Here is a 45,226-nt window from a genome sequence, read left to right as displayed (position 1 = left end):
GAGACGATGAGGTAGATAGGTCATGGGTGGAAGCGTGGCGACACGTGGAGCTGAATGATACTAATCGGTCGAGGCTTTGATCTAGTCTAGGTTTGTGTTGATGAATCCTCAGTTTTGAGAGAACAATCTCTTAAATTTATATTGACATTATCGATAAATAATGTTAGTATAATACTTGTCTGGTGGCGATAGCGAGACGGCCACACCCGTTCCCATGCCGAACACGGAAGTTAAGCGTCTCAGCGCCGAAAGTAGTTGGGGGATCTCCCCCTGTGAGGATAGGACGTTGCCAGGCAAGATCGTTCCGCAATAGCTCAGTGGTAGAGCAACCGGCTGTTAACCGGTAGGTCGTAGGTTCAAATCCTACTTGCGGAGCCACTTTCTCTTTTGGAGAGCTGTCCGAGTGGCCGAAGGAGCACGATTGGAATTCGTGTAGGCGGCAAAACCGTCTCAAGGGTTCGAATCCCTTGCTCTCCGCCAGTTTTTCAATTCAAGAATGGCCCGTTGGTCAAGCGGTTAAGACACCGCCCTTTCACGGCGGTAACACGGGTTCGAATCCCGTACGGGTCACCATTTAATTTTATATCGTCGCGGGGTGGAGCAGTCTGGTAGCTCGTCGGGCTCATAACCCGAAGGTCGTCGGTTCAAATCCGGCCCCCGCAATTAATGTCCGGTCTCGTGGTGTAGGGGTTAACATGCCTGCCTGTCACGCAGGAGATCGCGGGTTCGAATCCCGTCGAGACCGCCATTTTTATTTTTGAAAATCTAATACTACATATGGCTTTGTAGCTCAGTTGGTAGAGCAAAGGACTGAAAATCCTTGTGTCGGCGGTTCGATTCCGTCCAAAGCCACCATATGTGGGGGGGTAGCGAAGTGGCTAAACGCGGCGGACTGTAAATCCGCTCCCTCGGGTTCGGCGGTTCGAATCCGCCCCCCCCCACCACTTAGGGGTATAGTTTAGCGGTAGAACTACGGTCTCCAAAACCGTCAGCGCGGGTTCGATTCCTGCTACCCCTGTTTTAATTAATTATGGCGATTGTGGCGAAGTGGTTAACGCACCGGATTGTGATTCCGGCATTCGAGGGTTCAATTCCCTTCAGTCGCCCCATTATTATTGGGCTGTAGCCAAGTGGTAAGGCATCGGATTTTGATTCCGACATGCGAAGGTTCGATCCCTTCCAGCCCAGCCAACTTTGCGGAAGTAGTTCAGTGGTAGAATACGACCTTGCCAAGGTCGGGGTCGCGGGTTCGAATCCCGTCTTCCGCTCCAATGACTTTGGCGCCATAGCCAAGTGGTAAGGCAGAGGACTGCAACTCCTTTATCGTCGGTTCGATTCCGACTGGCGCCTCCAACATAATATGCCGGTGTGGCGGAATTGGTAGACGCGCACGACTCAAAATCGTGTTCCTCTGGAGTGTCGGTTCGACTCCGACCACCGGTACTTTCTGCGGGTGTAGTTTAATGGTAAAACCTCAGCCTTCCAAGCTGATGACGAGAGTTCGATTCTCTTCACCCGCTTCACATCTCTCTGCCGACTGGCGGAGAGATTTTTTGTATGCGAAAATATACGTGAGTGAGGTGATGAACGGTATGGATCCGTACACATTAAAACAACAAATCCTAGAGTATGCCGAAACGATAGGGATTGATGAGTTGAAAGTGACAACAGCCGATCCGTTCATCGTTATGAAACAACGGCTTGTCAGTCAGCAGGAGAAAGGGTACGCGTCCGGATTTGAAGAACCCGATTTAGATAAGCGGACGACGCCTGAACTGCTCTTAGAAGAGGCTCAATCAATCATTGCGATTGCCATCGCCTATCCAAGTAAATTGAAAGACGCACCACGAAGTGTCGCAGGTGAGCGCCGTGGGTTATTCGCACGCGCCTCGTGGGGGCTCGATTATCATCGGGCTGTCGGAGACCGGTTAGCAAAGCTCCAAACTTATATTGAAGAATTGGTTCCGGGTGTTCGTACGCGCTCGATGGTCGATACGGGCGAGCTTGTTGACCGGGCTGTTGCTGAGCGTGCCGGCATTGGGTTTAGCGGGAAGAACTGCTCCATCATCTCTCCTGAAAAAGGGTCGTATCTTTATTTAGGTGAAATGATTTTAGATACGTATTTGCCGCCGGATGAAGCGATTGAAGATGGATGTGGCGACTGTAATAAATGTATGACGGCGTGCCCGACGACAGCGCTCGTTGAGCCGGGCGTGCTCGATGCGAAGCGCTGCATCGCCTATTTGACGCAGATGAAGACGTTGATGCCCCGAGAATTTCGTTCTAAGCTAGGTGGTCGATTATACGGATGTGACACCTGTCAGCAGGTCTGTCCCTATAACCGGAAGAAAGACTGGCGTCATCACGAGGAGTTGTTGCCGGAAGCGGAGGTCGTTAAGCCACTCCTAGAACCGCTATTAACGCTCAGTAACCGGGAATTCAAACAAAAGTTTGGTCACTTATCCGGTGCGTGGCGAGGGAAGAAGCCGATTCAGCGCAATGCAATTTTGGCACTCGCGCATTATCGGGAGCCCTCAGCCATTCCAGTGCTTCGTGACTTCATTCGAAAAGATGAGCGGGAAGATATGCGCGCGACGGCGGTTTGGGCAATTGGAGCAATCCTTGGTCCAGAAGCGGATTCAATTTTTGAAGAGATCGAGCAAGTCGAGCCATCCGACATGGTGCATGAAGAAATCCGGATATACCGAGAGGAGTGGGCGAATGAAGATCGTGTCGTCTAAGTGGGGGCCGTTAGCGTATCAATTGAACGATGCAGGAAAACTGATCGCGTTAGATTTTGCAGACGAACCTTCAGAAGAGTCAGCGCCTAGTTGGCTGAACGATTTGATGACTCGTTTGGAGCACGATGGGTTCCAGGAAGCCGATCGAGCGTATATCGAAATGAACGGCACACCGTTTCAACAGGAAGTGTGGGATGCGTTGTTAACGATTCCGTATGGTGAGACACGGACGTATAAACAAATCGCCGAACAAATCGGGCGACCGAAGGCGGTCCGGGCTGTCGGACAGGCGCTCAATCGGAATCCTTTACCCATCCTGTTTCCATGTCACCGTGTGATCGGGAGTAGTGGGAAGTTGACGGGTTTTGCGGGGGGACTCTCCCAAAAACAACGTCTCCTTGAAATCGAAAAGAAGTGAGGGAATAAATCATGGCAATTCATGTAGTAATGTTTCAACCAGAGATTCCGGCAAATACGGGAAACGTATCACGTACATGTGCGGCAACAAACGCTGTTCTTCATTTGATTCGTCCGCTCGGTTTTTCAACGGATGATAAAATGTTAAAGCGTGCGGGCTTGGATTATTGGCAATTCGTTGATGTTCGCTATCATGACTCACTTGATGAGTTGTGGGAAAAGCATCCGGATGGCGAATTCTTTTATATCACAAAGTACGGAGAACAGTATCCGAGTGACTTAGACGTATCGGATGTCGAGAAGGACTATTTCTTCGTGTTTGGACGCGAGACGAAAGGGCTCCCGATGGAAGTGATCGAGAACAACCTTGACCGTTGCATCCGTCTGCCACAATCGAACCTTGTTCGTTCATTGAACGTTTCGAATACGGCAGCAATCATTGTCTATGAAGCATTGCGCCAGCAAGGATACGCAGGATTGAAGTAAAAAAAGAGAGCCGGATTCGTAAGAATCCCGGCTCTTATTGGTTACCTTCAGGTTTGCGGTTATATCCAGCTGTCAAAATCGCTGAGAGGAAGACGACGCTGATTCCAATCATCAATAGTAGGCCCATCTAAAAATCCCCCTTTTATTCTCCATAACTATAAATAGTATAATATACTTGGTAGTAGATTTGCACTGAATATAAGAAATTACTGTGAAATTGGAGATCAATATGAAAACGAATGTGTACTTATTAAGTTATGCGCCACTCATCGCCATCGTCCTGTTTTCTGTATCGCTTGCGATTGCGACCTCAGAATTCGTCATCCAATGGCTCACGCAGATTGGCGTGTATAGCGAAATCATCGAATTGTTATCGGTGCAAGAAACGAAAGTGTTGGTGCTTGTCGTATTCTTTACACTGTTTTTTATGTCGTTTAGTGCGTTTAAATTAGTTGCCGATACGTTCAATCAACTGGGTTTCGCCTTTTTTGCACGTGAAACGAACGGAATTTCTTTACACCGTCTAAAACCGGGAGCCATCATTTTTCTTGTCGGTTCAGGGATTAGCTTCCTATTCTTAAATACGTTGCTCGCTGTGATCGCTGTCTTGGTCGGCACATTCGTTATGTATCTCTTCTATTACATTTGGCAGGTCAGTCAATCGATGTCTGTCCCGAGAGCGGTCGGCTTGTTGCTTATGCAGGCACTTATGTGGGCGATTTTACTGAGCGGACTCGGCTGGTCCGTCTTGCGACTATTCAACTCCGTTGGAGATATTATCTTGTAAATAAAAACACGGCATCGGAAAAATCCGATGCCGTGTTTTTATCGATGCGCTTCCGTCCAAACAATCGCAGGATACGCACGGTTTGCGAGTTCAGGAAACGGGCGTGGTTTATCTGCGCCGAGCCAGATTGCCGTGATGGTTTGATCGGTCAGACCGACATACCACATATCTTTATGGTCGTTCGTCGTTCCGGTCTTGCCTCCGAGGTAATCGTAGTCTTCTTTCACTTGATTCGCATAGCGCCCCGTTCCATAAGTCGTCACCGCGCTCAACGCGTCCTTCATAATAGCTGCAGTCTCCTGAGACCAGACAGCCTTTTCTGTGAGAGGAGGAGTGAGGGTCGGTTCGCCTGACTGGAACGTGATTTCTTTAATCGTGTGTCCGGAAGTATACGTCCCCTTGTTCAAAAATGGCGTGTAGGCTGCTGCCATTTCTTTTGGAGAGACACCCCGAGTCAATCCGCCAAGGGCACTGGCCAACGTGTTATCTTGATCCTCGTCCCACTGACTAAACATCATATCTGCGGTCTCGTATGCCTGTTGCTGATCAATCATGGAAAAAGCAGCGAGAGCAGGCGTGTTATAGGAGTAGGCGACAGCGTCTTTTAACCTGACGTCTCCTAAAATCCGGTCGTGACTATTGCTTGGGCAATAAGAGTCGTAACAGGTTGGGCGGCCGTCGAGGATGGTGTCGAGTGTCGCATCCGTCTCTTCGATGAGTGGGGCATACACTAAAATGGGTTTGATTGAAGAACCCGGTTGACGGTACGCCTGGGTCGCCCGGTTGAATTCACCGACTTGTGACATCTCAGAGTCGACCATCGCGACGATTCGACCCAATGGAGTCAATTCCGTGTAGCCACCGTTTAAACCGGACGGAAGGTCGCTCATTGCTTGTTTCGCTTTTTCTTGTTTTGCCGTTGAAAGATATGTTTCAATCGATGCTCCATTACTCGTTAAATAGTCTCTCGCTTCCGTGTCATCTAAGTCATAGCGTGTTCGGACAAGCTGAATCGCTTCGCGGATCGCGATGTCCATGTAATCGGGATACTGAACGTTTTGCGACTGGTATTTCGCTTCAATTCGCACGCCATGATATTGGTCGTAAGCAGCCTTTGAAATGAGTTTGGCTTCAAGGAGTTGGGTAAGAATGCGATCCTTCCGTTCGAAATAGGCGTCTGATGGCTTAAGTGGGTCGTAAAGAGACGGATTGTTCGGTACGGTCAACAAATAGGCGATTTGGTTCCAGTTCAAATCCTCAAGCGAGCGGGAGAAATACGTGTCTGCCGCTGATTGGATTCCATATACATTATGTCCAAAGAAAATCACGTTACTATAAGCGGTGACAATTTCTTTCTTACTATATTTTTTTTCGAGTGCTCGGGCGAGTAATAATTCTTTTACTTTTCGCTCGTACGTTCGCTCATGTGTCAGATAGACGTTTCGTGCGAGCTGTTGTGTGATCGTACTTCCACCTTGAACGGAGGACTCGTTGGCGTTATTTATGAATGCTCGGGCAATCCCGCTCAAATCATAACCGGGGTGTGCATTGAATTTCCGGTCCTCGATCGTGATGATCGCATCACGGATGTGAGCCGGTAATTCGTCTACGGAAGCATCATTTCGTCTGCCGCTTAAATACAGGGATTCTTCCCCGCCATGATAAACAATTTTGACGGCTTGCTTCGATGAGAGCGGTTGTTCAGACACGATGTCTTGCCCCCACGTCAGAATTTCTTCAGTTTTGTTAATCTCTTCTTTCAGTGCAGTGGACAGCACCCATCCACAAATGATCAGGCCAATAAAAAACAGTGTACCTATCCATGCTCTCATCGTTTCACCTCTCTTCCTCCATTATATCGTCCAAATTCGAAAAAAATAAAAATGTAAACGTTATCATATAATAATTGGAGAAGGAATACTTTAGGAAACAGCGAAAAAGGGTAAAAGAGGTTGTATATTACGAATTGAGGAGGCTTTATTTATGAAGCAAGAGATGGTTGCGATGCTCCTTGCAGGAGGAGAAGGAAAACGATTGGGGCCTCTCACGCGGAAGACGGCGAAACCGGCCGTTCATTTCGGCGGGAAATACCGCATTATCGATTTTCCGTTGTCGAACTGTACGAATTCGGGAATCACGACAGTCGGGGTGTTGACACAATATGAACCGCTCGAATTAAACCGTTATCTTGGAATCGGATCGGCGTGGGATTTGGACCGTCGGAATGGTGGTTTGGCGATTTTACCGCCATATCAGGCACAAACAGGGAAAAACTGGTATGAAGGAACGGCGAACGCGATTTATCGTAACTTGAGCTATATTGACGACTATGAACCGGATTACGTGTTGATTCTCTCGGGTGACCACATTTACAAGATGGATTACGAGAAGATGCTGGAGTTTCATAAAGAGAAGCAAGCCGACGTGACCATCTCCGTCATGGAAGTGCCATGGGACGAAGCCTCACGATTCGGCATCTTGAATACGGAGGATGACCTTCGTATTAACGAGTTCGAGGAAAAACCGGAAGAGCCGAAGAGCAACCTTGCTTCGATGGGGATTTACATCTTCAATTGGAAAGTGCTTCGGGAGCACTTGATTCAAGATGCAGAAGACGAGACATCCAGCTTTGATTTCGGGAAGAACATCATTCCGAATACACTGATCGATGGATTGAATGTGTTCGCTTATAAGTTTAAAGGATACTGGAAGGACGTCGGAACCATCCAGTCACTTTGGGAAGCGAATATGGATTTGTTGAAAGAAGATCCGCCGTTTGACTTGTACGATCCGAATTGGAAGATCTATTCGGTCAACCCGAACCAGACGCCGCAATTTATTGGGAAAGATGCCTGTGTGGAGCAGTCGGTGATCAATGAAGGCTGCCATATTGAAGGGGAAGTGCAGCATTCGGTCCTGTTCTACGATGTTCGTGTCGGAGAAGGGTCACTTGTGAAAGATTCCGTCATCATGCCGGGAGCAAGAATCGGAAAAGATGTCACAATTCATAGAGCCATTGTTGCGAGCTGTGCAGTCATCGAAGATGGTGCAACGATCGGCGAACCGGGTGGTGAGATTGTTGTCATTGAACCACATGAAAATATTGAAAGTGGAACAGTCTTCAAACAACGGGCTTGAGACAAAAAAAGACGGACGCAAGGAGGCGTTACTTTTGACGAACGACCTATTAGGGATCATTAACTTAGGGACAGAGCAGGGACTGTTCCCGGAATTCACGAAGCATCGCAATTTGGCTTCTGTGCCTTTTTCGGGACGTTATCGCTTGATCGATTTTACGTTGACGAACATGATTACACAGAACATTAGTCAAGTCGGGATTTTCACGTTGGAGAATTCACGTTCCCTCATGGATCATCTCGGATCAGGAAAAGAGTGGGATTTAGACCGCTCACAAGGCGGCCTGCACATCTTCCCACCGGCTTTGAAATCGGATGGAGAGGCTTACCTTGGCGACTTGGCCAACTTCTCGATGCACCGGGAGCACTTCGTTCGCAGTAAGCAACCTTACGTGGTCATCACGGGGTCGAATGTGCTAACGACGATTGATTATCAAGACATGCTTGACCATCATAAATCTATCGGAGCGGACATCACGCTCGCTTATACGAGTCATGAACAAAAATGCGGCTACTGTCGACCGATTCGATTAGGAGAAAACGATCGGGTAGTCGGCATCTCAGAACGTGGATTCTCACCGGATGATGAGTACACCTATACTGAAACTATCATTATGTCGAAAAATCTATTCTTACGCCTCGTGGACGAAGCGACATCAAAAGGGGAATATGATTTGCTTGACGGGGTCATCCGTCCTCAGTTGCATCGTTTGCATGTTCACGGGTATCACTATGTCGGGAAAATGCAAGTCATTCATTCTGTGCTTTCCTACTATAACGAAAGCATGCGCTTACTTCGTCATGAAGGAATCATTTATGATTTCCCTCACATCTATACGAAGATCAAACATGAGCCGCCGACCCGTTATCTAAAAGGGTCGAAAGTGAATGAGGCACTTGTGGCGAACGGATGCAAAATCCATGGTGAAGTTCAAAATAGTATCCTCTTCCGTGGCGTATCGATTGGAAAACATGCCCGAGTGAAGAACTCAATCATTTCATCAAAATCCGTGATCGAAGAGGGCGCTGTCGTAGAAAACGCGATTCTCGATAAAGAAGTGATCGTTAAACGCGGACAGGTCATTCGCGGAACAGTTGATGAGCCGATTGTGATTGGGAAGCGGACAACAGTGTGAGGAGGATGTTATGAACATTTGGTATGTCGCTTCAGAAGCTGCACCGTTTATGAAAACGGGAGGGTTGGCCGATGTGATTGGCTCCCTCCCGCAAGCGGTGGCCGGTTTAGGGGAAGACGTGAGTGTCGTCATGCCGAAATACGGTACGATTGCACAAGAATATGTTGAGGAAATGGAATACTTATTCGACTTGATTGTTCCGGTCGGGTGGCGTAAGCAGTTCGGAGCGGTTCTGAAGCTCGAACGGGATGGGGTCACGTTTTACTTCATCGATAATGAATATTACTTTAAACGTGAAGGTGTCCTTTATGGACATTACGACGATGCGGAACGTTTTGCGTTCTTCTCCCGTGCTGTCCTGGAGATGATTGGGAAGGTCGAGGAAGTACCGGATGTACTTCACTGTCATGACTGGCAGACCGGGATTTTACCTGCCTTTTTACGAATCCACTATCAGCATATCGAGGCGTATCAGTCCATTCGAACGGTCTTTACCATCCATAACTTACAGTACCAGGGGATTTTCCCGGAAGAGATTCTTGGAGAGATTCTGCAGTTTGGTCACGAACATTTTACGGCCGAAGGCATTCAGCATAACGGACTGGTCAATTTCATGAAGGCCGGAATTGTCCATTCAGACCAAATCACGACGGTCAGTCCGTCCTATCGCGATGAAATAATGGAGCCTTACTACGGAGAAGGGCTCGACGGAGCGCTTCGCCATCGTTCGGTTGATGTGCGGGGCATTTTAAATGGGATCGATTTAGCGAGTAACGACCCGAACACGGATGGGCGGATTGCGCAGACGTATAATCTGGATACGTATAAAGAAGGGAAGCGCGTAAACAAACGGGCCCTTCAAGAACGGCTTGGTCTCGAGGTACGGGACGACCTTATGCTCATCGGATTCGTCAGTCGCCTGGTCGACCAAAAAGGTCTCGACTTGATTGATGGGGTGAGCGAGGAGTTAGGCAATTTGAATTGTCAGTTCGCTTTTCTTGGGTCGGGTCAACCTGAATACGAAAGCATTGTGCATGACATGACAGCGGCCCATCCAGGAAAAGTGGGCTCGTATATTGGTTTTGATATCGAGTTGGCTCACTTGATTTACGCGGGATCCGATGCTTTCTTAATGCCGTCCCGATTTGAGCCATGCGGTCTCAGTCAACTGATTTCCATGCGTTACGGCACGTTGCCGATCGTGCGGGAGACGGGGGGACTCCGGGACACGGTGAAGCCGTATAACGAATTCACCCAGGAAGGGACCGGGTTTGGGTTCATGAATTACAATGCCCATGAAATGTTGGCGACGATTGAGAAAGCCGTTCGTGTCTTTTATGAGGAAAATAACTGGCATGCCCTTGTCCATCAAGCGATGACTGCGGACTTTAGCTGGAAACAATCCGCGAAACAGTACCGTGAGTTATACCACCTATTCGCATGACGGGAAGGAGCAAAAGACATGATGTTTACAGATAAAAAAAGCTTCGTCGATTCATTCAAGGAACGATTCGTTGCTTTAAACGGAAAGTCGATTGATGAAGGAACGGAGCAGGAAGTGTATCAAACGTTGGCAACCATGGTACGTGAGCACGCCATGCCCAAGTGGGTGCACACCCGTGAAAAGCAGGATGAAAAACATAGTAAACAAGTCATTTATTTCTCACTTGAATTCTTATTGGGCCGATTTTTATACAACAACCTGTTAAGTCTGGACGTCCTCGAAGTCGTGAAGGAAGGTCTGGACGAACTCGGATTTGATTTCACTGAAATCACCGAGTTTGAGCCGGAACCGGGTCTTGGGAACGGTGGTCTTGGGCGTCTTGCCGCCTGTTTTCTAGATTCACTCGCCGCATTGGCCTTACCGGGACACGGGAATGGAATTCGTTACCGGTATGGCTTGTTCAAACAAAAGATTGTGGACGGGTATCAGGTGGAGTTGCCGGACAACTGGCTCCGTGACGGGAACATGTGGGAAACGCGTCGTGCCGATAAGGCGGTAGATGTCAATTTCGGCGGCTGGATTGAGATGAAGCAGATCGGAGACCGGTTACGTGTCGTCCATCATCCGGATGAAGTCGTAAAAGCTGTTCCTTACGATATGCCAGTCATCGGCTATCAGAATGAGATCGTCAACACATTGCGACTTTGGAATGCTGAATCGCCGTATGATGACGAAGAGTTTATGGAGCGGACGAAAGGGTCCTACAAAGACCTGTTGAAGCATAAGCAATCCGTAGCGACCATTTCGGAATTTTTATATCCGGATGATACGACGTATGAAGGAAAAGTGCTTCGTCTGAAACAGCAATATTTCTTTGTTTCGGCGGGCATTCAGTCGATGCTTGCGTCTTATTTACATCACAACAAATCGTTGAAGCATTTAGGGGACTACTATGCCGTCCACATTAACGACACACACCCGGTTGTAGCGATCCCCGAGTTGATGCGAATCTTGATGGATGAGCATGGATACGGTTGGGATGAGGCATGGCGCATCACGAAAAGCGTCATGTCGTTTACAAACCATACGTTGCTTGCAGAAGCACTGGAGAAATGGCCAGTGGAGATGTATCAGCGTTTGCTGCCTCGAATTTATCAGATCATCGAGGAAATCAATCGCCGCTTCTGCCGGGACGTCCTCGTCAACTACCCGCATTTGGAATCTCATATGGCGGAAATCGCGATCGTCTCCAACAATCAGATCAATATGGCGAACCTTGCCGTCGTCGGGTCGCATTCGACGAACGGTGTCGCCCAGATCCATTCGGATATTCTAAAGCAACGTGAGATGCGTTACTTGTACGAGATGTTCCCACTGCGCTTCAACAACAAGACGAATGGGATCACACATCGCCGGTGGCTGTTGAAGTCAAACCCGCGATTGTCAAATGCCATCACGGAAGCAATCGGGTCTTCTTGGATCGAGCATCCGAATGACCTGGAGAAATTGATGAGCGTCTCGAAAGATGCGAGCTTCCAGGAAAAAGTGATGGATGTGAAGCAACAGAACAAGCTTGATTTGGCGACTTATATTCAGGAAGAGACCGGGATAACGGTCGACCCGAACTCGATATTTGATGTGCAGGTGAAACGTCTCCATGCGTATAAGCGTCAATTGATGAACGCTCTCCATATCCATGCGCTCTACTTGAAGATTCAAGCGGACCCGACCTTTACGATGGTACCGAGAACCTTTATTTTTGGAGCGAAAGCAGCACCTGGGTATCACTATGCAAAAGAGATTATCCGGTACATTAATGCGCTCGCTACATTGATCAACAAAGACAAACGGGCAAGTCAGTTCATCAAAGTCGTTTTCCTGGAGAATTACCGGGTCTCGATGGCAGAACGCATCTTCCCGGGATCTGATTTAAGCGAACAAATCTCGACTGCGAGTTATGAGGCGTCGGGAACAGGAAACATGAAGTTTATGATGAACGGTGCCCTGACCATCGGGACGTTAGACGGTGCGAACATTGAAATCCGTGACGCAGTCGGCGATGACCACATCTTCATTTTCGGTCTCACTCCACAGGAGGTCATGAATTATAAGAAGTTCGGAGGATATCACGCCGCTGAATTGTACCACGCCCATCAGGAATTAAGAGATGTCGTGGATGGCCTGGTGAACGGAACGTTTGATAAGGTCGGCGAATATCAATTCCAATCGATTTTTGATTCACTTCTCGTCTATAACGATGACTTCCTCGTGTTGAAGGACTTTGCTTCTTACATGCAGGCACAACGGAGAGTGGATGAAGTGTTCAGTGACCGGGCGCGGTGGGCAGAAAGTTCAATCGTCAATACGGCGAAGTCGGGTATCTTCTCGAGTGACCGAACGATCACGGAATATGCGAATGCGGTTTGGAACATTAAACCGATCAGTGTGAAATAAAAACGATCCACCCGTTACGGGTGGATCGGATTGTCTGGATAGCTGATCCAGTCAGAATAGGAGCCCGGATAAAGTCGAACATCGTCTTTACCGAGTGCGTGTAATGCCAAGATGTTGACGCAAGCGGTGACGCCGCTTCCGCAATAAAAAATCGGACTGGGTACATCCAGTACTTCAGCATATAGTTCCTTTAAATTGTGGAACTCTTGGAGTGTACCAAGATCTGTGATGGCTTCGGCGTAGGAACAGAGCAGTGCATTTGGGATATGTCCAGCCTTCTTATCGATCGGTTCATGCGAACCATCATACCGGTCAGCCGTTCGGGAATCATATAGACCACCTGCCTCGGTTGCGGCGCGTACCTCTTCGATCGAGGCAATCATATCGTCTTGATACGAAGGGGTATAATCGGAAGCCGGATAGTCCGGGACGTCAGTTGTCGTCTCACCACAATAGGTCACGCCGGATTGAATACCGCCTTCAAGCACGACGACGCGTTCATGACCGGCCCACTTGAAAAGCCACCAGGCACGAGCCGCAAACGGAAATCCGTCATCGTAAATGACGACGAGGTCTTCTTTCTTCAGACCGATACGCCGAAGTGTGGCGGTCCAGGCTTCTTTTGAAGGGAGCGGATGGCGGCCGCCGTGCTCACTGAGCGGACCGGACAGATCCTCCATTAAATCAAGGAAGACGGCGTTCGGCAGATGACCTTGACGGTAAACGAATTTTCCGTAAGAGGCATCGTTCAATGAGTATCGGCAATCGATAAAACGGATCGAATTGGTATGGACGATATGTTTTAATTCTTGGGCACGCATAGTTGGAAACATAATATCACCTCGAGGTTTCGTTACTCCCATCGTATACAAGATGACTGGAATTGGCGAGTACTTCGAACGAATTTTTTGATGGTGAAAGGGGAACTGATCATGACTTGGCAACAAACGTATGAACGATGGAATCAACACGAGGCGCTCGAACCACACTTGCGGGCGGAATTGGAGGAATTGTCGAAAGACGGGACGGCCCTCGAAGATGCGTTTTATAAGACGCTCGAATTCGGAACGGGTGGTATGCGAGGCGAAATCGGTCCGGGATCGAATCGAATGAACTTATACACGATCCGTAAAGCGTCTCAAGGGTTTGCGGACTTCATCTCTGCATCAGGTGAAGAAGCGAAACGGCATGGGGTCGTCATTGCACATGATTCCCGTCATTTCTCTCCGGAGTTTGCCCTCGAGGCGGCACGTACACTCGCATCAAACGGAATCAAAACATACTTATTCCCAAGCCTCCGGGCAACGCCTGAGCTGTCCTTCGCTGTTAGACATCTTCATGCGTTTGGTGGCATCGTCATCACGGCCAGCCACAATCCTCCTGAATACAACGGATTTAAGGTTTACGGTGCTGACGGCGGACAACTGCCGCCTGCTGAGGCCGATGAACTGGTCAGTTATGTCAATGCGATTGAAGATGAACTGACAATCGAGGTGGCGGATGAAGCGTCACTTCGCCAAGAAGGGACACTTGTAACGGTCGATGCTTCAGTGGATGAGGCCTATATGGAGGCGTTGCAGTCGATTCGTATCCACAAAGACGTACAAGGGGAAGACCCGCTTAAAATCGTTTATTCTCCATTACACGGAACGGGACGCCGTCCGGTAATGGATGGATTGAAAGCGTACGGATTCGACCATGTGACGATTGTGGAAGAGCAGGCAGAGCCGGACGGTGCGTTCCCGACGGTGAGCTATCCGAACCCAGAGGAAAAAGCAGCGTTCCAGTTGGCGATGGAATATGGTGACCGCGTCGGGGCAGACCTGTTGATGGCAACCGACCCGGATGCGGACCGTGTCGGATTGACCGTACGCGATCGAGACGGAGAATGGTTCGTCTTGACAGGGAATCAGACGGGCGCACTATTAATGGAGTACATTCTATCACAGAAAAGCGAGACCGGTACGCTCCCTTCGAACGGGTTTGTGGCGAAGACGATCGTGACGTCGGAGCTAGGCGCCGCGATTGCGAAAGCGTATGGTGTTCATTTAGAGAATACGTTGACAGGATTTAAATTCATCGGTGAGAAAATCAAACAGTATGAAGAATCTGGAGAGTATCAATTCCTGTTTGGATATGAAGAGAGCTATGGGTATTTGATCGGTGATTTCTGCCGGGATAAAGATGCCGTGCAAGCTTGTTTACTCGGAGCCGAGATGGCGGCTTTCCATAAGCAACATGGACGTACCTTGTATGATGCCTTGCAATCGATTTATGAGAAGTATGGGTTCTATGAGGAGTCGCTCCAATCGATGACACTTAAAGGAAAAGCCGGTCTTGAACAGATTGGTCGCATGATGGAGGCATTCCGTGCCAACCCGCCGAAAGAGGTCGGGGGATATGAAGTGGTGCGGTTTGAGGACTATAAAAAACAAGTGGCGACGGACTTGCGTTCCAACACGTCAGAAGACATCACCTTACCTTCTTCGAATGTTCTTAAGTTTATCTTTGAGGATGGATCGTGGTTCTGCCTTCGACCTTCCGGCACAGAGCCGAAAATCAAATTCTACTTCAGCGTTCACGCCGACAGCGCCGACAAGACGTCTGCGAAGCGAGAGGCGATTGAAGCAGATGTGATGAAACAAGCGAAAGCGATTGACTGATTGATGAAACATCATTCCAAATGGGATGATGTTTTTTGTTTGACATAAAGACTTTCCGACAGTATGATGAGGTAGCTGAATAAAAACCATGTAATCATATAAGGATTATCGGAAAGGCGGAATCATCATGAATAAAACATTCACAACTGTACTTGCACTCGGCGCATCGGTCGGATTGCTCGCGGCGTGCGGAAATGAATCGGAAAGCGGTTCGGAAGAAGCCGTGATCACGGTAGGGACAGAGGCGACATACCCACCGTTCACATATAAAGATAAAGGTGAATTGACAGGGTATGACATCGATGTATTAAACGAGGCGGCTGAACGCGCAGGGTACAAAGTCGAGTATGAGGCAATGGACTTCAAAGGACTTGTCCCGGCGCTTGATGCAGAACGTATTGACATGATTGCCAACCAAATGAGCATCACGCCGGAACGGGAAGAGAAATACGCTTTCTCAACGCCATATGCGGTATCCGGTGCCCAAGTGATTGTCGGAACGGACAACAATGAGATTCAGGGAATCGACGACTTAAAAGGAAAAACGGTCGGTTCGACACAAGGATCGGTCTATGCTCAAATGGCTGAAGAAGCAGGAGCTGAAGTGAAGTTCTATAAAGGGGCGAACCAGGTTCTTCAAGACCTTGAAGTCGGTCGACTCGATGCGGCACTGAATGACCGTCTCTTTATTTTGACAGAGCTTGAAAAAACGGGTTACGACGTCAAAGCAGTAGGCGATATCTTTAACACAAGCGAAGCAGGTTTCATGACACGAAAAGACAGCGACGTTCTTGAAAAATTGAACGATGCGCTTGCGGAGATGAAGGAAGATGGCACAATGACTGAAATCGGTGAGAAGTACTTCGGTGAGGATATCAGTCAATGAATGAACTGATCACGACCGTCATAGATAACCGTTCGGTCTATCTTGAAGCCATCCAGATGACGTTGATCGCCAGTGTCCTGTCGATTCTTCTCGCCTTGGCGCTCGGTCTGATCATTGCGTTACTTCATAGTAGTCCAATCAGAGTCCTTCGATTGTTCACGCGGACATATATCTCCTTTTTCCGGGGGACCCCACTGTTACTCCAACTGTTGATTCTTTATGTTGGTTTGACAGGGTTCGTCCAATTGAGTGGCATGCAGGCATTGATCCTTGGTCTAGGTTTTCACTTTGCGGCATATATTTCAGAGGCATTCCGTGCGGCCATCCACTCAGTGGACAAAGGCCAGGTGGAGGCGAGTGTTGCTTTGGGCATCCCAAAAGTGAAACGGTTTAAGGACATTATTTTCCCGCAGGCACTCTCCCGTGCAATTCCGCCTGTGTCGAACTCGGTGATCGATATCATCAAGTCGACGTCACTCGGGTCCGTCATCGCAGTGCAGGAATTGACATATGTCTCGGACCAGATTGCCGCGACGACGTACCTCGTCATGCCGTTACTACTTTTCTCGGCATCGGTTTACTGGGTTCTCTCGACTTTGATTCAAGCAGGGCAGCATAAATTGGAACAACGATATGCTATTCGATAAATAAAAAACCTCGATTCGAACGAATCGAGGTTTTTTATGGTTTAACGGATGACTTGTTCAGTTTCTCCGTCGAAGAAGTGTGCTTTTGTCATATCGAGTGCGAGTTCAACGTCGTCTCCCATGTGGATGTTTGAGCGACCGTCAACGCGTGCTGTGAACTGGTGTCCACCAAGCTCTGCGTAGAGGTATGACTCAGAACCCATGAGCTCTGCAACATCGATGTGTGCTTTGAACGTGTGTGTCGTCGGTGAGTCGATGTAAATCGGCTCGTCATGGATTGATTCCGGACGGATACCGAGCACGAGTTCTTTACCGATGTAACCACGGTCACGGAGCGTTTTCATTTTTCCTTCAGGAACGTTTACTTCTTCACCGTTTGTAATGAATTTACCTTCTGCGAGTGTACCGCGGAAGAAGTTCATTGATGGTGAGCCGATGAAGCCGGCAACGAAGATGTTATCTGGTGTGTCATATACTTCTTTTGGTGTTCCTACTTGTTGAACGATCCCGTCTTTCAAGATAACGATACGTGTAGCAAGAGTCATCGCTTCTGTTTGGTCGTGTGTTACGTAAATTGTCGTAGTGTCCAAACGGTTGTGAAGCTGGATGATTTCTTTACGCATCTGTACACGGAGTTTTGCATCCAAGTTTGAGAGCGGCTCATCCATCAAGAATACTTTTGCATCACGGACAATCGCACGGCCGATTGCGACACGCTGACGTTGACCACCTGAAAGGGCTTTTGGTTTACGTTGGAGGTATTCTTCAAGTCCGAGGATGCGTGCAGCGTCTTTTACGCGACGGTCGATTTCGTCTTTCGGGAACTTACGAAGTTTCAAACCGAAAGCCATGTTGTCGTATACGCTCATGTGTGGGTAGAGGGCATAGTTTTGGAAGACCATCGCGATGTCACGATCTTTAGGAGCGACGTCGTTCATACGTTTTCCATCGATGAGGAAATCACCGTTTGAGATTTCTTCAAGTCCCGCAATCATACGAAGTGTTGTCGATTTACCACAACCTGATGGTCCGACGAATACGATGAATTCACGGTCTTTAATGTGTAAGTTGAAATCGCTGACGGCTTTTACGCCACCATCGTAAATTTTATCAATGTTTTCTAAACGAATTTCTGCCATGTCGTTTGCCTCCTAAAGAATCTTTATGTTTTTAATAGCGCTTACAAAACAGATTATACGCTGAAACCGCTTGCATTGAATATGGACACGTTGCACAAAAACCGTTAATCGGATTTGTGCAACGTGACAAGTAGTTGGAGTAAACTGGCGTCGAAGAACTGTCTAGCGTCATATCCGGTTGCCTCGTATAACCGATCTAGCCGGTAATTTAACGTGTTGCGATGCATGAACAACGCTTTGGCCGTATGAGAGACGTTCAGCGAATGATTGAATAAGGCTTCTAGTAATTCGATTGTCGGCGGGTCGAGTGCCTCTATGGTCGGATGGGTCACCCGAAGCCGTTCATCAAATGACTCCTGATCTTGTAGCAAATAATGGTATAATAATTGACTAGCAGGGTAAGCCTTAGTAGAGAGTTTCGCAAAAGGGAGCAACAGTTGATGCTGACGATAGAGCGTGGCCAAATCGCCGGCCGGTCGTTGGCTATACACCACATGGGCCTCGACATAACAGTCACTCGCAATGGCACGAAGCACATCTTCGAATTCCACGAGATCGACGAACGAATCGGTCTCAACCACTTCGATATGCCGGCGCGTCATGACGACGATGGTCGCATGTGGCATGAAGTCGTGGAGTACTTCGGTAAATTGTTCGAGCGATTCTGCTTCTGCTCCGTGTAGCGTGAGCGACAGAAGCCGGAACGAGTGGTCAAAGCGGAAGGTGTCATCCTGGAATCGCTGCTGCCATTTTTTTTGATTGGCGTCCACTGACGTCAAAATAGGCGTGGCCCACCAATCGAGCAACTGACGTTCCCGCTCGCTCAACTCGGTATTTGGCAACCCGAACGTGGTGCCGTCTTGCGTCTCAAACCAGTCGTAGTCACCAGATGCGTCTTCCGACCGATGGACGGCGGCCGGAAAAATCGATTTAATACGTTCAAACGTAGTCAACACAATCACCTCTTCAACAATGTATCATATTTCAGATCGGAGGCTTGCAGTTTGGAGGGTCTAATTAAAATTTTTGTGATGATTGTCATCGGAGCGACAATCGGTGGGGTAACAAACTTCCTCGCCATCAAAATGTTGTTCCGGCCACATGAACCAAAGTATATCGGATCGGTTCGGATCCCGTTCACGCCGGGATTGATTCCGAAACGCAGGGACGAACTTGCGTCTAGTTTAGGAAAAACGGTCGTCAAGCATTTACTGACACCTGAGGGAATGCGTAAGCGGTTGTTAGATGATCAAATTTCCAGCCATATCACACATTTTGCGCAACGTGAGGTCCATGCGATGCTTCGCTCGGAGAAAACAGTCCGCTCACTCATTGAGCCGCTTTATCCGAATGCGGAAACGCGATTTTTAGCCTTGGCGGATGAAAAAATGCGTGAAGAACTGACTAAAGTAATCGCCGAAGTGAAGACGAGAAAGTTGTACGAGCTACTCGGCGAAGAGGGGATGGATCGTGTCCGTGCACTCATTCCGGAAATCGTCGAAGCGTTACTCGTGAAATCGGAAGAATATTTTTACTCCCCGGAAGGAGAGGCACAGTTACGACATATGGTCGACTCCTTCGTGCAACGTCGCCTCGGGTTCATCGCCGGCTTTATTCAAAATATGAACCTGGTCGAGATGGTACGACCTGAAATCGTGAACATTCTACGTGGCAGTTCGACTCGGACGGGTATGACGACGATGATTACACGTGAGTTTGAACGATTCAGCGAAAAGTCGGTGGACACTCTTCTTGACGAACGCTTAGAAGCACGTCTCGTTGACGGAGTCGTATCGGAAGTGGTCACACGTTTACCAATCGGTCAATTGCTTGACCGTTCGGTTTGCACGTACACACGTGATGTTGAAGACCAGGTGGTCGAAGAACTCGTACCAAAAGGAGTCACCCTTGTCATTGAGCGCTTTACCGATCAGATGGAGACCATCATGGATCGCTTGAAAATCGATCAAATCGTGCAGGAACAAGTCCAGTCACTCGATACGTCCTACCTGGAGGAGATTGTATTATCCATTTCAAAACGGGAGTTTCGGGCAATAACATGGCTTGGAGCGCTGTTAGGTGGTATGATTGGGTTGATTCAAGGGCTCATCGCCATCGTTTGATGGGGATTCCCTAATAGTATTTAGGAGGACGTTACATGTCACAAACAAACTTGTACGACCAAGCTTACCAATTGGAGAAAGCACTTCGCGATTCTGAGGAGTTCACAACACTCTCTTCTTTATACGATCGTGTCAATGCGGACGCGGAAGCGAACCAGTTGTTCGCTGACTTCCGTAACATCCAAATGACGCTTCAACAAAAGCAAATGCAAGGTGAAGAAATCTCTGAGCAGGAGATGATGGATGCGCAAACGAAAATGATGAACGTTCAACAGAACGAATTGATCATGGAGCTCATGCAAGAAGAGCAGCGCATGCACCAACTCGTTACAGAAGTAACGAAAATCATCATGAAACCACTTGAAGAGCTTTACGCTCCGATGGTGAACGAAAACGAAGTTCAGTAAATCATGTGAACGGATGGCAAACGTGCCATCCGTTTTTTTGTTGGAAATATTGTCATACCCTTAAAGTAAGCGCTTACAAATTCGGGATATAATGAAGGTGTAGGCGTGGACTGAAAGGGAAGGTGGACGACATGGTAACGGTAATCATTCTCGGACTAATGATTCTCTTTTTTATCGGCGGCTGGATGCGCGCAGACCTGGTGGCGTTGATTGGACTAGTATTGCTCGTTTTGACCAATCAATTGACACCCGCCGAGGCGATGGCCGGTGTTTCGAACCCCGTCGTCCTGATGATTGCAGGTCTATTCATCGTAGGGGCCGGCTTGTTCCATTCCGGATTGGCGGAACGTCTGGCGTCATTATTGATTCCTTATGCGAACGGGAGTGAGATGCGGCTATTCTTTCTGTTCATGATGACAGTGACACTCCTTTCGAGCGTCATGTCCAACACAGGGACGGTGGCCATTCTGATCCCGGTGGCTTTAGCGATGTCGAGACAAATGAAGAAGTCGCCCGCGGTGTTATTGATGCCTCTTGCCTTCTTCTCAAGTATCGGCGGAACGATGACCTTGATTGGAACGCCCCCGAACTTGGTTGCGGCTGAAGCGTTGCGTCGGATCGAAGGGGAATCGATCGGCTTTTTTGCATTGTTCCCAATCGGACTTGCGGTTGCCGCCGTCAGCTTCATCTATTTCCGATTTGTCGGAAACAAGCTGTTAACTCCTGAGGAGACGGTCGACCCATCCGTCTCTTCCGAACGAAATTATCCTGAACCGAAAATTTACGCAGTTCATCTTGATAAAAATCATCCGCTGATTGGCCAACGATTACGGGATTTAAAATGGTCTCATCAAGGATTGATTGTGGTAGGCGAACGAATCCGTGGGGTAAGGCAACGCTTCATAGCGGCCAGCGCCGACACGGTACTTCGTGAAGGCCGATTGCTCGTCAGTGGAGAGGAACGGGATATTGAGTCATTTACCGGACGTGAGGGGTTACGCTATGAGCAGCTCTCCCAATCGGAACTATGTGACAAAGAGTCCGGAGTCGCGCTCTTTACTGTACCGCCTGACAGTTCACTCGTTGGCAAGCGTTTGAGTGACAGTCGCTTGCGAAATGACTATCAGTTAAACGTGCTGCAAGTCGTTCGGCCGAATGAAGAGATTGCCCAAATTCACTTGAAGGATGTGCCGCTTCAAAGAGGGGACTTATTAGTCGTTCAAGGGAAGTGGGGGGATTTGGAGCGGACGGAGCGCGAGACGCAATTGTTACTCGCAAACGAACGCGTGACCGATGTGGCGAATCGCTCAGTGTCAGAACGCCACCAACTGGCCGCAGGACTCGTCATGGTGACGATGATCGCCTTGTTCATGCTGGAGTGGGTCGATCCGACGGTTGCCGTTTGGATCGCTGCATTAGCCATGATCCTGACGGGAGCGGTTCGTCATATTGAAGTGGCGTACCAATCGATTCAGTGGTCCTCTCTTGTCTTGATCGCCGCAATGATTCCGGTTGGGACAGCGCTTGATCATGCAGGTGTGATGTCGTGGCTCGTTTCTTGGATCAGTACCACGTTTGGGGAAGCTGGACCGGTATGGGTACTGGTTGCTTTATTTGCGGCGACCATGTTCCTCAGTCAAATCATCTCGAACACGGCCACTGCTGTCTTATTTGTGCCGCTCGCTCTGTCTCTTGCGGAGACGATGGGCGTGAATCCGATCCCATTCGTTGTTGCGGTCGCCATCTCTGCCTCGCTTGCTTTTATGACGCCGTTTGGTTCCCCGACGAATGCGATGGTATTCAGTATCGGGGGCTATCGGTTCGTCGACTTTATGAAAGTGGGGATTCCGCTTCAACTGATCACAGGTATTGTTGGAATTATCATGATCCTGCTTTTATTTCCACTTTGAGTCGATATTTGGGATAATAACAAGGTGAATGTTAATCCAACCTGTTTGAAAGTGAGGAAGAAGATGAAAAGATGGTTGTGGGTATTTCTCTGTCTCTTTCTTGTTGCTTGCGGGAATGAAGAAGAGCCTGAGATTGGGAAGTATGGCCGTGCGGCTGAGAAGTACCTTGAAAAAAAGGACTATCAAGTCGTATCGTATAATGGAGAGTATGCAAATAAGTTAGAAAAGAAAAATTTGCTAGAGGATCATGAGCAGTCGTTGTGGGCGCGCCAATTCGTGTCTCCTGACGCTTACATCGGTAAAACTCTTTACTATGAACACTTCATCGTGAAAAATCACCCGATTGATGCGTTATCCGATTTTGGATTAACGGCCGTGACGGTGATTGTTGTGGATGGGAAAGTGATTGGTGGTACCTCGATGCCGCTTTCGGACGGAAGCCTGATGGGCACCGGATATAGTTTGAATGGAGAGTCGGTAGAAGACATCTACCCAGATCTTCAAGAATGGCGAGAGGCATGGGAAGAAAAATATAGTGAATAAAAATGACAGACCGATTGATTTATCTCGGTCTGTCATTTGTTTTTAGGATGCAGTCCCTTTCAATTTTCCAGGCAATTTGCATCGCTCGAAATAAATGAGCTGGCCACTGCGAACAATTCGTGCCCCTATGTGTTCATGTCCGGCTTTTCGTATCATGTCCAATCCTTTTCGTTTCCCCGACTGATCATCGCTTGCTTCGAACGATTCGTTCAAGACGATGGTCCCGTCATTCTCAAATGCGGTGACTGAATAGGTCTCCATCTTTGTTGCCCCCTTTTCTTACAGTGTAATGAATGGTCATTCATTCTTCAAGAGGTCGTTTCGTGATTTCATCAAATGTGAGCTGACGGGCTGATTCTTTTCGGGGAATCAGGTCAGAAACCGTCATCCCGATGAGGCGGATTGGTTCAGTGACTTCCATTTCATCGAACAAGCGTCTTGTGAGACGCCTGATTTCTTCATGGTCATGTGTCGGGTGATTGAGCTTGATTTGGTGGCTACGAGCTTGAAATTCGCTCGTCTTTAACTTGACTGTCACTGTTTGGCAGCTGAGGTCACGTCGGTCAAGTTGCCGAAGGACGTCTTCAATCTCAGGTAATACCCGTTCATACACTTCTTCCGGATCATCGATATCAAATGCAAAGGTCGTTTCAGATCCGATGGATTTTCGTTCACGCGTCGGGACAACGGGGCGATCGTCTCTGCCGTGGGCAAGTTCGTATAATTGTTGACCGCGGTCATAACCGAAGATGGCCTTTAGTTGCTCGGGGCGGGTTTTCTGAATGTCGGCAATCGTATGATAATGATGTTTATAAAGCGTCTGTGCCGTTACTTTTCCCACCCCATGCATCGCTTCGACGGAGAGCGGGGCGAGAAATGTTGTGACGTTCGGTTGCGAAACGACGGTTAGACCGTTCGGTTTTTCGAAACCGGACGCGATTTTGGCGACAAACTTGGAAGGAGCGACACCTGCTGATGCGGTCAAACCGGTGCGCCGCTTGATTTCTCCTAAAATATAACGGGCGATAAAGGGACCCGACGTACTGTTCAAGGAGTTTTCAGTCACGTCCAAATACGCCTCGTCAAGAGAGAGTGGCTCGACGAGGGGCGTGACTGACTTAAAGATGTCCATCACTTGTTGACTGACTTGACGGTACACTTGGAATCGGGGTTTCACAAAAGTCGCGTGGGGACACAGACTGAATGCTCTCCGGGAAGACATGGCGCTGTGCACTCCATATTTTCGTGCCTCGTAGGAACAAGTCGCGACAACGCCACGACTGTGAGGCGGTCCACCGACGATGACGGGTTTTCCGCGCAAACTGGGGCGGTCGCGCTGCTCCACAGAGGCATAAAACGCATCCATATCGACGTGGATGATGAGGCGTTCCATAACATCACCTTTCTATATCTCGTAATACCATCTATTATACCGAACTTTTGTTCGTTTTTTCATTTTTTTCTTCTTCACGATATTGAGGGGGGATGGTCTGGTTCGGGAATTGCAGTAACGATCCCATCCAATTTTTTCGTCGCAACCACACCTGGATCAATAGCGTGAAGAAAATGATCATCACCCAGGAAAAACCATAACCGAACGACCAATCCAGTTCGGGCATCACTTTAAAGTTCATTCCCCAAATGGCACCAAACGCCACAACCGGTGTGGTCAGGGCGGTAAATACCGTCAGGGCCTTCATGATTTCATTTCCCCTGAAATTCGAAAGTGTGGAAGCGAGGTCGGTCATGGCGATGACGTCTCCCTGATAGTGCTCCACCAATGTAAGGAGTCGTTCGACCCGATAGTTTGCAAGCTGGTATGATCTGAGTTGATTCAAATCAAGATCAAGAAAGGCTTCTCTTCCTGCCATAAGGAGTTCTTTGTACGGCGTGACTGTATCGGACCAGCGCTCAATCTCGCTACGGAGACCGAAGATTTCATTCATGAATGTGGCAGGTACTTGTCCTGTCATCTCACGCTGGGCAATCAGGAGACGTTCTTCGAACTCGTCAATACCGTGGAAATAAGGATCCATTCGTTCAGCCAATAATTCATAAAATGCTTCAATCGGTGTCGCAAATCCTTTTCTTGATACCGACTCGCAGTGGACATCATCGAAACCGAGCGTCCATAAAAAGTCTGGTCCGACGAAATAATGACCGATATTTTGAGGCTCCCGTTCTAACTTTTCATAGTCGAGCGTTAGAGACCCATACATGAAGCCATCCTCGACGATGATTTTCGTGACGTCTGCTGTCGTGAGCTGCTCGACCCAATACGTATAGGCTTCCTGATATCGTTCATCGATGTGGACGATTTCTTCAGGTCTCGTGTACCATTCCCATTCCATTAAACATTCCTCCAATTTGCTTCTGCTATATAGTATTCCCAAAATGTCGGGAATGTTGGCATCTGACGGAAAGTTTCGATAAGATGGAGGTACTGAATGAAGAGAGAGGTGCTTTCATTGGCGACAAAAATCGGTCAGCTCAAAGTAGGCGACACATTAGATCAAACGGTCATGATCAAGCAATCCTATAAAGGACTTGCCGGGAATGGAAAACCCTATCTAACACTCATCCTCTGTGATGAGAGCGGGGAAATCGAGACGAAGCTTTGGGATAGTTCCGACACGGAAAAATACGCGACGAAAAAAATCGTACATGCGGCAGGCGAAGTGATGGACTACCGCGGGCGCACTCAATTGAAGCTCAAACAAATCTCAATTATTGAAAAGGAGACGGACATCTCCCCATATGTCCGTTCCGCGCCCGTGCCAAAAACAGAACTCGAGTCGACGATTCGCGAATTTATTTCGTCTCTACAGCATGAAGAGATTCGACAACTCGTAGAAGAGGTGCTTAGCCGACACGAGGAGGCATACTTTACGTATCCGGCGGCCGTCCGTCATCACCATGCCGTTTATTCGGGACTGGCATTTCACGTGATGTCGATGCTAAAGCTCGCTGACTCCATGAGTGCGCTGTACCCTCAGCTGAACCGCGACCTGCTCATTGCAGGCGTACTGTTGCATGATTTGGCAAAAGTCATCGAATTATCCGATGCGATCACCCCTGAGTATACGCTCGAAGGAAAGTTGTTAGGTCACTTATCCTTGATGGCGTCGGAAATCGAAGTGGTGTCACGCGAGCTCGGTACGGATCGGGAAGTGACGACGCTGTTGCAACATCTCGTCTTGAGCCACCACGGGAAACCGGAATGGGGATCGGCCAATACACCGCAACTGCCTGAAGCCGAAATGTTGTTCTTTATTGACAACATCGACGCCCGCATGAACATGTTCGAAAAGGCATTTGAAGGAGTGGAGCCAGGCCAATTCACAGAACGCATCATGGCGCTTGATAATCGGGCATTTTATAAACCGAAGCTATAAAAAAACGGCACTCCGAATGGGGTGCCGTTTCGTATAGTCATATTATTGTTCAGAAGAATCGTCAGATGACTCTTCAGAAGATTTCAATGCGTCTTTGACAGCGTCAAATTGTGTTTCTGCTTTCGCATCTTTCACATCAACGTTGTATTTTTCAATCAACTCGGCATAGATTTTGTTTGCATCGACCGAAGCAGCTTTTTCAGTTGCCAATTCTTCACGGATGCGGTCTTTTTCATCTTCAAGTTTCAAGTCTTTTTCTTTGCGGTCTGTCACTTTGATGACGTGATAACCGAATTGCGACTGAACCGGATCTGAAATTTTTCCGACGACATCTTTTTGGAATGTGTAGTCTTCGAATTCAGGGACCATTGCACCTGTTGAGAAGTAACCGAGGTCGCCGCCTTTTTCACCAGACCCTGTGTCTGTTGATTTTTCTTTAGCGAGTTCGGCGAAGTCAGCACCGTCATTCAATTGCTTGATGATGGCTTGTGCCTCTTCTTCAGATTCGACGAGGATGTGACTTGCACGAACTTCGACGTTTTCTTTTTCAAACTGTGCTTCGACTTCCTCGTCCGTTACATCGACCAACTCTGATTTCGCAGCATCGACAAGCATTTGACCACGGAGAGCTTGACGGAACTCATCTGTTCCACTCATTCCCGCTTGTTGGATTGCTTGTTCGAATTCTTCTGTCGAACCGAATTGTTCTTCTGTTTTATCGAACTCTTCGTCAACTTTTTCTTTCGCAACCTGGTCACCGTACTCCTCTTCAAGAAGCGCGTTCATCGTTTCTTGGAAAGCGAGCTGAGGGACTAAACGGTCGTAACTCATGTCTGCGATTTGACCACGCGTGATCTCTCCGCCTTTGTATGTGACGACTGCTGAATCATCAGATGGGCTCGATGCGTTCGTTGCAGCGTAAGTTCCACCTGCTCCGATGATGAGCGCGAGCGCAGACGCGCCGACGAGTGCGCCTGTTGAAAATTTCTTATCTTGCTTTTTCGGTTCGTTGTTCATTCCGTTTGACATGTATTCCACCCCTATAAATCTCTAAAATTTCAAAATCAAAGTTTCTAAATCCGACTATATCACATTTTCCTAATCATGACAGCTGTTCTCGTGTCTGTACAGTATCATAGCATACAATCATGTCGTATAATGATGAAAGAGAATGTGAAATGATGGGGTGACGAACGTGTCGTTGGAAGAAAAGGTCGAGCATCTGTCTTATCAAAAGGAGATTTTGCTTGAACTGGCGGACTGGACGAATCGTCCGTTCGAATATGAAGTCATCAAAGCAAATTTGACGAAACAGGAAGTGGCGTCTTTCTTTAGTCTCCTGCACGAGATCGGGGAGCAACAAAAAGAGCAAGAGCGCTACGGATTTACATCTGTAGAGCCATTGCTCGTCAATTTTGTAGGAATGCTCGATGCAAGATTACACCCTAAAGCCATTTTAGGGGCGTGTGTGCGTCAAGGAATCGAATTGCATATTACAGAACCGCTCTATCGGCAGGTCAGGCTTCTTGACTGAGTTCATCCTCGTCAGGACGACGACCTGCCTCTTCTGTAATCATTTTCGATGTTTCTGCAAAGATGTCCATGAAGTTGTCCCCGTATAAGCGGCGGACGATTGCCGTCATATCAGTAAGGTCAGGGAATTTTCCGTAAAGCTCTTGAAGCGGGAGGGAAGCACGGAATACGCCGTTTCCTTCCGGGTCAAACGCGTGGATCGTCTCAAGAAGCAACGACTCACCTTCAGGAGTCAATTGGACATACGTATTACGCTTGTCGGTCTCTTTTTTAGAAAACGTAAGTAATCCGCGGTCCTCTAACTTTTTCGAAAAGTTAAAGGCGGTCGAGACGTGCATGACACCATATTTCGCGATTTCGGAAATCGATGCCCCGCCTAACGCATGGGCGATCCATAAAATATGATGTTCGTTAATGTTCAAGTCAAATGGTTTAATCCAGTTTTGCCAGTCTTTTTCGACCGTCTTCCACAAAGCCTTACTAAGTTGAATGATTTTATGGCTATAGAGCATGGCCTCAGGGCCAGTGAATTCTTTTTCGTGTTCCATCTCAATTCATCCTTTCCGGATACAAAGTGATTTAATCGACGGACGATGACAGCAGTCAGTTATTGGCTCTGATTGACGGTTTTGTCTGTCGCGGTAGACTGTACATTCGAAAGTTCCTGGAGATTTCCTTGGATTCGCTCGATCGAAGGCTGAATGTCTTGTTGGTAGGTTTCGACTTCGGCTTTCACTTGTTCAGTCAATTCTTTTCCTTGCAACTTCCCAGCATTGATGACGTGTGACGTTTGTTTCGCCACTTTCCCAAATTGTTCTTTCAGCGTAGCGATTGTAGATGCGCGATGTTGATTAGCAGCGGCATCGTTCGCTGTGCCACGTGCCAGTTTTTTGACCGTCATGACTCCTAAAAACGTTAAAACAAAGCCGAAAGCAATCCAATCTCGACGTTGGTGACTCGACAATCCATTCCCCTCCTCAAGCAAGTGCATTCTAAAATACATTCTTTTCATATTATTTTACCAAAAAAGAGTGATTAAAAACCTATATCGCAAATAAAATTTTTCAGAACATTCAATTTTGACCGAAAAATCATTTTATTTTAGAATATAGGTAAAGGAAGGTGATCCTCAGTGGACGTACAAAAGCGTTGGGTGGATGATTTACTCGACCTGTATAACGCTGCGAAACGACTGGGAGATGACACTTGGGCCGAGACAATAATGAACACACTTAGGGCGGGGTATGAAGAGGCTGAACGACATGAACAGGAGCGAGAGCACACAGTACGCGAAAAGCGAATGCACGAAATAGATGCCCGTCTAAACGAATTACGAAAAGAATTTGAACAAGCGACGTCTGTCACATCGCGGCAACGATTATATGAGACTGCGATTAAACTGCAGGTTGAGCGAGCGCAGTTGGAAGAAGAGAGAAAGCGTCATCGGGATTCAATCAATCAATCGTAAAAGAAGACCCTTCATCGAGTGATGACGGGTCTTTTGTCTCAAAGTTGAGAGTGGATGCGCGAAGCTAACGTTTGGAGTGCTTCTGATGTATACTCGTCGTTATGCGTCACCCATTTCGCTCCGAAACCATCTTCATCCCCGAAGCGTGGGATCAAGTGGATGTGGAAATGAAAGACGGTCTGACCGGCAATCTCTTCCGCGTTCGACAAGACGTTCATCCCGATCGCCCCCGTTTCCTGCTGGATGGCATTGGCGATTCTCGGGATTCGCTGAAATACGTCTGAAGCCACCTCGCTAGGCAATTCATAAATGTTTCGAGCGTGATGTTTCGGAATGACGAGCGTATGTCCTTTTGTCACTTGCGACAAGTCCAGGAAAGCGACGACTGCTTCGTCTTCATAGACACGATAGGATGGGATTTCTTCGTTGGCGATTTTACAAAAAATACAGTTTGGATCAGTATGCATATCGATTCCTCCATTCGTGATGTCGATTCGCTCTCATCATACCACGGAATTTCAGGCGCAAGTAGGATTGTCGATACAGGACATTGATTCTACAATAGAAATATACACTTTAGAAAGGAGGGGGTTATGACGTATTCGCGAAGTAAGAATCAGAAAAAGAAATCATATCTATTCATTAGTCTCAGTTTAATCATCGCGGTCGGGGCGATTCTCTTCTATATGTATGGATATCTCCCCGCAGCGGAAAAAGACCGGATTCATATCCGGTTCAAAGAAGCACTACTGGAAGAAGACCGTGCATTTTTTGAAGAGACGGTCGAGTACCAGGGTGAAAACCTGACAAGGGCGGAAGCCATTCGATTCATCCGATGGTTGAACGATGAAAAAACGATACGCGGCGAAGCGCTTGCTGAGATTGAGCGGGATCGTGCGGATCGGGATTCGGGACTGGAAACGGACGGGCTGTTCCGTCTGATCGATACCGGGGAAGGGAAGTTTGGTTTTTCCGATTACCGGATTGAATTGCTTCCTCAAACCATCGACGTTAAATCGGATGCACCGTTGACGAATATTTGGGTAGATGGTGAACGTGTCGGCCGAATCGATGAGGCAGAGGGTTCTTTTGAATTTGAAAGGATGCCGGGTCGTTATGACATAAAGGCAGTTGCTGTCGTGGATGGTGAAACGGTTTCGGAAAGCGAGAACATCAGCTTAACGGAAGCAGTCGATCTAGCTTACACGTTAGTGCCTGAAAAGTCTGAGGCCATTGCGGGTCAATTTGACTTAAAGCGGGTTGAATTGATCGAAATCGAAGTAGAGGCGAGAACAGGCTACAAGCTAGCTACAATCGATGGATTGGTCGGAGAGAAAAAGGCGACGGTGTTGGATCGGATTGGTGAACCGAACGACAAGACGAAAGAGAAGTGGCAGTACGACGAGATGGACATCTCCTTTGAGAACGGGCGGGTGGACGCTATTCTCATCAATTTGGATAAACGTCCGGATGACTTGATTGCGCTGCTCGGTGAACCCGTAGACCGGAACGATCACGCCATGGGCACCGAATGGGACTACGGGAAGTCCTTCTTTGAATCCTTCTTCACGTTCTTTGGACTCCAAACTGAAAAGCAATTTATTGAACGGGATGCACAGATGTATTTGTTGATTCAATAAAAAAGAGGGTTTCCTGTTGCAGGAAACCCTCGCTTACATAAACATGAATTACGCTTTACGCATAGCTCGCATAACGAACGATACGATCAAGATGAGGATGATGGCCCCAATCAATGCTGGAATAATCGCAATGTCACCGATTGTTGGTCCGAAGTCTCCGAAGATGAGACCGCCTAACCATGCCCCGATAATACCTGCGATGATGTTACCAATCACGCCACCCGGCACGTCCTTACCTAAAATGAGACCTGCCAACCAACCGATGATACCCCCGACGATTAGTGTGATAATCCAACCCATAAAACATTCTCCTTCCTCTGTTTGCCCATTGTTCTTCTTCATTCATCTGTGGAACAATGGAAGTATTGATTATAAAGGGTTAAAATTGCCTTACAGTTCAGATTATTCCCATGTGACAACTTTTAAAACATATACCACAAAAAAATGTTGAAAACGAAAGGTGTGGTTTTCATGCTACACGTCGAACGATTGAACGGCGGTTATATCGGTAAACAAGTATTACACAATGTTTCATTTGAAGTGAATAAAGGTGAGCTCGTTGGGTTGATTGGGCTAAATGGAGCCGGAAAATCAACGACCATCAAACATATATTAGGCTTACTCGATCCGTTGTCCGGAAAAGTGGAAATCGATGGCGAGACGTTGGAGTCGTCAGAGAAAAACTATCGTAAGAAAGTGAGTTACATACCGGAGACTCCGATTTTGTATGACACGCTGACGTTGCGTGAACATATCGAGTTAATGGGGAAAGCGTACGATGTCGGCCAAGAAGAATTATTGACCCGAACCACACGTTTGGCAAAAGAGATGCGGATGGAAAAACAGCTCGACTGGTTCCCATCGGTCTTCTCAAAAGGGATGCGGCAAAAAGCGATGATCTTATGTGCCCTTGTGACGAAGACACCGCTCCTCATCGTCGATGAACCGTTTGTTGGATTGGATCCTTTAGCGATTCGTCAGTTGCTCCAGTTGTTCGATGAATATAAGCAGGATTGTGCAATTTTAATGTCTACTCACATATTAGAGACAGCAGAGCGGCACTGTGACCGCTTCGTCTTTCTTCACCAAGGTGTTGTCATTGCGAACGGGACGGCATCTGAACTGCGCGAGCAATATGAACTTCCCGAAGACGCGACGCTCGACGACATTTACGTGGTGGCCATCGAGTCTGAGGAGCAATCGTCATGAGCCGGTTTACGTCTAGGCTTGGGAGCTGGATGGAGGATGTCGTCAAATATAGTCGCTACGTGGCGAACGGCGGACTTCTCTTTACACTCTACTTCACACTCATCTACGGGGCGTTCGTATACAATGATTTTTTGACGCGAATCGATTCTGCGTTTCCTGGCGAATGGATTGCGGCAGCAATCATGCTTCTTATTCCTTTAGGGCATCGTCCGAGGACGTTTATTCAGGAGGCGGACCAGGTGTTTTTGCTTCCCGAGCTAGGTGAGATTCGCTCATATATGGTCGGTGTGAGAGCTTTCAACGTGGTATTCGCGGGGCTTCGCGCAATGCTCGTCCTGCTCATTCTCCTGCCGTTACTCGTACGAACGGAGGCGTATACAGGGATAGAAGTGCTTGCGGTCGTCGTGACGATGGTGCTGCTCTCGGTGGCGGGGCGACTGGCCAAGCTGGAGGGAGCGGGGCGCATCGTCTTACCTTTTGCGCTCGTCAGTGGACTATTGATCGTAACGGGGCTAGCATCGTGGTCGTTCGTACCGGCGTTCCTCCCGTTCGTGCCCCTTCACTTGAAACGGAATGAGCGTATTCCTTTGTTGCACTGGTTAGCGCTCGAAGAGAAGAGTAAGGCACAGTTTGAACGTGTCATCAGTTGGTTCATCGATTTACCGACCGTGAGAGAAGATGTGAAAGAGCGCCGTTTCCTGACGAAAATGTTGGAGAATCGGGTGTTGCGCCGCGCCGAGGCGTCACAATACGTGTATGGACTCCGTATTATCCGGTCGAGTGACTCATTGGACCTGGTGATACGCCTCACAGCTGTCGCCCTAGTCGTCATGTGGATGTCGGGCGGTTGGTACGTCGGGTTGGTGATCCCGTTGTTTGTCGGCTTGACAGCACTTCAGCTCGTGCCATTGTTCAAACGACTGGAGGCTGTGTCAATCGTATCCTGGCTCCCGATCACAAAAGAAGAGCGGTTGCGTGGCTACACGTGGTGGACGTATCGGATCCTCTTAGTCCAAGCGCTATTTCTCGGTCTCGCGTCCCTTCTATTTGGGGCGACGTGGGATGCGGCAATCGGACTCATCTTATCGTTTGGAGTCATTCGCTATTATTTGAACCGGTTGACGTAAAAGAAGGACATCCTGTCCATCAGGATGTCCTTCTTGCGTGTATACATTATTTTTTCGGTGACATGACCGATACACTTGAACCAAGAATTTTTGGAAGTTTCGAAGGTTTGTCCGACTCTTCTTCGATTTCGCCGTAAGCAGAAACACCATGCTCGGCGATGTCGAGACCGATGTCTTCCTGTTCTTCTGTGACGCGAAGTCCGATCGTGACGTCAAGAAGCTTCAAGAAGATGTAGCTACCGCCACCTGCAATGACCATGGCAATCAAGACGCCGAGTGTTTGAACGCCAAGTTGTGTGAGGCCGCCACCATAGAAGAGACCAGCTGACCCGATTCCTGTGATTTCAACTAAACGTGGTGAAGCGACGAAACCGAGTGCGAGTGTACCGATGATTCCGGCAATCCCGTGTACAGAGAAGGCACATAATGGATCATCCACATATTTCGCCATCAAGATGCTCGTACCATACGTAGCAATTGAAGCGACCGCACCGATGAGTACGGCTGCCCAAGGTTCAACAAAGGCGCAAGCCGCGGTAATGGCTACGAGTGCAGCGAGTACACCGTTTACGATAGTAGGGATGTCGGCTGTTTTACGATGAAGCATGACGATTCCAAGGGCACCCAGGGCACCGGCAGCTGTAGCGAGCATCGTCGTGAGAGCAACATATCCGAAGAATCCGTCTGCGACAGACATCGTTGATCCTGCGTTAAAGCCGAACCAGCAAAGCCATAGGACGAGACCACCGACAACCGTGAGAACGTGGTTGTGGCCTGCCAATGATTCTGTCTTGCGGCGTGGTTTCAAGATGATGGTAGCCATAAGTGCGGCCATCCCACCTTGTAAGTGAACGACGGCTGATCCTGCAAAGTCCTGCATTCCCATTGACCCGAGCATTCCGCCGGCCCATACTGAACGAGCGATGATCGGATAGAGGATGGCGACGAAGAAGATCCCGAAGAGAACGTAGGCAGATAGTTTAGCCCGTTCCGCGAATCCACCCCATGCGATGGCGAGTGATACAGCAACGAATGACAATTGGAATAAGAATTTGATGTCGATTGAAACGTTTGCCCAGTCAAGGCTTGAGAACGATCCTTTTAAGAAGAACCCTTCTGTCCCGAACCAACTTGTTCCGTCTCCGAATGATAAACCAAATCCAACCGCCCAAAAAGCGAGTGCAGCCACAGAGAGGCTGATGATTTGTTTGACAGCGACATGACCGGCGTTCTTCGCGCGGAGCGTCCCTGTTTCGAGTAGGCCAAAACCTAATTGCATTGTCAAAACGAGCAATGCGGCGATGAGTACATACAGCGTGTCCATATAAAAGAGAATGTCTTCCATGATTTGTGCCCTCCTTTTTCTTAGGTGCTTTTTTAAAAGTTGACTTCAGTGTAAAACGAAAAATCAACGGTGGATTGCATTTTGTCAGATAATCTGACATAGTTTTTTAAAGGAGGAGGGCATGGAGGATGGACTATAAATCGAAAAAAGTGATCGGAATGGGCGTAGTGACGGAGCTGACAGGACTTTCTGAGCGGCAAGTCCGCTATTATGAGTCAAAAGGATTGATTTTTCCGGAGCGCACAAAAGGCGGGTCACGTAAATATTCTTTCCATGACGTTGAACGATTGATTGAAGTCGCCTCCAAGTTAGAGGACGGTTGGCGAATCCAGGATATTAAGGAACGGGAAAGACGCTTATCCGCTAAACAACGGGATGATTTGATTCGTGGACAGTTGAACTCGGCCTTCCATACATTTCCGACAAAGAAATGACACAAAGAAAACACAATGAAAATGCTTCACATTAGCATAATTCTAATTAATTTCTGTATAATGTTTTTGAGTTCACAAACATGAGAGTATTGAATTGTAGGAGAAATTTAGAGGGGAATGACGCGACGTATGAACCATACTATTTTAAAAGCGTTTAAAGGAGAGGCGACGGATTATGTACCGGTATGGTATATGCGCCAAGCCGGACGCTATCAACCGGAATACCGAGAAATTAAGAAGACGAGAACATTATTTGAGATCACCCATGATCCTGAACTTTGTGCCTACGTCACGGAACTTCCGGTCAAACAACTCGGAGTCGACGCGGCCATTCTTTATAAAGATATTATGACGCCACTGCCATCGATGGGAGTTGACGTCGAAATCAAGAGCGGAATCGGTCCGGTCATCGACAATCCGTATCGGACGATGGAAGATGTCGAGCGGCTTAAACCACTCAACCCGGAAGACATCTCATACGTATTTGATACGATTCGTTTGCTTCGGGAGCGACTTGAAGTGCCGCTGATCGGTTTTTCAGGGGCGCCGTTCACTTTGGCCAGTTATATGATTGAAGGCGGTCCATCACGGAACTACCACCGTACGAAAGCACTCATGTATGCACAGCCGGACGTATGGGACGCGTTGATGAATAAACTGGGTGACATGGTCATCACGTATGCGAAGGCACAGGCGGAAGCTGGGATCCAGGCATTCCAACTATTCGACTCATGGGTCGGTACGCTCAGCCGTAAAGACTACGCGAAATATATCAAACCGACGACGGAACGGATTTTTAAAGAATTGAAAACACTCGATATCCCGCTCATCATGCATGGAGTCGGGGCGAGCCACCTCGTCGAAGAATGGCATGACCAACCACTCGACGTAGTCGGTTTGGACTGGCGCCTTTCTGTTCAGGAAGCACGTTACCGTGGCGTGACGAAGGCCGTTCAAGGGAACTTGGATCCTTCATTCCTGCTCGCACCATGGCCGGTAATCGAGGAGAAAGTCAAAGAGATTCTGGATGAAGGAATGAAGCAACCAGGCTACGTCTTTAACTTGGGACATGGCGTGTTCCCTGAAGTCGATCCAGCCGTGCTCGTCAAGTTGACAGCATTCATTCATGAGTATTCACGTGAAAAAATGGGAGGCAAATCATTATGAAAACAGTCGGACTACTCGTCATGGCATACGGGACACCGTACAAGCCGGAAGACATCGAGCGTTACTACACGCATATCCGTTACGGACGTAAGCCGTCCCCGGAAGCGCTTCAAGACTTGACTGAACGCTACGAGGCGATCGGTGGTGTGTCACCTTTAGCAAAAATCACAATCGATCAAGCCGAAACCCTTCGGGATATCTTGAATGAACGTCATTCCGGTGAAATCGAATTCAAATTGTATATCGGTTTGAAACATATTGAGCCGTTCGTCGAGGACGCAGTCGCGCAAATGGCGGAGGATGGCATCAAAGAAGCGGTTTCTGTCGTGTTGGCGCCACATTACTCGACGTTTAGTGTGAAATCGTATAACGGACGCGCGCATGAAGAAGCCGCGAAATATGGGATTGAGATCCGTTCGGTCGACTCATGGTACGATGAGCCGAAATTTATCGCATGGTGGGCGGAAGCGATCAAAGAAACGTTCGCAAACTTGCCGGTACCTGCTGAAAAAGCTTGCCTGATCGTGTCAGCCCATAGCCTTCCTGAGAAAATTTTGGCTGGTGGCGACCCGTACCCGGACCAGTTGAAAGAAACAGCGGACAAAATCGCCCAAGCGGCAGGCGTTCCGAACTATGAAGTCGGCTGGCAATCAGAAGGAAATACGCCGGACCCGTGGATTGGGCCGGACGTTCAAGATTTGACAGCTGAGTTGTATGAAAAACATGGCTATGAAGCGTTCGTATACACGCCGGTCGGCTTCGTCGCGGACCATCTCGAAGTACTGTTCGATAACGATGTGGAATGTAAAGTCGTCTGCGATCGTCTCGGTGTACATTACGCACGTCCAGCTATGCCAAACGCAGAGCGGAGCTTCATTGAAGCCATCGCGGATCGAATGGAAAGCGTGATTGTGCATCATGCGTAAATTCACGATTGTCGGTGGTGGGATCACAGGTCTCACCGCCGCTTTTTATGCAGAGCGTTACTTGCCGGAAGACGTCACGATCACGCTCCTCGAAGGGACGGATCGGTTAGGCGGAAAGATTGATACGTTTGAAACGGGTGACTTCGCGGTCGAACGAGGACCGGATTCTTACGTATTCCGTAAAACAGCGATGACCGAGCTCATTCAGGAGGTCGGGCTCGGTGACGAGTTGGTCCGCAATGGGGTCGGTCAGGCCTATGTGCTCCATCATGACGGTTTGCATCCGATTCCGAAGCAGACCGTGATGGGCATCCCGCTCGATATCGATGCTTTTCAAGAAACCACACTATTATCCGAGGAAGAGCACGCGGCACTCCGGACGATGCTGCTCTCACCGCCGGACGTGGCGACACCGGATACGGACGTCTCGCTTGGTTTATATTTGCGAGAGCGGGTCGGTGATCCAATCGTGGATCGTTTGATCGAGCCATTGCTTTCTGGAATTTATGCTGGAGATATCGATGAGATGAGTGCCTTGTCGACTTTCCCTCAATTTATTGAAGGGGAGAAGAAATATGGCAACTTGTATGAAGGCATGCGTCATCTCCGTCCGGAGCAACGCGTCGCGGAAGTCGGCACGAAAAAAGTTGGTCAATTTGCTTCATTGAAAAGAGGATTGAAGTCTTTGACCGATCGTCTCACGGAACGGTTGGAACGGACTGAAATTGTGTTGAACTGCACCGTCGAACAAATTGAACAAGTGGAAGGCGGGTATCGACTGCAAACGAGTGGCGGATCAATCGAGTCGGACCACTTACTCTTGACCGTGCCACCGCGTTTGATTCGTCAATTCTTGCCGGAGGTCGACAGTGATTTCTTGGCTGACATGAAGCCGCACGCCACGGCCACGTGTTCCCTCATTTTCAAACAGGACGATCTCGAACTTCCGTTTGTCGGGACTGGATTTGTGGCGAGTCAAGAGGCGGATGTCACCATCACAGCTTGTACGTTCATCGACCAAAAATGGCCACACGCCGTTCCTGAAGGATATCATGTGCTGCGTGTCTTTCTAGGTCGTCCGGGGGCAGATGCGATTGTCGATGCTCCAGACGACGAAATCGTCGAGACGGCACTTCGAGATCTCCGTGGATTGATGAACATTAAACGTGAACCGGTACAGACGATTGTGAGCCGGTTGCACGATGGATTACCGCCGTATGGGGTATTCCACGCAGATCGTGTCAAGGCACTCCGCGAAGAGATGCGTCGCGTCTATCCCGGCGTGACCTTGGCGGGCATCGCCTATGATGGGATCGGAATTCCGGATTGCATCAAGAGTGTCCGTGAACAAGTGAAACAAGTGAGTAAAAATCTTTGAGTTTTCGTGAAGGGAGGTGTCGGATTGTTCCGATTACCTCCCTTTTTGATATAGTAGGAGGCGAAAGAGAAAAGGAGTGATGGAAGATGGCAACGTATAAACTATTTGTATCGGATATGGATGGAACGATCTTGCATAACCATACGACGATCGCGAAAGAGACAGCAGAGGTCGTGCGCGAGGCGGAACAAGCCGGGATTCATTTCGCTATTGCGACAGGACGGGACTATGTCAACGCAAAACAAATACTTGACCAGGTAGGCATCACGTGTCCCATCGTCTCATCCAATGGCGGCCGCGTAGTGAATGAGTCGGGAGAAGCGCTTCAGGAAGTGAATCTCTCGACAGAAGATGCGCTAAAAGTCATTGAAGTGCTTCACCAGGACCATAAATACGCCGATGTGTTTTACGAAATGTACACAGAAGGAGCGCTCGTTGCGAGTCGCGGGGACTTGATTGAGGCATCCATGGCGAACTTGAAAGCGAATGGTGACGACCGTTCGCTCGAGATGTATGAGTTTTTCAAAAATCGCTACTACGTCAACGAGGACGTGAAGCTCGTCGAAGATATTGAAGCGTTCATTCGGGAAGAAGCAGGACGGGTGTACAAATTCATCGCATTCTCCAGTCATTTTGAGAAGATGTCCGCGCTTTGGAACGAGATCGAAACCCAAGTCCGTGACGTATATGTTACTTCATCAGGCAATGACAACATCGAAATCATGGCGCACGGTGCGGATAAAGGGCACGGTGTGGCGAAGCTGGCCGAGTACTACGGGGTCGACTTATCCGAGGTGGTCGTCATCGGCGATAATTTGAACGACCTTCCGATGTTCAAAGTTGCCGGAAAAGCGATCGCGATGGGGAACAGCCACGAAGAGCTCATCGCGGTGAGTCATCACGTCACGGAAAAACATGACGAGTATGGCGTCGCGAAGGCATTGAAACGCATTATGACAGGTGAGTGGAAGTAAACCATTTGTCCTGCTGATAAAGTGTTTCGTATAATAGAAGCAACGAACATCCGATTAGGAGGAAACACACAGTGAAATTTATTTTTAATCCGGACATCCGGGACCCGAAACTGAACTTGGCGGTCGAGGAATATATTTTAAAACATTTGAATGTAGACCATGAGGATTACTTCTTGTTCTATATTAATGGTCCGTCAATCATTATCGGGAAGAACCAGAACACATCAGAAGAAGTCAACTTGAAGTACATCGAACAAAATGGAATCGATGTTGTCAGACGCCTTTCTGGTGGGGGTGCCGTTTACCACGATGAAGGGAACTTGAACTTCAGTTTCATCACGAAAGATGACGGAAACTCATTCAACAATTACCAGAAATTCACGCAACCGATCGTCGACGCGCTCAAGCAGCTTGGAGTGGAAGCTGAATTGACGGGACGAAACGACATTCAGGTCGGACAACGGAAAATCAGCGGGAACGCCCAATTTACGACGCGTGGCCGTATGTTCAGCCACGGAACGCTCATGTTCAATTCGAACATTGAAGAAGTCGTCAATTCATTGAATGTTTCAGAAGAAAAAATGCGTTCTAAAGGAATCAAATCGGTCCGGAGCCGTGTGGCTAACATTACCGAATTTTTAGAGCGGGAAATGGAAATGGAACACTTTGTCGAGGCGTTGCTTCACTCGATTTATGATGGGCAAGAGCCGGAACGCTATGTGCTTCGCGACGAAGACTGGGAGATCGTCCAGGATATCTCGAAGGCACGCTATGCGAACTGGGACTGGAACTTCGGGAAGTCACCGAAGTTTGATGTTGAATCGAAGCGTCGCTTCCCGATCGGTACAATCGATGTCCGCTTGAACGTGAACAAAGGGACGATCACAGAAGCGAAGATTTACGGGGACTTTTTCGGTGTCGGCGACATTCAGGAAGTGGAGCAAGCGCTCGTCGGGACACGTTTTGAACGTGGTGCGATTCGTGAGCAATTGACACAACTTGATTTGAAGCATTACTTTGGAAATGTAGAGCTCGAGGAATTGGTCGACCTCATCAGCTAAAACGAACAAGCGCTTAGGTTGCATAAAAACCTAAGCGTTTTTTGTATGGGTGAATCATTTACAGCCAGTCTTTTAACCGGTCTACATTTGCTTCAAAGAACTGTAAGTTTTCTTCGATGCCGCGACGCTGACACCACCCGATACTGTTGAAAGCATCTGTGAACCGATAAAACGGTAAGACACGGTCCAGGTCAATGAGCGGACGGATTGTGTTGTAACCTTCTCGATATGCGAGATACAACGCTTCGTCGTGACGTAAATAGTCCCGGTACAGTTTTGTGAAGTCGATTTCTGTCGAGCCGAAGCGGACACTTTCGAAGTCGATTACCCCGGAAACATGTTGCCCGTCAACGATGATATTCGCCGGGCGAAAATCCATATGTATGAAGCTCGGCCCGTCTGGTACCGGGAGACCTTGTCTCATCTTTTCAAATTGGTTGAGCGCCCGACGGTACAGTTGAGGATCGAGCACTTGTTTCACGTCCTCGGCAAAGCTTAAAAATTGATGTTCAATGAATTGGGCCCAATTCGGGAACTCATTTACGATGCTTGTCAGGGGGCGGCCTACTTCGGGATGAATAGCATGCATCTGCGCATGAAGCATTCCGACTTGATATGCCGTATCCGGAGTGGACTCGGTGGATAAAGGCGAACCGTTGAGCGCTGACAACAACAATGCGCCGACACACTGATCGTCCCCGCTCCAGTAGTCAATCAGTCGAGGTGTAGAAACGTGTTCTGACAACACTTCGTATGCTTCTAACTCCCGGTGAAGCTTTAATGAAGAGAACGGGATTTTGATATATACGATGTTGCCATCCGCTAAATGACATTTTGTCACAGTTGAACTGAAAGAATCTTTTACATCCTCGACAGACGCGACATCGAGATTAAAAGAATCAATGATTTTTTCTAACATATGCTACCTCCCATTCATGAGATGTTGGACAGATGATGTCGATACGGAAAATGATAAGGATCCGCATTTTTGGCGGTTTCGTGAACGATAGGGGATATGATTGCTTGTCTATTGTAGAAGGCGTATCATAATTGTGCAAGCGCTTTCGTTGTTAGGAAAAGAATATTAGGAGGAATTAGGATGTATCGATTGCTTACGGAGTGGATGGACTCAAGCCGGATGTGGGTCACGGAACAACCGACGTTCAAGCGTGCCGTTCAGGCCGTGGGACTTGAACTGGAGAGAAAGGGCATTGTCGATCCAGCGTTTACACGTATCGTCTTAGAACAGGAAACCATCTTGCCTTCCGGGGTGAGCGATGTGGCAATCCCGGTATCGGTCATTGACGTCCCGACTCAAATATGTAAACAAAACGGCATCTCCTTACTCCATTTAAACCATCCTTGTGAAGTGAAGACGATTGCAGGTGAGGTCATTCGCGCGCGCCTCGTATTAATCGTGACAGCGACGACGGATTCCAAGAAACAGGCGTATCATAAATTGATTGATGACTTATTGATGGATGATGAAGCGCTGCAAGCACTCAGTCATATCCAAAGCCGGGCCGGATTATTTCATCTGCAGGCGAACTTTTTGGAAGCGTTTTCTTATTGAGTGTTTTCATGTACAATAGAAGTAATTGAAAAGAGCGCGGACGTCGTGCTCTTTTTTATGGCTTAAAAGTGAATCATCATTCATTTAAAGGGGGATTACCATGGCAAACTTAGTCAAGTCGTTGCAGGAAGTCGTCGCTACGCACCCACGAAAAGCAGCGTACGTGTTTGGGGAAGACACGGTAAGTTACGAACAGTTTTTTGGACAAGTCAAGGCGATGGCGTCGACGCTTGAGCAAAAAGGTATTGGACAAGGCGATCATGTCGCACTCGTTCTTGGGAACAGCCCGGCGTTTCTCATCTCGTATTTCGCAGTTCTTACAAGAGGAGCGGTCGTCGTACCGATCAATCCTACATATACACCTGATGAGATGGCCTATATTTTACTCGATGGGGATGTGAAAGGAATTGTGGGTCTATCTCCGCTCGTGGCACAGGCGGAAGCGGCGCTTTCGAAGCTACCACAACTGAAACTGGTCATCTCGGTTCCGTATGGTGATGTCCCTGCATTGAAGCGGGAAGGCGAGATCGACTTTATTCCATTCCAGGAAGCATTCGCTTCGACCGAGGGAACGTTTGTGGAAGTGGATGAAGAAGAAGTCGCGGTCATTTTGTATACGAGCGGAACGACGGGGAAACCAAAAGGGGCTTTGTTGACCCATCGTAATTTATTCTCAAACGCCCATTCAATCGGAGAATATTTAGACATCACACCGGACGACAAGGCACTCGCCGCGTTACCGATGTTCCATGTCTTCTGTTTGACGGTAATCGTCAACGCCCCACTTCTCCGAGGCGCGACCATCGTCATCTTACCAAAATTCTCGCCACAGGACGTATTCGACCTCGTACCGAAGCATCGTGTCACCATGTTCGCAGGGGTGCCGACCATGTACAACTTCTTACTGCAGACGGCGATGAAAGTTCCGGCGTATACATCTGCACTCAAGCATGTTCGGGTATTCGTTTCAGGAGGAGCGAGTCTCCCGGTCCAGTTACTCGAATCGTTTGAAAAAACATTTGGCTGCAAAATTCTTGAAGGGTATGGTCTTTCGGAAGCGTCACCCGTCACCTGCTTCAACCCGTTACATGGCGAACGAAAAGCTGGTTCGATTGGGCCATCCATCGTCAATGTCGAAAACAAAGTCGTCGATGAGCTTGGGGAAGAAGTCGGCGTCGGAGAAGTCGGCGAGTTGATCGTCCGGGGACCAAACGTGATGAAAGGATACTATAAGTTGCCTGAAGAGACATCGATGACCCTTCGTGACGGCTGGCTCTACACAGGGGACTTGGCGCGTCGGGACGAAGATGGGTACTTCTATATCGTCGACCGGAAAAAGGATATGGTCATTGTCGGCGGGTATAATGTATACCCACGTGAGGTAGAGGAAGTGTTGTATCAACATCCCGATATCGTCGAGGCGGCAGTGATTGGCGTGCCGGATGCAGAGCAAGGGGAAGCTGTGAAGGCATTCGTCGTGACGAGAAAGGAAGAATTGACGCCTGCGGATATTCGTGAGTTCACTGCAACGAAACTTGCGAAATACAAACAGCCGACTCATATCGAGTTGATTGATGAACTTCCTCGTAACACGACGGGGAAAATCTTGCGGACTGTATTGAAGAGCGAAGCGTTTCAAAACAATTGAGTGATGATTCTACAGAAGAGCGACACAACTTTGTCGCTCTTTTTTATTTGACACTGTTACGGGGTAGGGGTATATTGAGGTTGAGGTGATCATATGGAAGAATTTTTGCATGACCAGCCACTCGTTCCTCGAGACGATGCGGAACGGGAAGCGTTGGGAAGAAGGTTGAAACGGATTGAAGGGCAAGTGCGGGGAATTCAAAAAATGGTCGAGAGTGACCGTTACTGTGTCGACATCTTAACTCAAACCTCTGCCATTCAAGCTGCACTCAAGCAAGTGGAAATGCAATTATTAGAACGGCATATGCGGAAATGTTTGGTCCAATCCAGTGAAACAGACCATATGGATCCATATATTGATGAAATCATGACGATTGTCAGCCGGATCAAAAAATGAAAGGGGGGACTCCTGTGAAAACTGTCGAGTTGTCCATTCAAGGTATGACGTGTGCGGCCTGTTCTGCTCGGATTGAGAAAGTGTTGAACCGAATGGACGGGGTAGAAGCTACGGTCAATTTGCCGCTTGAGACCGCGACAATTCGTGTGGAGGACGGAATTACCGAGGAAGAACTAATTGCCCGAATCGAAAAAATCGGGTATGGTGCCGAACCGAAAGTGGAATTCAAGACTGAGCATGATTTACGCCCGCTTGAACGGAAAGTCATCATCTCAGCCATCCTATCGGCTCCGTTACTGCTCGTCATGATCTTGCACATCCCTGGATTGTCAGTTCAAGCCGATTGGCTGATGAATCCATGGTGGCAGTTCGCATTGGCGACGCCTGTTCAGTTTTGGATCGGAGCACAATTTTATCAGGGAGCTTATAAGAGCTTAAAGAGTGGTTCGGCAAACATGGATGTCCTCGTTGCGACCGGGACATCGGCCGCCTACTTTTATTCAATCTTTGAAATGTTTGTGCATCCAGCTAACCCACACCTCTATTTCGAGACGAGTGCGATATTAATCACGCTCGTATTGCTCGGGAAATGGTTAGAGGCTCGGGCGAAAGAAAAAACAACCGATGCCCTCAAATCACTCTTATCGCTTCAAGCGAAAGAAGCAATCCTGCTTGTCGACGGGGAAGAACGGTCCGTCGCCGTTGAACTCGTAAATGTCGGCGACATCCTCGTCGTTCGACCAGGCGAAAAAATACCGGTGGACGGGCGGATTATTGAAGGGGAGACGGTCGTCGATGAATCGATGTTGACCGGTGAGTCGATTCCCTCCGAAAAAACGGTTGATGCTGAATTGGTAGGAGGGACGATCAACCAATCACACCGTGTCCTCATGAAAGCAGAGCGAGTCGGGAAAGAGACGATGCTCGCTCAAATCGTCCGGGTGGTCGAACAGGCACAAACTGACAAAGCGCCGATTCAACGGCAAGCCGACCGGATTTCGGGCGTTTTCGTACCAGTCGTCGTCGCCATTA

Annotated in this window: 45 protein-coding genes, 14 tRNA genes and 1 rRNA gene (1 of these 60 only partly in view); 46 read left to right on the top strand and 14 right to left on the bottom strand. The window is 48.3% G+C overall.

All coding sequences use genetic code 11. The annotated features are described in order from the left end of the window. Positions 1–178: 178 nt before the first annotated feature. From rrf to KNP03_RS08585, 19 genes are all read left to right on the top strand, one after another. A 5S ribosomal RNA gene (gene rrf / locus KNP03_RS08675) occupies positions 179–295 on the top strand. An 8-nt stretch (positions 296–303) separates the two neighbouring features. After that, positions 304–378: transfer RNA gene (locus KNP03_RS08670), tRNA-Asn, on the top strand. Positions 379–389: 11 nt separating this feature from the next. Next, positions 390–480: transfer RNA gene (locus KNP03_RS08665), tRNA-Ser, on the top strand. A gap of 18 nt (positions 481–498) precedes the next feature. Then, positions 499–573 (top strand) — tRNA-Glu (locus tag KNP03_RS08660). Positions 574–589: 16 nt separating this feature from the next. Beyond that, a tRNA-Met gene (locus tag KNP03_RS08655) sits at positions 590–663 on the top strand. Positions 664–672: 9 nt separating this feature from the next. Continuing rightward, a tRNA-Asp gene (locus tag KNP03_RS08650) sits at positions 673–748 on the top strand. A gap of 31 nt (positions 749–779) precedes the next feature. Then, positions 780–855: transfer RNA gene (locus tag KNP03_RS08645), tRNA-Phe, on the top strand. Positions 856–860: 5 nt separating this feature from the next. Beyond that, a tRNA-Tyr gene (locus tag KNP03_RS08640) sits at positions 861–944 on the top strand. Between the two features lie 3 nt (positions 945–947). Next, positions 948–1,018: transfer RNA gene (locus KNP03_RS08635), tRNA-Trp, on the top strand. A 15-nt stretch (positions 1,019–1,033) separates the two neighbouring features. Further along, positions 1,034–1,109: transfer RNA gene (locus KNP03_RS08630), tRNA-His, on the top strand. A 7-nt stretch (positions 1,110–1,116) separates the two neighbouring features. Further along, a tRNA-Gln gene (locus KNP03_RS08625) sits at positions 1,117–1,191 on the top strand. 5 nt (positions 1,192–1,196) lie between these two features. Next, a tRNA-Gly gene (locus tag KNP03_RS08620) sits at positions 1,197–1,271 on the top strand. A gap of 8 nt (positions 1,272–1,279) precedes the next feature. Next, positions 1,280–1,353: transfer RNA gene (locus KNP03_RS08615), tRNA-Cys, on the top strand. Positions 1,354–1,362: 9 nt separating this feature from the next. Next, positions 1,363–1,443: transfer RNA gene (locus tag KNP03_RS08610), tRNA-Leu, on the top strand. Between the two features lie 6 nt (positions 1,444–1,449). Then, positions 1,450–1,520, top strand: a tRNA-Gly gene (locus KNP03_RS08605). 72 nt (positions 1,521–1,592) lie between these two features. After that, positions 1,593–2,741 (top strand): tRNA epoxyqueuosine(34) reductase QueG, encoded by a 1,149-nt coding sequence (gene queG / locus KNP03_RS08600; protein ID WP_240544514.1) that lies wholly within the window; start codon positions 1,593–1,595, stop codon positions 2,739–2,741. Next, a complete protein-coding gene (locus tag KNP03_RS08595; protein WP_214828235.1) occupies positions 2,722–3,159 on the top strand; it encodes a methylated-DNA--[protein]-cysteine S-methyltransferase in 438 nt (145 codons plus the stop codon). The genes queG and KNP03_RS08595 overlap by 20 nt, the downstream gene beginning before the upstream one ends. 11 nt (positions 3,160–3,170) lie before the next feature. Next, the gene (gene trmL / locus KNP03_RS08590; protein WP_214828219.1) at positions 3,171–3,644 is read left to right on the top strand and encodes a tRNA (uridine(34)/cytosine(34)/5-carboxymethylaminomethyluridine(34)-2'-O)-methyltransferase TrmL; all 474 of its coding nucleotides are present in this window, start codon (positions 3,171–3,173) and stop codon (positions 3,642–3,644) included. Positions 3,645–3,873: 229 nt separating this feature from the next. After that, complete coding sequence (locus tag KNP03_RS08585) at positions 3,874–4,431, top strand: DUF5366 family protein (RefSeq protein WP_214828205.1); 558 nt, start codon at positions 3,874–3,876, stop codon at positions 4,429–4,431. A 38-nt stretch (positions 4,432–4,469) separates the two neighbouring features. Here KNP03_RS08585 and KNP03_RS08580 read toward each other — a convergent pair whose 3' ends face one another. Continuing rightward, positions 4,470–6,263 carry a transglycosylase domain-containing protein gene (locus tag KNP03_RS08580; RefSeq protein ID WP_214828203.1) on the bottom strand — a complete coding sequence of 598 codons (1,794 nt, stop codon included), beginning with the start codon at positions 6,261–6,263 and terminating at the stop codon, positions 4,470–4,472. 151 nt (positions 6,264–6,414) lie between these two features. On the opposite strand from KNP03_RS08580, the gene KNP03_RS08575 reads away from it, so the two are divergent. From KNP03_RS08575 to KNP03_RS08560, 4 genes are read left to right on the top strand one after another with little or no spacing between them, the layout of a single operon-like run. Further along, positions 6,415–7,569, top strand: coding sequence for a glucose-1-phosphate adenylyltransferase (locus KNP03_RS08575; protein WP_214828201.1), 1,155 nt, complete (start codon positions 6,415–6,417; stop codon positions 7,567–7,569). A gap of 34 nt (positions 7,570–7,603) precedes the next feature. Beyond that, on the top strand, positions 7,604–8,704 hold the full coding sequence (gene glgD, locus KNP03_RS08570; protein ID WP_214828199.1) for a glucose-1-phosphate adenylyltransferase subunit GlgD: 1,101 nt from the start codon (positions 7,604–7,606) through the stop codon (positions 8,702–8,704). Between the two features lie 10 nt (positions 8,705–8,714). After that, complete coding sequence (gene glgA / locus KNP03_RS08565; protein WP_214828192.1) at positions 8,715–10,148, top strand: glycogen synthase GlgA; 1,434 nt, start codon at positions 8,715–8,717, stop codon at positions 10,146–10,148. A gap of 21 nt (positions 10,149–10,169) precedes the next feature. Beyond that, entirely contained in the window at positions 10,170–12,602 is a 2,433-nt protein-coding gene (locus KNP03_RS08560) for a glycogen/starch/alpha-glucan phosphorylase (protein WP_214828341.1), read from the top strand. A 14-nt stretch (positions 12,603–12,616) separates the two neighbouring features. On the opposite strand, the gene KNP03_RS08555 is transcribed toward KNP03_RS08560, so the two are convergent. Beyond that, entirely contained in the window at positions 12,617–13,435 is an 819-nt protein-coding gene (locus tag KNP03_RS08555; RefSeq protein ID WP_214828189.1) for a sulfurtransferase, read from the bottom strand. A 99-nt stretch (positions 13,436–13,534) separates the two neighbouring features. Here KNP03_RS08555 and KNP03_RS08550 point away from each other — a divergent pair, with 99 nt between their 5' ends. The 3 genes from KNP03_RS08550 (at position 13,535) to KNP03_RS08540 (ending at position 16,798) form a co-directional block, all read left to right on the top strand. After that, positions 13,535–15,265, top strand: a complete 1,731-nt coding sequence (locus KNP03_RS08550; protein ID WP_214828186.1) for a phospho-sugar mutase — start codon at positions 13,535–13,537, stop codon at positions 15,263–15,265. 127 nt (positions 15,266–15,392) lie between these two features. Then, a complete protein-coding gene (locus KNP03_RS08545) occupies positions 15,393–16,151 on the top strand; it encodes a transporter substrate-binding domain-containing protein (RefSeq protein ID WP_214828183.1) in 759 nt (252 codons plus the stop codon). Then, complete coding sequence (locus tag KNP03_RS08540; protein ID WP_214828180.1) at positions 16,148–16,798, top strand: amino acid ABC transporter permease; 651 nt, start codon at positions 16,148–16,150, stop codon at positions 16,796–16,798. The genes KNP03_RS08545 and KNP03_RS08540 overlap by 4 nt, the downstream gene beginning before the upstream one ends. A 41-nt stretch (positions 16,799–16,839) precedes the next feature. On the opposite strand, the gene KNP03_RS08535 is transcribed toward KNP03_RS08540, so the two are convergent. Continuing rightward, complete coding sequence (locus KNP03_RS08535) at positions 16,840–17,937, bottom strand: ABC transporter ATP-binding protein (RefSeq protein WP_214828177.1); 1,098 nt, start codon at positions 17,935–17,937, stop codon at positions 16,840–16,842. 104 nt (positions 17,938–18,041) lie between these two features. After that, a complete protein-coding gene (locus tag KNP03_RS08530) occupies positions 18,042–18,893 on the bottom strand; it encodes a PucR family transcriptional regulator (RefSeq protein WP_214828174.1) in 852 nt (283 codons plus the stop codon). Positions 18,894–18,968: 75 nt separating this feature from the next. Here KNP03_RS08530 and KNP03_RS08525 point away from each other — a divergent pair, with 75 nt between their 5' ends. The 4 genes from KNP03_RS08525 (at position 18,969) to KNP03_RS08510 (ending at position 22,920) form a co-directional block, all read left to right on the top strand. Next, positions 18,969–20,060: a DUF445 domain-containing protein gene (locus KNP03_RS08525; RefSeq protein ID WP_214828338.1), complete on the top strand. Its 1,092-nt coding sequence runs from the start codon at positions 18,969–18,971 to the stop codon at positions 20,058–20,060. Positions 20,061–20,095: 35 nt separating this feature from the next. Further along, positions 20,096–20,467 carry a YlbF family regulator gene (locus tag KNP03_RS08520; RefSeq protein WP_015880924.1) on the top strand — a complete coding sequence of 124 codons (372 nt, stop codon included), beginning with the start codon at positions 20,096–20,098 and terminating at the stop codon, positions 20,465–20,467. 131 nt (positions 20,468–20,598) lie between these two features. Continuing rightward, positions 20,599–22,377 carry an SLC13 family permease gene (locus tag KNP03_RS08515; protein ID WP_214828171.1) on the top strand — a complete coding sequence of 593 codons (1,779 nt, stop codon included), beginning with the start codon at positions 20,599–20,601 and terminating at the stop codon, positions 22,375–22,377. Between the two features lie 63 nt (positions 22,378–22,440). Then, positions 22,441–22,920, top strand: coding sequence for a hypothetical protein (locus tag KNP03_RS08510; RefSeq protein ID WP_214828168.1), 480 nt, complete (start codon positions 22,441–22,443; stop codon positions 22,918–22,920). A 42-nt stretch (positions 22,921–22,962) separates the two neighbouring features. On the opposite strand, the gene KNP03_RS08505 is transcribed toward KNP03_RS08510, so the two are convergent. From KNP03_RS08505 to KNP03_RS08495, 3 genes are read right to left on the bottom strand one after another with little or no spacing between them, the layout of a single operon-like run. After that, positions 22,963–23,181, bottom strand: coding sequence for a YhzD family protein (locus KNP03_RS08505; protein WP_214828164.1), 219 nt, complete (start codon positions 23,179–23,181; stop codon positions 22,963–22,965). Between the two features lie 40 nt (positions 23,182–23,221). Further along, complete coding sequence (gene dinB, locus KNP03_RS08500; protein ID WP_214828162.1) at positions 23,222–24,313, bottom strand: DNA polymerase IV; 1,092 nt, start codon at positions 24,311–24,313, stop codon at positions 23,222–23,224. Positions 24,314–24,347: 34 nt separating this feature from the next. Next, complete coding sequence (locus tag KNP03_RS08495; protein WP_214828148.1) at positions 24,348–25,271, bottom strand: magnesium transporter CorA family protein; 924 nt, start codon at positions 25,269–25,271, stop codon at positions 24,348–24,350. 117 nt (positions 25,272–25,388) lie between these two features. Between KNP03_RS08495 and KNP03_RS08490 the strand changes: the two genes are divergently transcribed. Then, positions 25,389–26,315 (top strand): HD domain-containing protein, encoded by a 927-nt coding sequence (locus KNP03_RS08490; RefSeq protein ID WP_420827882.1) that lies wholly within the window; start codon positions 25,389–25,391, stop codon positions 26,313–26,315. A gap of 42 nt (positions 26,316–26,357) precedes the next feature. Here the strand turns inward: KNP03_RS08490 and KNP03_RS08485 are convergent, their stop codons facing one another. Beyond that, positions 26,358–27,344: a peptidylprolyl isomerase gene (locus KNP03_RS08485; RefSeq protein WP_214828143.1), complete on the bottom strand. Its 987-nt coding sequence runs from the start codon at positions 27,342–27,344 to the stop codon at positions 26,358–26,360. A 166-nt stretch (positions 27,345–27,510) separates the two neighbouring features. Between KNP03_RS08485 and KNP03_RS08480 the strand changes: the two genes are divergently transcribed. Further along, on the top strand, positions 27,511–27,849 hold the full coding sequence (locus tag KNP03_RS08480) for a DUF1878 family protein (protein ID WP_338082722.1): 339 nt from the start codon (positions 27,511–27,513) through the stop codon (positions 27,847–27,849). On the opposite strand, the gene KNP03_RS08475 is transcribed toward KNP03_RS08480, so the two are convergent. Together KNP03_RS08475 and KNP03_RS08470 are read right to left on the bottom strand one after the other, a co-directional pair. Continuing rightward, on the bottom strand, positions 27,833–28,396 hold the full coding sequence (locus KNP03_RS08475) for an HTH-type transcriptional regulator Hpr (protein WP_015880933.1): 564 nt from the start codon (positions 28,394–28,396) through the stop codon (positions 27,833–27,835). The two genes, KNP03_RS08480 and KNP03_RS08475, sit on opposite strands and share 17 nt — an antisense overlap. A gap of 59 nt (positions 28,397–28,455) precedes the next feature. Further along, positions 28,456–28,812: a hypothetical protein gene (locus KNP03_RS08470; protein WP_240544511.1), complete on the bottom strand. Its 357-nt coding sequence runs from the start codon at positions 28,810–28,812 to the stop codon at positions 28,456–28,458. A gap of 168 nt (positions 28,813–28,980) precedes the next feature. Here KNP03_RS08470 and KNP03_RS08465 point away from each other — a divergent pair, with 168 nt between their 5' ends. Beyond that, positions 28,981–29,316 carry a hypothetical protein gene (locus KNP03_RS08465; protein WP_214828137.1) on the top strand — a complete coding sequence of 112 codons (336 nt, stop codon included), beginning with the start codon at positions 28,981–28,983 and terminating at the stop codon, positions 29,314–29,316. Positions 29,317–29,354: 38 nt separating this feature from the next. Here KNP03_RS08465 and KNP03_RS08460 read toward each other — a convergent pair whose 3' ends face one another. Then, the gene (locus KNP03_RS08460; RefSeq protein WP_214828134.1) at positions 29,355–29,783 is read right to left on the bottom strand and encodes an HIT family protein; all 429 of its coding nucleotides are present in this window, start codon (positions 29,781–29,783) and stop codon (positions 29,355–29,357) included. A gap of 126 nt (positions 29,784–29,909) precedes the next feature. Here KNP03_RS08460 and KNP03_RS08455 point away from each other — a divergent pair, with 126 nt between their 5' ends. Then, positions 29,910–30,956, top strand: a complete 1,047-nt coding sequence (locus KNP03_RS08455) for a zinc ribbon domain-containing protein (RefSeq protein WP_214828131.1) — start codon at positions 29,910–29,912, stop codon at positions 30,954–30,956. A gap of 48 nt (positions 30,957–31,004) precedes the next feature. Here the strand turns inward: KNP03_RS08455 and KNP03_RS08450 are convergent, their stop codons facing one another. Beyond that, positions 31,005–31,256 carry a GlsB/YeaQ/YmgE family stress response membrane protein gene (locus KNP03_RS08450; RefSeq protein ID WP_214828128.1) on the bottom strand — a complete coding sequence of 84 codons (252 nt, stop codon included), beginning with the start codon at positions 31,254–31,256 and terminating at the stop codon, positions 31,005–31,007. Between the two features lie 171 nt (positions 31,257–31,427). On the opposite strand from KNP03_RS08450, the gene KNP03_RS08445 reads away from it, so the two are divergent. Beyond that, a complete protein-coding gene (locus KNP03_RS08445) occupies positions 31,428–32,165 on the top strand; it encodes an ABC transporter ATP-binding protein (RefSeq protein ID WP_240544510.1) in 738 nt (245 codons plus the stop codon). Then, a complete protein-coding gene (locus KNP03_RS08440; protein WP_214828123.1) occupies positions 32,162–33,292 on the top strand; it encodes an ABC transporter permease in 1,131 nt (376 codons plus the stop codon). Before KNP03_RS08445 ends, KNP03_RS08440 begins: the two co-directional genes overlap by 4 nt. Before the next feature lie 46 nt (positions 33,293–33,338). Here KNP03_RS08440 and KNP03_RS08435 read toward each other — a convergent pair whose 3' ends face one another. Beyond that, positions 33,339–34,637: an ammonium transporter gene (locus KNP03_RS08435; RefSeq protein WP_214828120.1), complete on the bottom strand. Its 1,299-nt coding sequence runs from the start codon at positions 34,635–34,637 to the stop codon at positions 33,339–33,341. A 128-nt stretch (positions 34,638–34,765) separates the two neighbouring features. Here KNP03_RS08435 and KNP03_RS08430 point away from each other — a divergent pair, with 128 nt between their 5' ends. The 6 genes from KNP03_RS08430 to KNP03_RS08405 all read left to right on the top strand — a co-directional run bounded on the left by KNP03_RS08430 (position 34,766) and on the right by KNP03_RS08405 (position 40,577). Continuing rightward, a complete protein-coding gene (locus KNP03_RS08430; RefSeq protein WP_214828117.1) occupies positions 34,766–35,071 on the top strand; it encodes a MerR family transcriptional regulator in 306 nt (101 codons plus the stop codon). A gap of 117 nt (positions 35,072–35,188) precedes the next feature. After that, positions 35,189–36,238, top strand: a complete 1,050-nt coding sequence (hemE, locus tag KNP03_RS08425; protein WP_214828114.1) for a uroporphyrinogen decarboxylase — start codon at positions 35,189–35,191, stop codon at positions 36,236–36,238. After that, the gene (gene hemH, locus KNP03_RS08420) at positions 36,235–37,164 is read left to right on the top strand and encodes a ferrochelatase (protein ID WP_214828110.1); all 930 of its coding nucleotides are present in this window, start codon (positions 36,235–36,237) and stop codon (positions 37,162–37,164) included. The genes hemE and hemH overlap by 4 nt, the downstream gene beginning before the upstream one ends. Then, positions 37,157–38,542 (top strand): protoporphyrinogen oxidase, encoded by a 1,386-nt coding sequence (gene hemG, locus KNP03_RS08415; RefSeq protein ID WP_214828105.1) that lies wholly within the window; start codon positions 37,157–37,159, stop codon positions 38,540–38,542. The genes hemH and hemG overlap by 8 nt, the downstream gene beginning before the upstream one ends. An 86-nt stretch (positions 38,543–38,628) precedes the next feature. After that, positions 38,629–39,516, top strand: coding sequence for a Cof-type HAD-IIB family hydrolase (locus KNP03_RS08410; RefSeq protein ID WP_214828103.1), 888 nt, complete (start codon positions 38,629–38,631; stop codon positions 39,514–39,516). Between the two features lie 71 nt (positions 39,517–39,587). Further along, positions 39,588–40,577, top strand: coding sequence for a lipoate--protein ligase (locus KNP03_RS08405; protein ID WP_214828100.1), 990 nt, complete (start codon positions 39,588–39,590; stop codon positions 40,575–40,577). 58 nt (positions 40,578–40,635) lie between these two features. Here KNP03_RS08405 and KNP03_RS08400 read toward each other — a convergent pair whose 3' ends face one another. Then, positions 40,636–41,496, bottom strand: a complete 861-nt coding sequence (locus tag KNP03_RS08400; RefSeq protein ID WP_214828097.1) for an aminoglycoside phosphotransferase family protein — start codon at positions 41,494–41,496, stop codon at positions 40,636–40,638. A gap of 180 nt (positions 41,497–41,676) precedes the next feature. Between KNP03_RS08400 and KNP03_RS08395 the strand changes: the two genes are divergently transcribed. From KNP03_RS08395 to KNP03_RS08380, 4 genes are all read left to right on the top strand, one after another. Further along, on the top strand, positions 41,677–42,150 hold the full coding sequence (locus KNP03_RS08395; protein ID WP_214828095.1) for a PTS sugar transporter subunit IIA: 474 nt from the start codon (positions 41,677–41,679) through the stop codon (positions 42,148–42,150). 100 nt (positions 42,151–42,250) lie between these two features. Further along, entirely contained in the window at positions 42,251–43,798 is a 1,548-nt protein-coding gene (locus KNP03_RS08390) for a long-chain-fatty-acid--CoA ligase (RefSeq protein WP_214828093.1), read from the top strand. Positions 43,799–43,891: 93 nt separating this feature from the next. Further along, complete coding sequence (locus tag KNP03_RS08385; protein WP_214828090.1) at positions 43,892–44,194, top strand: metal-sensitive transcriptional regulator; 303 nt, start codon at positions 43,892–43,894, stop codon at positions 44,192–44,194. 14 nt (positions 44,195–44,208) lie between these two features. Further along, on the top strand, positions 44,209–45,226 hold the beginning of the coding sequence (locus KNP03_RS08380; protein WP_214828089.1) for a heavy metal translocating P-type ATPase. 1,094 nt of this gene lie beyond the right edge of the window; 1,018 of the gene's 2,112 nt are visible here — the first part of the coding sequence; its start codon is at positions 44,209–44,211; its stop codon lies off the right edge, out of view.

Source organism: Exiguobacterium algae (assembly GCF_018617875.1).
Lineage (GTDB): Bacteria > Bacillota > Bacilli > Exiguobacteriales > Exiguobacteriaceae > Exiguobacterium > Exiguobacterium algae.
The sequence above is the reverse complement of the archived record's forward strand: the minus strand, read 5'-3'. Positions and strand labels throughout refer to the sequence as shown.

Bases quoted from the DNA above. Each gene is read 5' to 3' on its own strand.
- queG (WP_240544514.1), top strand. From the start codon at position 1,593: ATGGATCCGTACACATTAAAACAACAAATCCTAGAGTATGCCGAAACG.
- KNP03_RS08595 (WP_214828235.1), top strand. From the start codon at position 2,722: ATGAAGATCGTGTCGTCTAAGTGGGGGCCGTTAGCGTATCAATTGAAC.
- trmL (WP_214828219.1), top strand. From the start codon at position 3,171: ATGGCAATTCATGTAGTAATGTTTCAACCAGAGATTCCGGCAAATACG.
- KNP03_RS08585 (WP_214828205.1), top strand. From the start codon at position 3,874: ATGAAAACGAATGTGTACTTATTAAGTTATGCGCCACTCATCGCCATC.
- KNP03_RS08580 (WP_214828203.1), bottom strand. From the start codon at position 6,263: ATGAGAGCATGGATAGGTACACTGTTTTTTATTGGCCTGATCATTTGT.
- KNP03_RS08575 (WP_214828201.1), top strand. From the start codon at position 6,415: ATGAAGCAAGAGATGGTTGCGATGCTCCTTGCAGGAGGAGAAGGAAAA.
- glgA (WP_214828192.1), top strand. From the start codon at position 8,715: ATGAACATTTGGTATGTCGCTTCAGAAGCTGCACCGTTTATGAAAACG.
- KNP03_RS08560 (WP_214828341.1), top strand. From the start codon at position 10,170: ATGTTTACAGATAAAAAAAGCTTCGTCGATTCATTCAAGGAACGATTC.
- KNP03_RS08555 (WP_214828189.1), bottom strand. From the start codon at position 13,435: ATGTTTCCAACTATGCGTGCCCAAGAATTAAAACATATCGTCCATACC.
- KNP03_RS08550 (WP_214828186.1), top strand. From the start codon at position 13,535: ATGACTTGGCAACAAACGTATGAACGATGGAATCAACACGAGGCGCTC.
- KNP03_RS08545 (WP_214828183.1), top strand. From the start codon at position 15,393: ATGAATAAAACATTCACAACTGTACTTGCACTCGGCGCATCGGTCGGA.
- KNP03_RS08540 (WP_214828180.1), top strand. From the start codon at position 16,148: ATGAATGAACTGATCACGACCGTCATAGATAACCGTTCGGTCTATCTT.
- KNP03_RS08535 (WP_214828177.1), bottom strand. From the start codon at position 17,937: ATGGCAGAAATTCGTTTAGAAAACATTGATAAAATTTACGATGGTGGC.
- KNP03_RS08525 (WP_214828338.1), top strand. From the start codon at position 18,969: ATGATTGTCATCGGAGCGACAATCGGTGGGGTAACAAACTTCCTCGCC.
- KNP03_RS08520 (WP_015880924.1), top strand. From the start codon at position 20,096: ATGTCACAAACAAACTTGTACGACCAAGCTTACCAATTGGAGAAAGCA.
- KNP03_RS08515 (WP_214828171.1), top strand. From the start codon at position 20,599: ATGGTAACGGTAATCATTCTCGGACTAATGATTCTCTTTTTTATCGGC.
- KNP03_RS08510 (WP_214828168.1), top strand. From the start codon at position 22,441: ATGAAAAGATGGTTGTGGGTATTTCTCTGTCTCTTTCTTGTTGCTTGC.
- KNP03_RS08505 (WP_214828164.1), bottom strand. From the start codon at position 23,181: ATGGAGACCTATTCAGTCACCGCATTTGAGAATGACGGGACCATCGTC.
- dinB (WP_214828162.1), bottom strand. From the start codon at position 24,313: ATGGAACGCCTCATCATCCACGTCGATATGGATGCGTTTTATGCCTCT.
- KNP03_RS08495 (WP_214828148.1), bottom strand. From the start codon at position 25,271: ATGGAATGGGAATGGTACACGAGACCTGAAGAAATCGTCCACATCGAT.
- KNP03_RS08485 (WP_214828143.1), bottom strand. From the start codon at position 27,344: ATGTCAAACGGAATGAACAACGAACCGAAAAAGCAAGATAAGAAATTT.
- KNP03_RS08475 (WP_015880933.1), bottom strand. From the start codon at position 28,396: ATGGAACACGAAAAAGAATTCACTGGCCCTGAGGCCATGCTCTATAGC.
- KNP03_RS08460 (WP_214828134.1), bottom strand. From the start codon at position 29,783: ATGCATACTGATCCAAACTGTATTTTTTGTAAAATCGCCAACGAAGAA.
- KNP03_RS08455 (WP_214828131.1), top strand. From the start codon at position 29,910: ATGACGTATTCGCGAAGTAAGAATCAGAAAAAGAAATCATATCTATTC.
- KNP03_RS08450 (WP_214828128.1), bottom strand. From the start codon at position 31,256: ATGGGTTGGATTATCACACTAATCGTCGGGGGTATCATCGGTTGGTTG.
- KNP03_RS08445 (WP_240544510.1), top strand. From the start codon at position 31,428: ATGCTACACGTCGAACGATTGAACGGCGGTTATATCGGTAAACAAGTA.
- KNP03_RS08440 (WP_214828123.1), top strand. From the start codon at position 32,162: ATGAGCCGGTTTACGTCTAGGCTTGGGAGCTGGATGGAGGATGTCGTC.
- KNP03_RS08435 (WP_214828120.1), bottom strand. From the start codon at position 34,637: ATGGAAGACATTCTCTTTTATATGGACACGCTGTATGTACTCATCGCC.
- KNP03_RS08430 (WP_214828117.1), top strand. From the start codon at position 34,766: ATGGACTATAAATCGAAAAAAGTGATCGGAATGGGCGTAGTGACGGAG.
- hemE (WP_214828114.1), top strand. From the start codon at position 35,189: ATGACGCGACGTATGAACCATACTATTTTAAAAGCGTTTAAAGGAGAG.
- hemH (WP_214828110.1), top strand. From the start codon at position 36,235: ATGAAAACAGTCGGACTACTCGTCATGGCATACGGGACACCGTACAAG.
- hemG (WP_214828105.1), top strand. From the start codon at position 37,157: ATGCGTAAATTCACGATTGTCGGTGGTGGGATCACAGGTCTCACCGCC.
- KNP03_RS08410 (WP_214828103.1), top strand. From the start codon at position 38,629: ATGGCAACGTATAAACTATTTGTATCGGATATGGATGGAACGATCTTG.
- KNP03_RS08400 (WP_214828097.1), bottom strand. From the start codon at position 41,496: ATGTTAGAAAAAATCATTGATTCTTTTAATCTCGATGTCGCGTCTGTC.
- KNP03_RS08395 (WP_214828095.1), top strand. From the start codon at position 41,677: ATGTATCGATTGCTTACGGAGTGGATGGACTCAAGCCGGATGTGGGTC.
- KNP03_RS08390 (WP_214828093.1), top strand. From the start codon at position 42,251: ATGGCAAACTTAGTCAAGTCGTTGCAGGAAGTCGTCGCTACGCACCCA.
- KNP03_RS08385 (WP_214828090.1), top strand. From the start codon at position 43,892: ATGGAAGAATTTTTGCATGACCAGCCACTCGTTCCTCGAGACGATGCG.